Annotated in this window: 52 protein-coding genes (2 of these 52 cut by a window edge); 29 read left to right on the forward strand and 23 right to left on the reverse strand. The window is 34.7% G+C overall.

Features of this window, described 5'->3' with window-relative positions:
* The 8 genes from ACZ5CF_RS03420 to ACZ5CF_RS03455 all read right to left on the reverse strand — a co-directional run.
* Positions 1-296, reverse strand: partial view of a tetratricopeptide repeat protein gene (locus tag ACZ5CF_RS03420; protein ID WP_464580387.1) — the 5' portion only. It extends 460 nt beyond the left edge of the window; 296 of the gene's 756 nt are visible here — the first part of the coding sequence; its start codon is at positions 294-296; the stop codon falls past the left edge of the window.
* A gap of 2 nt (positions 297-298) precedes the next feature.
* Positions 299-2065, reverse strand: a complete 1767-nt coding sequence (locus tag ACZ5CF_RS03425; RefSeq protein WP_464580388.1) for a BatD family protein — start codon at positions 2063-2065, stop codon at positions 299-301.
* A gap of 33 nt (positions 2066-2098) precedes the next feature.
* Positions 2099-2944 carry a tetratricopeptide repeat protein gene (locus ACZ5CF_RS03430; protein ID WP_464580389.1) on the reverse strand — a complete coding sequence of 282 codons (846 nt, stop codon included), beginning with the start codon at positions 2942-2944 and terminating at the stop codon, positions 2099-2101.
* The gene (locus ACZ5CF_RS03435) at positions 2941-3981 is read right to left on the reverse strand and encodes a vWA domain-containing protein (RefSeq protein WP_464580390.1); all 1041 of its coding nucleotides are present in this window, start codon (positions 3979-3981) and stop codon (positions 2941-2943) included. Before ACZ5CF_RS03435 ends, ACZ5CF_RS03430 begins: the two co-directional genes overlap by 4 nt.
* Before the next feature lie 8 nt (positions 3982-3989).
* On the reverse strand, positions 3990-4988 hold the full coding sequence (locus tag ACZ5CF_RS03440) for a vWA domain-containing protein (RefSeq protein WP_464580392.1): 999 nt from the start codon (positions 4986-4988) through the stop codon (positions 3990-3992).
* Positions 4989-4990: 2 nt separating this feature from the next.
* On the reverse strand, positions 4991-6619 hold the full coding sequence (locus ACZ5CF_RS03445) for a BatD family protein (RefSeq protein ID WP_464580393.1): 1629 nt from the start codon (positions 6617-6619) through the stop codon (positions 4991-4993).
* A 2-nt stretch (positions 6620-6621) separates the two neighbouring features.
* Positions 6622-7488 carry a DUF58 domain-containing protein gene (locus ACZ5CF_RS03450; RefSeq protein ID WP_464580395.1) on the reverse strand — a complete coding sequence of 289 codons (867 nt, stop codon included), beginning with the start codon at positions 7486-7488 and terminating at the stop codon, positions 6622-6624.
* 80 nt (positions 7489-7568) lie between these two features.
* Positions 7569-8570, reverse strand: coding sequence for an AAA family ATPase (locus tag ACZ5CF_RS03455; RefSeq protein ID WP_464580396.1), 1002 nt, complete (start codon positions 8568-8570; stop codon positions 7569-7571).
* A gap of 163 nt (positions 8571-8733) precedes the next feature.
* On the opposite strand from ACZ5CF_RS03455, the gene ACZ5CF_RS03460 reads away from it, so the two are divergent.
* Genes ACZ5CF_RS03460 through ACZ5CF_RS03480 form a run of 5 tightly spaced genes read left to right on the forward strand, consistent with a single transcriptional unit; the run spans position 8734 to position 13470 of the window.
* Positions 8734-9609: an aldo/keto reductase gene (locus ACZ5CF_RS03460; RefSeq protein ID WP_464580397.1), complete on the forward strand. Its 876-nt coding sequence runs from the start codon at positions 8734-8736 to the stop codon at positions 9607-9609.
* 14 nt (positions 9610-9623) lie between these two features.
* On the forward strand, positions 9624-10382 hold the full coding sequence (locus tag ACZ5CF_RS03465; protein ID WP_464580398.1) for an SDR family NAD(P)-dependent oxidoreductase: 759 nt from the start codon (positions 9624-9626) through the stop codon (positions 10380-10382).
* A 1-nt stretch (position 10383) separates the two neighbouring features.
* Positions 10384-11595 (forward strand): C40 family peptidase, encoded by a 1212-nt coding sequence (locus tag ACZ5CF_RS03470; protein WP_464580399.1) that lies wholly within the window; start codon positions 10384-10386, stop codon positions 11593-11595.
* 5 nt (positions 11596-11600) lie between these two features.
* Entirely contained in the window at positions 11601-12737 is a 1137-nt protein-coding gene (locus ACZ5CF_RS03475) for a DUF5929 domain-containing protein (RefSeq protein WP_464580401.1), read from the forward strand.
* A 1-nt stretch (position 12738) separates the two neighbouring features.
* Positions 12739-13470: a metallophosphoesterase family protein gene (locus ACZ5CF_RS03480; protein ID WP_464580403.1), complete on the forward strand. Its 732-nt coding sequence runs from the start codon at positions 12739-12741 to the stop codon at positions 13468-13470.
* Positions 13471-13517: 47 nt separating this feature from the next.
* On the opposite strand, the gene amaB is transcribed toward ACZ5CF_RS03480, so the two are convergent.
* From amaB to ACZ5CF_RS03495, 3 genes are all read right to left on the reverse strand, one after another.
* Complete coding sequence (gene amaB / locus ACZ5CF_RS03485) at positions 13518-15071, reverse strand: L-piperidine-6-carboxylate dehydrogenase (RefSeq protein WP_464580405.1); 1554 nt, start codon at positions 15069-15071, stop codon at positions 13518-13520.
* An 84-nt stretch (positions 15072-15155) separates the two neighbouring features.
* Positions 15156-15689 carry a 3-hydroxyanthranilate 3,4-dioxygenase gene (locus tag ACZ5CF_RS03490; RefSeq protein ID WP_464580406.1) on the reverse strand — a complete coding sequence of 178 codons (534 nt, stop codon included), beginning with the start codon at positions 15687-15689 and terminating at the stop codon, positions 15156-15158.
* Positions 15690-15839: 150 nt separating this feature from the next.
* Positions 15840-16346, reverse strand: coding sequence for a CAP domain-containing protein (locus ACZ5CF_RS03495; RefSeq protein WP_464580407.1), 507 nt, complete (start codon positions 16344-16346; stop codon positions 15840-15842).
* 265 nt (positions 16347-16611) lie between these two features.
* On the opposite strand from ACZ5CF_RS03495, the gene ACZ5CF_RS03500 reads away from it, so the two are divergent.
* From ACZ5CF_RS03500 to ACZ5CF_RS03510, 3 genes are read left to right on the forward strand one after another with little or no spacing between them, the layout of a single operon-like run.
* The gene (locus ACZ5CF_RS03500; protein WP_464580409.1) at positions 16612-17673 is read left to right on the forward strand and encodes an isoaspartyl peptidase/L-asparaginase family protein; all 1062 of its coding nucleotides are present in this window, start codon (positions 16612-16614) and stop codon (positions 17671-17673) included.
* Between the two features lie 19 nt (positions 17674-17692).
* The gene (locus ACZ5CF_RS03505) at positions 17693-18013 is read left to right on the forward strand and encodes an antibiotic biosynthesis monooxygenase family protein (protein ID WP_464580411.1); all 321 of its coding nucleotides are present in this window, start codon (positions 17693-17695) and stop codon (positions 18011-18013) included.
* 36 nt (positions 18014-18049) lie between these two features.
* Complete coding sequence (locus ACZ5CF_RS03510; protein WP_464580412.1) at positions 18050-19705, forward strand: glycerol-3-phosphate dehydrogenase/oxidase; 1656 nt, start codon at positions 18050-18052, stop codon at positions 19703-19705.
* Positions 19706-19708: 3 nt separating this feature from the next.
* Here ACZ5CF_RS03510 and ACZ5CF_RS03515 read toward each other — a convergent pair whose 3' ends face one another.
* Positions 19709-20710 (reverse strand): NAD(P)H-dependent glycerol-3-phosphate dehydrogenase, encoded by a 1002-nt coding sequence (locus ACZ5CF_RS03515; protein WP_464580413.1) that lies wholly within the window; start codon positions 20708-20710, stop codon positions 19709-19711.
* Positions 20711-20840: 130 nt separating this feature from the next.
* Here ACZ5CF_RS03515 and ACZ5CF_RS03520 point away from each other — a divergent pair, with 130 nt between their 5' ends.
* The gene (locus ACZ5CF_RS03520; RefSeq protein ID WP_464580414.1) at positions 20841-21755 is read left to right on the forward strand and encodes a nicotinic acid mononucleotide adenyltransferase; all 915 of its coding nucleotides are present in this window, start codon (positions 20841-20843) and stop codon (positions 21753-21755) included.
* 66 nt (positions 21756-21821) lie between these two features.
* Here the strand turns inward: ACZ5CF_RS03520 and nadD are convergent, their stop codons facing one another.
* From nadD to ACZ5CF_RS03545, 5 genes are all read right to left on the reverse strand, one after another.
* Positions 21822-22409, reverse strand: a complete 588-nt coding sequence (gene nadD / locus ACZ5CF_RS03525) for a nicotinate (nicotinamide) nucleotide adenylyltransferase (RefSeq protein WP_464580415.1) — start codon at positions 22407-22409, stop codon at positions 21822-21824.
* Positions 22409-22993, reverse strand: a complete 585-nt coding sequence (gene gmk, locus ACZ5CF_RS03530; protein WP_464580416.1) for a guanylate kinase — start codon at positions 22991-22993, stop codon at positions 22409-22411. The genes nadD and gmk overlap by 1 nt, the downstream gene beginning before the upstream one ends.
* Positions 22993-23850 carry a YicC/YloC family endoribonuclease gene (locus ACZ5CF_RS03535; protein ID WP_464580417.1) on the reverse strand — a complete coding sequence of 286 codons (858 nt, stop codon included), beginning with the start codon at positions 23848-23850 and terminating at the stop codon, positions 22993-22995. The genes gmk and ACZ5CF_RS03535 overlap by 1 nt, the downstream gene beginning before the upstream one ends.
* 64 nt (positions 23851-23914) lie before the next feature.
* Positions 23915-24358, reverse strand: a complete 444-nt coding sequence (locus ACZ5CF_RS03540; protein ID WP_464580418.1) for a DinB family protein — start codon at positions 24356-24358, stop codon at positions 23915-23917.
* Positions 24359-24425: 67 nt separating this feature from the next.
* Entirely contained in the window at positions 24426-25391 is a 966-nt protein-coding gene (locus ACZ5CF_RS03545) for a YheT family hydrolase (protein ID WP_464580420.1), read from the reverse strand.
* Positions 25392-25489: 98 nt separating this feature from the next.
* Here ACZ5CF_RS03545 and ACZ5CF_RS03550 point away from each other — a divergent pair, with 98 nt between their 5' ends.
* Positions 25490-25972 carry an acyl-CoA thioesterase gene (locus ACZ5CF_RS03550; protein WP_464580421.1) on the forward strand — a complete coding sequence of 161 codons (483 nt, stop codon included), beginning with the start codon at positions 25490-25492 and terminating at the stop codon, positions 25970-25972.
* A gap of 1 nt (position 25973) precedes the next feature.
* Here ACZ5CF_RS03550 and ACZ5CF_RS03555 read toward each other — a convergent pair whose 3' ends face one another.
* The 3 genes from ACZ5CF_RS03555 to ACZ5CF_RS03565 all read right to left on the reverse strand — a co-directional run bounded on the left by ACZ5CF_RS03555 (position 25974) and on the right by ACZ5CF_RS03565 (position 28056).
* Entirely contained in the window at positions 25974-26852 is an 879-nt protein-coding gene (locus ACZ5CF_RS03555; RefSeq protein ID WP_464580423.1) for a DMT family transporter, read from the reverse strand.
* Entirely contained in the window at positions 26845-27198 is a 354-nt protein-coding gene (locus ACZ5CF_RS03560) for an arsenate reductase family protein (RefSeq protein WP_464580424.1), read from the reverse strand. The genes ACZ5CF_RS03555 and ACZ5CF_RS03560 overlap by 8 nt, the downstream gene beginning before the upstream one ends.
* 123 nt (positions 27199-27321) lie before the next feature.
* Positions 27322-28056, reverse strand: coding sequence for a DUF3298 and DUF4163 domain-containing protein (locus ACZ5CF_RS03565; protein ID WP_464580426.1), 735 nt, complete (start codon positions 28054-28056; stop codon positions 27322-27324).
* 107 nt (positions 28057-28163) lie between these two features.
* On the opposite strand from ACZ5CF_RS03565, the gene ACZ5CF_RS03570 reads away from it, so the two are divergent.
* A complete protein-coding gene (locus ACZ5CF_RS03570; RefSeq protein WP_464580827.1) occupies positions 28164-29303 on the forward strand; it encodes a cystathionine gamma-synthase in 1140 nt (379 codons plus the stop codon).
* Here ACZ5CF_RS03570 and ACZ5CF_RS03575 read toward each other — a convergent pair.
* Entirely contained in the window at positions 29300-30067 is a 768-nt protein-coding gene (locus ACZ5CF_RS03575; RefSeq protein WP_464580427.1) for a THC0290_0291 family protein, read from the reverse strand. The two genes, ACZ5CF_RS03570 and ACZ5CF_RS03575, sit on opposite strands and share 4 nt — an antisense overlap.
* A 160-nt stretch (positions 30068-30227) precedes the next feature.
* Here ACZ5CF_RS03575 and gdhA point away from each other — a divergent pair, with 160 nt between their 5' ends.
* The 7 genes from gdhA (at position 30228) to ACZ5CF_RS03610 (ending at position 40554) form a co-directional block, all read left to right on the forward strand.
* The gene (gdhA, locus tag ACZ5CF_RS03580; RefSeq protein WP_464580428.1) at positions 30228-31571 is read left to right on the forward strand and encodes an NADP-specific glutamate dehydrogenase; all 1344 of its coding nucleotides are present in this window, start codon (positions 30228-30230) and stop codon (positions 31569-31571) included.
* Positions 31572-31653: 82 nt separating this feature from the next.
* A complete protein-coding gene (gene recO, locus ACZ5CF_RS03585) occupies positions 31654-32376 on the forward strand; it encodes a DNA repair protein RecO (protein WP_464580429.1) in 723 nt (240 codons plus the stop codon).
* Positions 32376-34778 carry a TonB-dependent receptor plug domain-containing protein gene (locus ACZ5CF_RS03590; protein ID WP_464580431.1) on the forward strand — a complete coding sequence of 801 codons (2403 nt, stop codon included), beginning with the start codon at positions 32376-32378 and terminating at the stop codon, positions 34776-34778. The genes recO and ACZ5CF_RS03590 overlap by 1 nt, the downstream gene beginning before the upstream one ends.
* 98 nt (positions 34779-34876) lie before the next feature.
* Positions 34877-35839 carry a DUF4382 domain-containing protein gene (locus ACZ5CF_RS03595; protein WP_464580432.1) on the forward strand — a complete coding sequence of 321 codons (963 nt, stop codon included), beginning with the start codon at positions 34877-34879 and terminating at the stop codon, positions 35837-35839.
* A gap of 153 nt (positions 35840-35992) precedes the next feature.
* Complete coding sequence (gene ileS, locus ACZ5CF_RS03600) at positions 35993-39391, forward strand: isoleucine--tRNA ligase (RefSeq protein WP_464580433.1); 3399 nt, start codon at positions 35993-35995, stop codon at positions 39389-39391.
* A gap of 4 nt (positions 39392-39395) precedes the next feature.
* The gene (locus tag ACZ5CF_RS03605; RefSeq protein ID WP_464580435.1) at positions 39396-39779 is read left to right on the forward strand and encodes a TraR/DksA family transcriptional regulator; all 384 of its coding nucleotides are present in this window, start codon (positions 39396-39398) and stop codon (positions 39777-39779) included.
* Positions 39780-39921: 142 nt separating this feature from the next.
* The gene (locus ACZ5CF_RS03610; protein WP_464580437.1) at positions 39922-40554 is read left to right on the forward strand and encodes a lipoprotein signal peptidase; all 633 of its coding nucleotides are present in this window, start codon (positions 39922-39924) and stop codon (positions 40552-40554) included.
* Here the strand turns inward: ACZ5CF_RS03610 and ACZ5CF_RS03615 are convergent.
* A complete protein-coding gene (locus ACZ5CF_RS03615; RefSeq protein ID WP_464580439.1) occupies positions 40539-41108 on the reverse strand; it encodes a 5-formyltetrahydrofolate cyclo-ligase in 570 nt (189 codons plus the stop codon). The two genes, ACZ5CF_RS03610 and ACZ5CF_RS03615, sit on opposite strands and share 16 nt — an antisense overlap.
* A gap of 307 nt (positions 41109-41415) precedes the next feature.
* Between ACZ5CF_RS03615 and uvrC the strand changes: the two genes are divergently transcribed.
* The 10 genes from uvrC (at position 41416) to ACZ5CF_RS03665 (ending at position 56428) form a co-directional block, all read left to right on the forward strand.
* Positions 41416-43203, forward strand: coding sequence for an excinuclease ABC subunit UvrC (gene uvrC, locus ACZ5CF_RS03620; protein WP_464580441.1), 1788 nt, complete (start codon positions 41416-41418; stop codon positions 43201-43203).
* A 19-nt stretch (positions 43204-43222) separates the two neighbouring features.
* Entirely contained in the window at positions 43223-45448 is a 2226-nt protein-coding gene (locus tag ACZ5CF_RS03625) for a patatin-like phospholipase family protein (protein WP_464580442.1), read from the forward strand.
* Between the two features lie 190 nt (positions 45449-45638).
* On the forward strand, positions 45639-46796 hold the full coding sequence (locus tag ACZ5CF_RS03630) for a homogentisate 1,2-dioxygenase (RefSeq protein ID WP_464580443.1): 1158 nt from the start codon (positions 45639-45641) through the stop codon (positions 46794-46796).
* Between the two features lie 33 nt (positions 46797-46829).
* Positions 46830-47990, forward strand: coding sequence for a 4-hydroxyphenylpyruvate dioxygenase (hppD, locus tag ACZ5CF_RS03635; protein ID WP_464580444.1), 1161 nt, complete (start codon positions 46830-46832; stop codon positions 47988-47990).
* A gap of 317 nt (positions 47991-48307) precedes the next feature.
* On the forward strand, positions 48308-49096 hold the full coding sequence (locus ACZ5CF_RS03640; protein WP_464580445.1) for a DUF3108 domain-containing protein: 789 nt from the start codon (positions 48308-48310) through the stop codon (positions 49094-49096).
* 5 nt (positions 49097-49101) lie between these two features.
* Positions 49102-50073 (forward strand): tryptophan 2,3-dioxygenase family protein, encoded by a 972-nt coding sequence (locus tag ACZ5CF_RS03645; RefSeq protein WP_464580446.1) that lies wholly within the window; start codon positions 49102-49104, stop codon positions 50071-50073.
* A 3-nt stretch (positions 50074-50076) separates the two neighbouring features.
* A complete protein-coding gene (locus tag ACZ5CF_RS03650) occupies positions 50077-51354 on the forward strand; it encodes a peptidoglycan DD-metalloendopeptidase family protein (RefSeq protein ID WP_464580447.1) in 1278 nt (425 codons plus the stop codon).
* Positions 51355-52995: a glucose-6-phosphate isomerase gene (gene pgi / locus ACZ5CF_RS03655; protein WP_464580449.1), complete on the forward strand. Its 1641-nt coding sequence runs from the start codon at positions 51355-51357 to the stop codon at positions 52993-52995.
* 161 nt (positions 52996-53156) lie between these two features.
* Positions 53157-55892 carry a TonB-dependent receptor gene (locus ACZ5CF_RS03660; RefSeq protein WP_464580450.1) on the forward strand — a complete coding sequence of 912 codons (2736 nt, stop codon included), beginning with the start codon at positions 53157-53159 and terminating at the stop codon, positions 55890-55892.
* A gap of 95 nt (positions 55893-55987) precedes the next feature.
* Positions 55988-56428, forward strand: a complete 441-nt coding sequence (locus ACZ5CF_RS03665; protein ID WP_464580451.1) for a hypothetical protein — start codon at positions 55988-55990, stop codon at positions 56426-56428.
* Between the two features lie 30 nt (positions 56429-56458).
* Here the strand turns inward: ACZ5CF_RS03665 and ACZ5CF_RS03670 are convergent, their stop codons facing one another.
* Positions 56459-57502, reverse strand: coding sequence for an endonuclease/exonuclease/phosphatase family protein (locus ACZ5CF_RS03670; protein WP_464580452.1), 1044 nt, complete (start codon positions 57500-57502; stop codon positions 56459-56461).
* Positions 57503-57590: 88 nt separating this feature from the next.
* Here ACZ5CF_RS03670 and ACZ5CF_RS03675 point away from each other — a divergent pair, with 88 nt between their 5' ends.
* Positions 57591-57671, forward strand: partial view of a carboxypeptidase-like regulatory domain-containing protein gene (locus ACZ5CF_RS03675; RefSeq protein ID WP_464580454.1) — the beginning only. It continues 2658 nt past the right edge of the window; 81 of the gene's 2739 nt are visible here — the first part of the coding sequence; the start codon lies at positions 57591-57593; the stop codon falls past the right edge of the window.

Here is a 57671-nt window from a genome sequence, read left to right on the forward strand (position 1 = left end):
GCAAAAGACAAATTGTTTTTAATATCCGAATCAGTTGGGTTTAATTGCAATGCTTTTTCATAATAATAAATACTCCAAGCAATATTGTTTAACTTATAATGAGCATTTGCTAAATTGTAGTATAGTGCAGCAGAATGCTCACCACTTTGCAGTATGGATTGGTAATTTTCTATTGCTTTATTGTATTCTCCTTTATTGTAATATTTTGTTGCCTCATTAAAAAGCTCATTATTTTTGTTTTGAGCCCATGTTGTAACCGAAAAAACAACAAGTATAAACAGTAGCATTTTTCTCATGGCTAAATGTGTTTATCTATTAATGATATTACGTGGGCAGCTTTCTGGTAATCTTGCTGCATAGCCACATTAGAGCTTGGGGTATATCTGGCAACCTCACAACTTGTTAACAAAGCTATAAACTCGTTTACTGCTTTTTCATCTACTTTATTTTCTGTTAAAAGTGTTTCAATTTTTTCTTTGGTAAAGTCTGATGTTTCTATATGTAACTTTGCCTTTAAATAGTTGTGCAATGCTTTTTCTAACGCTACATAAAAAGCTTCTTTGTTACCCAGTTCTTTTTTTGCTTTAGACAGGTATTTTTTTGCCAATTTATTAGCTTTTCTGCGCTTATTGCCTTCCACATCGCGTTCAATTTCTTTCCTCTTTTTACTCACTAAAAATACTATTGGAAGTAAAACTAACGGGCCTAACAATAATGCGTAATACAATGTAGAACCAAAAAAGGATTCTTTATTAATAGGCTCTAACTTTGGTTTTAGTTTTAAGAATTTAAATTGCTTACCGGCAATAACCGGTTGCTTAAAAGATGTGTTTGGAGATGAAGGGGTTGCTGTTCCGGCTGTTGGCCCCTCGAACACGTCTAAAATTATTTCGTCTGAATTGAGTGTTTTATATGTTTCAGATTTAGGATCAAAATACGAAAAAGAAATACTTGGTATAGGATATTTACCCTTATACTGTGGTACAATGGTGTAGCTGTCCCAAACTTTACCTTGCATTCCGGATAAATTGGTTGATATTGATTGATTAAACTCTGGCTCGTAAACCTCTAATGAACCCGGAAGTGCTATTTTAGGCATCTCAAAAAGTTTTAAGTTTCCTTTTCCGGAAATCTCTACTTTGGCTTGCAAAGACTCTGAAGCTTTTAAGGCATCTTTGTTGGTAGTTACACGAAGAGTAAAATCGCCTACTGCTCCGGTAAAATTATCAGGTTTTCCTTTTTCGGGTAATGGTTTTACCGTGATTGTTTTTTTGCCTGCCGATACAATTTTATTTGCTCTCGCCATTATTCTGCCTCCAAAAAAGTCTCTTCGGTTGGTAGGCACTTCTACCTCAACATCAAGCACTAAGGGCTCTATAGTTAATGCGCCTGCTTTTTGCGGGTATAAAACAACTTGTTTTAAAGTAACAAAACGATAGGGTTTTCCTTTGTAGGTGCCGTTTTCAATTTGTAACCTCTTTATATCTATATCTTGACTCCAAAAATTATTATAAGTAGGGTTGTCTATTGGTCTGAAATCATTAATATTAACATTGTAGCTAAAGTAAAGTTTGTAAACTACACTAATAGCTTGGTTTAAGTATGGGTTGGCATTAGAAACTTCGGCTACTAAATGTAAATTGTCTTTTAGGATAGCATCAGAGTTCGGGTCACCATCAGGAGTATCAACGGCATCAGTAACGTTAATTTTAATGGGAGTAGTTTTATACGATTTGCCATCAATTTTTATTACAGCTTGTTCTATAGTAAAAGTTCCTTTTTGTAGGGGAGCTAAAAAATAGGAGTAGGTTTTAGTAAATGAACGTTTGCCATTTTCCCACGAATGACTAACCATTTGGTTTGGGCCTCCTACAACTCTAAAGCCCGAAAAAGAAGGAGGTGTAAAATTATCTCCGTCTTTGTTCATTACAAAATCTACACGTAAACGCTCATTAACTCCCAATGTGTTTTTACTTACCTTGGCTTCAAAGTAAACCGTTTCTTCTTGGGCATATGCCAATAGGGTTGTAAAAAATATTGTTATGAGAATTACAGTGCGTTTCATGGCTTTAGTTTAATTCTAAAATAGCTTTTTAAGTTACCAATCTTTTTCTGTTTTTACTTTTGCTCCTTTTACTTTTTTAGCATTAAGCTTTTCTTGAACTTTCTTTTCTTCGTTGCTCATAGCTTTTAGCAACGCTTTTATTTGCTGAGGTGAAAGCTGACTTTTTCTTGGTTGCTGCTGTTTGTTTTCTTCTTTTTTGTCTTGTTGGTTATTTTGGTTATTATTTTGTTGATGGTCTTTATTTTCTTGATCTCCTTTGTCTTCTTTATTGTTGTTTTCGTTTTCTTTATCTTCTTTATTATCTCCTTGCTGGTTTTGATTGTTGTTTTCTCCTTCGCCGTCCTTTTTATCTTTTTGGTCTTTGTTATCGTTGTTGTTTTGATCCTGATCGTTGTTTTGTTGCTGTTCTTGTTGTTGCTTTTTTAAAAACTCTTTAGCTAAAGCTAAGTTATAACGTGTTTCATCGTCTTCAGGATTATTTCGTAAAGCTTCCTTATAGGCTTCTACGGCTTTATCATATTCTTTATTTTGCATAAAAACATTCCCCATGTTATGATAGGCTTTATGCTTTTGTGTTTTGCCTTCTGCTATTTCTGCTGCTTGTTTGTACTTAGCAAAGGCTTCATAATATTTTTGGTCTTCGTATAAGGTATTACCTAAATTGTAACGCGCTATTGTATTTTTTTGATTAGTTGCAATTGCCTTACGGTACGTTGCTTCTGCCTGAATTTTATTGTTATCTGTATAAGCTTTATTTGCTTGAAAAGTTAACTCGTTTGATTTTTTTACAGCTTTACGGTTTTCTTTGCTTTCTTGTGCAAAGAGAAAGCTGTTTATTAAACAACATAAAAGGCTTAGTATGATTAATTGTTTTTTCATGCCTGTTTTTCGTTAAATAAGTTTAGCCTTTGTAACCAAGCTGTTTTGCGTTCTAAAACAAAAACATCTAACAATAAAAAGAATAATGCAGCACCTAAAAACCACTGAAATTGGTCTTTATAATCTGCAAATTGTTTAGCCTCGAACTCTTTTTTATCCATTTTTAAAAGCGTCTCTGCTACAAAATTTACCGCATCTTCAGTGTTGCTTCCATTTATATAAGCACCATTTCCGTTTGTAGCAATCTCTTTTAATATACTTTCATTAAGTTTAGTGATAACTACCTCGCCATCCGAATCTTTTTTGTAAGTCTCAATAATACCGTTTCTTTTTTCAGGAATTGGAGCACCTTTTGTTGTACCAATACCAATAGTGAAAACTTTTATTCCTTCGTCTACTGCATCTTCAACAGCTTCAACTGCTCTATCAGAGTGGTCTTCTCCGTCAGAAACTATTATAAGCACCCTATTGGTCTGATCTTGATCATTGTAATACGTTTTGGCTAACTCAATAGCACTGTCTATGGCAGTCCCCTGAGAAGACAGCATATTTGTATTCATGCTTGCTAAAAACATTTTAGCAGCAGCAAAGTCTGTTGTAATTGGTAGTTGCGGGAAAGCTTGTCCGGCGTATGCTATAATTCCAATTCTATCGCTGGCAAGGTTATTTATAATTTCAGATACAATGCGTTTAGCTTTTTCTAATCTGTTCGGAGCTATATCTTCGGCTAACATACTTTTAGAAACATCTACTGCAAAAACAATATCTACTCCTTCGCGTTTTACAGTTTCTAATTTTGTTCCAATTTTAGGGTTTACCAAAGCAATAGCTAAAGAAGCAAAAGCTAAACAAAGTAACAGCAGTTTTATAACACTTTTATTTGGTGATCTGTTAGGGATTAGCTTTTTAAGCATGGTTTCTGATGCGAACTTTTTTTGTGCTCGCTTTTTCCATAGCTGCAATACAATGTATCCCACAATAATCAAGGGGATTATTGAGAGTAAATAAAAGTATGATGTTTGCTCTAGTTGATACATTGTTTTTTTTAAATAAAACTTCTAAATACAGTTACACGCAAAAGCCATTCTAAAAACAGTAACCCAAAAGCAAATAAGGCCAAGGGTCTAAATTTTTCGTCGTAATTATAATACTTAAATTCTTCTATTTCGGTTTTTTCTAGTTTGTTAATTTCATTATAAATTTCTTCTAGTTTCTTGTTGTTAGTGGCTCTATAGTATTTTCCGCCGGTTTTTTGAGCTATGTTTTTTAAAAGGTCTTCGTCTATTTCTACCGGTCTGTACCCATATCTAAAACTACCATCAGGGTTATATGCTACCGGAGTTAATGCATTGCCGTTTGTGCCAATACCAATAGTGTAAGTTTTAATACCAAACTCTACAGCCAATTCTGCAGCTGTAGAAGGCTCTATAAAACCACTGTTGTTTACACCATCTGTTAGTAAAATAATTACTTTACTTTTTGCTTTACTTTCTTTTATACGGTTTACAGCAGTTGCCAAGCCCATACCAATAGCAGTGCCATCTTCTAACTGTCCAAAGGTTATTTCTTCTAAAGAATTTAATACAATGGTTTTATCGCTGGTAATGGGTGTTTTTGTAAAGCTTTCTCCGGCATATACAACGAGTCCAATTCTATCGTTTGGTCTTCCTTTAATAAACTCTGAGGCTACATTTTTTAGAGCAGTTAGTCTGTTGGGCTTTAAATCTTTAGCCAGCATACTCGAACTAACATCTATAGCCATAATAATATCTATTCCTCTGGTAGTTTTAGTTCGGGTAGATACCTCTTGAGTTTGAGGCCTTGCCATTGCTGTAATAATAGCTGCCAAAGCAAACATTCTTAAAGCAAACAAAGCATGTTTGCAAAATGTTATTAGCTTGTTTTCTTTAAAACCTTTTGTGTTAGATATATGTACAGAGGCTGTTTGTTTGTAACGTTTTAAAACATACCAAGCCAGGGCTGCCGGGATAGTTAACAGCAGCCAAAAGAACTCTGGATTAGCAAATTGTACGTTACCTAGCATAATTAAATTTCTGTTTTAACATCTATAGATTCTAAAATTCTATCTGCAATTTTATCAGCATACTCATCATTATCTGGCCAAACAACAATAATTTGTTGTATAAAACCTTTACCTCCAAAAGTTACAATAGCATATTTCCCTCTTTGCCATTGCTCTTTTGATGGTTTTTTAAAGCTACCCGAACCATAAGTTTTAATGCCTTTTATACCGCTTTTAGAGGTAAACTCTTCTTGTTTGGTTAATAGGTTTTTTGCGCCTTGTTCTGAAAGTTGTTGTAATGCAAAATTTATTTCGTTTTCAAAAGGGGCATCCTGGTCTTGAGTTTTAAACAATAATGATTTTACGGTAACCTGAATAATGTTTTTAGAATGAGCATAGTTAAATACTGCAAAAGAGGAAAGTTCGTTTTCTTTTTTGGGGTTGTTTAATTTACCTCTAACAAGTACTTGCGGGGTTTCTATAAAAACTGGTGGGTAACCATAATCACTGGCAACCCAGTCTTTGTTTAGTAAAACTTTACTCGGATGTCTAAACACAGTATCTTTAACTGTTTTGCCTCCAAAAACTGCAATTGCCACTCCGGCAGAAACAAGTAAAACAGCAGCAGCAGTTAGTAAAGCAAATTTTATTTTCTTTCTTTTTTGGGCTTTACGTAATGCTTCTTTATAAGCTTCTTCTTCAAGCAGCTCTTCTTCGCTTGGTTCCGGGAGGGCTTCTTTTGTTTTAACAATAATATTTTGAATAGTTGTTTTGTCGTTTTCAGCTGTTTTGGTATCAGGTTCAGACTTGGCAAACTTTACTAAATCAGCTGTTTCTAATACTTTTTTAAATTGTATGATAGTTTGATCGTCTAATGAAAGCTCACCAGACTCTTTAAGTAATTGCAACCTGTCTATTAATTGCTGAGTAGTGCTTTCTAAGGCAGCAATGTGTACTTCGTCTTCTAAATAGCGTCTAACAATATTGGTTAGTTGTGAATAATATGTTTTGTATTCTGATTGGATGAGGTATTTTGAATGCTCAAGATTTTCAAGCTCTTGTAAAGCACGCTCATATGGTGGTAGCTGGGCAATTTTTTCTTCCTCTGTTAAAGGCTTTTTTCTAAAAACAAACCAATAAACCAATGCCCCAACAGCAAGCAATACTAAAAACCAAATTAAAAGCTGTTTTAAGAGCCCCGAATACGATTTTTGCACCGCAACAATAGGTTTAATATCGTATAGTTTTTGCTTGGTAGTATCTACCGGGACATTTAAAACTTTTATGGAAATAGAGTCTGTAAACCAGTTTTTGTTGTTTATTAAAACACGTTGTTTTGGGAGTGTATAAGTTCCCGAATCAAATTGTGTTAAACCATATTTTTTAATGTATGTGAGTTTAGCTTGAGAGATAATAGTATCTGGGGCAGATTCTTCTATTACTTCAAGCGGTAAAAAGGTTTGTCCTTCGGGCAAAATAACTTGGCTTGCAGAGTCTGTTTTTACAGTAAGCGTATAGGTTATTTTTTCTCCAATTTTAATTTGCGAAGTATCTACTACTGCTTTTACTTCTTGCGCATAGCCTTTTGTAATGGCAATAAAGCATATTAACAGAATACACTGTTTAAAGTATGTAAAAAAAACACCTCTCATACTCATGCACGTTGTTTAAAATAACCTAAAAGTTTTTTTACATAGCTCTCATCTACACAATTTTCTATAATCCCTGCGCCGCTTTTTTTAAAGGCATTTAAAAAATAATCAACCTGCTTTTTGTAATGCAGTTCGTATTTTTTTCTAACGTTTTTAGATTGTGTATTAACCCAAATATATTCTTGCGTTTCATTATCAAAAAACTGAACTAAGCCTATATTAGGAATACTTTCTTCTCTTTTATCAAAAATTCTAATTCCGGTTACATCGTGTTTTTTTGCAACCAGTTTTAATGTTTGCTCGTAATTATCTGTCATAAAATCTGAAAGCACAAAAACAATGGCTTTCTTTTTTAAAACATTAGAAAGGTATTTAAGCGCTTCGGAAATATTAGTTTTAGTGTGTTTAGGCTCAAATTCTATTAATTCTCGGATGATTCTGAGAACGTGCGATTTTCCTTTTTTGGGAGGGATAAAGAGCTCTACTTCATCAGAAAATAAAATAAGCCCTACTTTATCGTTATTCTGAAGCGCCGAGAAAGCTAATGTAGCCGATATTTCTGTGATAATATTTTTTTTAAACTGCTCTTGTGTACCAAAAAAAGCCGAGCCACTTACATCTGCCATTAACATTAGGGTTAGCTCACGCTCCTCTTCAAAAACTTTAATATAAGGCTCGTTGTATCGGGCAGTTACGTTCCAATCTATATTTCTAACATCATCACCGTATTGGTATTGTCTCACCTCACTAAAGGTCATCCCTCGGCCTTTAAAGGTAGAATGGTATTCTCCTCCAAAGACGTGATCAGACAGCCTTCTGGTTTTAATCTCAATTTTACGTACTTTTTTTAATAGCTCTTTTGTATCCATCGTGCGACAAGCAATTTTTAAGAATTGCATTTTACGGTTGGTTGTTGGGAGTAAGTATTAGTATAACCAACTCCGGAATACTATGGTACTTCTATTTGATTGATGATGGTATTTATGATGTCTTCTGAAGTGACATTTTCTGCTTCTGCTTCGTAAGTAACACCAATTCTGTGGCGTAAAACATCATGTACAACAGCTCTAACATCTTCTGGTATTACATAACCTCTACGTTTAATAAAGGCATAGCATTTAGCAGCAGTAGCAAGATTTATACTTCCTCTTGGCGAAGAGCCAAAACTAATTAGATGTTTTAAATTATCTAGATTATATTTTTCGGGATAACGAGTAGCAAAAACAATATCTAAAATGTATTGCTCTATTTTCTCGTCCATATAAACTTCTCTAACAGCTTGTTGTGCTTGCAGGATTTGTTGCAAGGTAACTACCGGTTTAATTTCCGGGAACCCACCTTTTAGGTTTTGCCTTATTATAAGCTGCTCTTCATTCATTTTTGGGTAATCTATCACAGCTTTTAACATAAAACGGTCTACTTGGGCTTCGGGCAATGGATAGGTGCCTTCTTGTTCTACCGGGTTTTGGGTAGCCATTACCAAGAAAGGTTTATCTAATATAAAAGTTTCATCGCCAATAGTAACTTGCTTTTCTTGCATTGCCTCTAATAAAGCAGATTGCACTTTAGCAGGAGCTCTGTTAATCTCATCTGCAAGCACAAAATTGGCAAATATGGGCCCTTTTTTTATAGAGAAATCACTTTCTTTTACATTGTAAATAAGTGTTCCAATAACATCGGCAGGAAGTAAATCTGGGGTAAATTGAATTCTGCTAAAAGAACCCTGTACAGCTTTTGCAAGGGTGTTAATGGCAAGTGTTTTTGCCAATCCAGGAACCCCTTCAAGCAGTATATGCCCTTGTCCGAGTAGTCCAATAAGTAATCGTTCTACCATGTGCTTTTGCCCCACAATTACTTTGTTCATTTCTAATGTGAGGATATCTATAAAAGCACTTTCTTTTTGTATTTTCTCGTTTATTGCACTAACATCTATAGTAGAATTCTCTTCCATAAGCATCTAAATTTTAAGAGCCTGAATATACTAAGCTAATTTTAACATTACAAATTGATTAATTTATTTGCGTTTTTGCTGTTAATAATTGGTTAAAAGTTATTGCTAGTATTAGGTTTTAAGGAAGTTTTAAGTTTATTACTTTTAAAAAGATTAAAGAAGCATGAAAGAACAAATTAATTTTTCTAGAATAATAGCAGGAACAATGAGTTGGGGTAGCTGGGGAAAGCACTTAAACACAACCCAAATGGCTGCTTTAATTGTGCATTGCACCTCGGCCGGAATAACTACTTTTGATCATGCCGATATTTATGGCGGATACACTACCGAAACAGCGTTTGGCGAAGCATTTAAAAAAAGTAAGATTGCAAGAGACAACATTCAATTAATTAGTAAGTGCGGAATTCAATATATAGCGCCTTCAAGAGACAATAAAATTAAGCATTACGAATACAGCAAAGAATATATTACTTGGTCTGTAGAAAACTCTCTTAAAAATTTACAAACCGATTATTTAGATGTACTTTTATTACATAGGCCCAGTCCGTTAATGGATCCGGATGAGATTGCTCAGGCTGTAACTGAACTAAAAAAGGCGGGTAAAATTTTACAATTTGGAGTATCTAATTTCTCACCGGAACAAACCAGCTTAATTGCCTCTAAAACAGAGGTGGTTATAAACCAAATAGAATGTTCTATAACTCATTACAAGCCTATGTTAGATGGGGCTTTAGATTACATGATGTTGCATAAAATTACACCAATGGCTTGGAGTCCATTAGGGAAATTGTTTAGAGAAAAAACAGAGCAAACCACCCGAATTCATCAGGTTATGCTAGATTTAATGGTTAAATATGAAGCCACTGCAGATCAACTTGCGTTGGCTTGGCTATTGCAACATCCTGCAAAAATTCATCCTGTAATCGGTTCAACAGATTTTAATAGAATTAAAAATGCTGTACATTCACAAAACATAACATTATCTTCAGAAGATTGGTTTTCGCTATTAGTTGCCAGTCAGGGACATAAAGTTCCATAAACGAAATCAAAAAAATGAAAAACAAAACAGTTTTAATAACCGGAGCAACCAGTGGCATTGGGTTAGCTACAGCCAAAATATTTGCTAAACACAAAGCAAACCTGATTATTTGTGGCAGAAGAGAAAGCCGTTTACAATCACTTAGTAACGAGTTAAGCGCTATAACCAAAGTACATTTTTTATGTTTTGATGTAGGCGATAAAGGCCAAGTATTTAATGCTATAAACAGCTTACCCGAAGCCTTTTCTAACATTGATATTTTAATTAATAATGCCGGAAATGCGCACGGATTAGAACCTTTTCATGAAGCTAATATTGATGATTGGGATGCTATGATTAATAGCAACGTAAAAGGGTTATTATACGTGTCTAAAGCAGTAGCGCCAAAAATGGTAAAACAAAAAAGTGGGCATATTATAAATGTAGGCTCTATTGCAGGTAAAGAAGTATATCCAAAAGGGAATGTGTATTGCGCTACCAAACATGCCGTAGATGCTATAAACAAAGCTATGCGAATAGATTTACATACATACGGAATTAAAGTTGGAGCAGTAAATCCGGGGTTAGTAGAAACAGAATTCTCCATGGTGAGGTTTAAAGGAGATAAAGAAAGAGCAGCACAAGTTTACAAAGGATATAAAGCACTTAATCCGGAAGATGTTGCCAATATAATTTATTTTATGACCACATTGCCTCCACATGTAAATATTGCCGATTTAGTGGTGGTCCCAACAGATCAAGCCAATAGTTATTTAGTAAATAAAAACCAGTAAAATGAAAAAGTTAAGCTTTTACATAATTACCTTAATAATTGTGAGTTTTAGTGTTTCTTGTGCTAAGAAAGAGCATAACAACATATTAAATATAACAAACAAAATAGTAGATAGCCTACAACAAATTTATGCGCCGGATAAAAGAGTTGCGTGGTTTGCAATTACTCCGGAAACTGTAAATAAAAAGGTGCTTTTAAAAGGAAGTACAACAGAATCTGAGGCATACAGGGTACTTAAAGAACAATTAAATAAAAAAGGGATAATTTTTACAGATAGTGTTGAGGTTTTACCAGAAACAGCTATGCAATATAAAAAGGGGGTTATAAACAACTCTGTAGCTAATATTAGAAGTAATAAGGGGCACTCTTCAGAGCTTGCTACGCAAGCTACACTAGGGACTCCAGTAAAAATATTTAAACATGATGGCGACTGGTATTTAGTGCAAACTCCAGATAATTACATAGCATGGGTAGATCACGGAGGCATTGCCGTGCTTAACAATAACGAGTTTTCTTCATGGCAAGCAACACCAAAAATAATTTACACGCAAACAATGGGGTTTTCGTATAGTGAGCCAGATACATCTTCTCAGGTAGTTTCAGATTTAGTGGCGGGCAGTATTTTAGCGTTAGAATCTGAAGACAATAAGTTTTATAAAGCTAAATATCCTGATGGTCGTGTAGCATATGTTTTAAAAAAAGAAGCAATACCATATAGTGACTGGGCAGCAAACGCAAAACCCGAAACAGCTACTTTAATAGAAACATCTAAAAAACTTTTGGGGGTTCCGTATTTATGGGGTGGAACCTCGGTTAAAGGAGTGGATTGTAGCGGATTTACTAAAACTATTTATTTTTTAAACGGAATGATTATTCCAAGAGACGCATCACAACAAGTGCATGCCGGTATTTTGGTAGATGATAAAAAAGACTTCTCTAAATTACAACCCGGAGATTTGTTGTTTTTTGGGAAAGAAGCAACAGACTCTACCAAAGAGAAAGTAGTGCATGTTGGTATGTGGATTGGAAATGGGGAATTTATACATGCTTCAGGACGAGTTAAAATTAATAGCATGAATAAAAATGCACCGAATTTTGATGCATTTAATTATAATCGTTATTTAAGAACTAAAAGAATAGCACATCAAAAAACTCCCGGGCTTACCTATTTAAACAATGCTAACATATTTTTAGCTGCTAATAACAAAAAGTAATAAACATGATTAATAAACGCTTGTTAGTAAAAAAACTACTCGCTCATAACGATGAGAATAGCTTTTACGACAAAAAGCGTTACATAAATATTAGCGAAAAAGAAGGGAAAGCTAAGTTTTTAAAACATGTTTGTGCACTTGCCAACTCTAACCCCAATAATAATAGTTATATAGTTGTAGGAGTAGAAGACGGTGAGAATAAAATTATAGGTGTTGATTTTTTTGATGATAGCAAAATACAAAACTTAATTAACGCTTATTTAGATAACGCACCACAAGTATCGTATGAGAATATTCCATTTCCAAATTTACCCGAAGGAAAAGTAGTTGGGCTGGTAACTATAAGGTCTAACGGCAAGATTTGCTCTCTCAGAAAAAACATCTGGAAATATTATGGAGGATCGGTTTTTTTTAGAGAAGGCAGCATAAGTATGCCAAGAAACTTTGATATAGAAATTAAAGATACCAACTCAGAGATTGTTGCTGCCATAGAGCAAAGCGCTAAAAATAATATTGAGCTTACACTAGATGCGGTAGTAGATTTTTTAATAAACCGGCATAAAGACTTAGAGTCTAACTATAAAGTTTTTAAAGAGCAATTTGTAGTTTGCTGGGCTGGAGTTCCCAAAAAGGTAAATAACGAAACCTACTACTCTAGAGTAGATATAGAGCTTATCAACGAGCAAGTAAAGTTGTTTTATTCTGCACTAGATGAGGTAACTATAAGTTTTAATGAAACGTCCTTTACAACTACAGAGTACGTTCAGCTTGGATTGGGCGATCAACAACAATATTACCCGTTAGAAACGGTTACCATTACATTTAATGATAATGGTTCGTATAAGTTAGATAGCACCATGCTTTTTAATCCGCCTCAATTTGATAAAAAAACACTATATCACATCTATAACGCTAACAACTTTTTACTGCAAAAATTAAAAAAGAACATAAAACTATCGTCCAGAGAAGAAAAAGATTTAAAAGCATTGCCGGCTACCCATTTAATTTGTTATTTAAATGGTTTTGATGAAGCTAAAGAAAAACTAGAAAAACATCGAGCTGTTATTAAAGAATACGACTCAGAAGCATATGCATCGTTAAAAGAAGCACTAAGAATTTTACGTAAAGTAAAGTATAATTAATATGGCAAGAACGTTAGTATTTGGAGATATTCACGGAGGATTTAAAGCCCTGCAACAAGTTTTTAATAAAGCAAACATTACAAAAGAAGACAAGCTTATTTTTTTAGGAGATTATGTAGATGGATGGAGTGAAGTTATAGAAGTAATAGATTTTTTAATCTCATTAAATGCCACTCACAACTGTGTTTTTATAAAAGGAAATCACGATGATTTATGCTACCAATGGTTAAAAAACAACACCAACAATCCGCTTTGGTTACAGCATGGTGGTCAAGCTACAATTGATGCCTACAGTAAACTATCTGAAAGTAAAAAAAAGGAGCACATATATTTTTTTGAAAACAACTTGGTTAACTATTATTTAGATAACCAAAATAGGCTTTTTGTGCATGCAGGGTTTACAAATTTACATGGTGTTACACATGAATATTTTCCGGAGATGCTTTATTGGGATAGAACGCTCTGGGAGATGGCTTTAGCAATGAATGAGCAGCTACCAAAAAATCATGCATTTTACCCCAAAAGGCTTCAACACTACAAAGAAATATACATTGGGCATACACCAGTTACCAGAATTGGCGAAACAAAACCATACAATGCAGCGAATGTTTGGAATATAGACACCGGAGCAGCCTTTAAAGGACCACTGACAGTTTTAGATGTAACCACAAAAAGGTTTTGGCAAAGCCAACCGGTACATGAGCTTTACCCTAACGAGAACGGAAGAAATTAAAAAAGGCTGCCATGCTGCAGCCTTTTTAATTATTAATTGCTTAAAAATTATAAATCAAACTTAATACCTTGTGCTAATGGCAGCTCGGTTGTGTAGTTAATTGTATTGGTTTGTCTGCGCATGTAAATTTTCCATGCATCAGAGCCGGATTCTCTACCGCCACCGGTTTCTTTTTCTCCACCAAAAGCACCTCCAATTTCAGCACCACTTGTACCAATATTTACGTTGGCAATACCGCAATCGCTTCCGGCATGACTTAAAAATCTTTCAGCTTCACGTAAATTATTAGTCATAATTGCAGAGCTTAACCCTTGTGCCACATCATTCTGAATTTCTATGGCATTTTCTACATCTCCACTGTATTTAAGTAAGTATAAAATAGGAGCGAAGGTTTCGTGTTGTACAATCTCATAATGGTTTTCTGCCTCTACTATTGCAGGCTTAACATAGCATCCGCTTTCGTAACCGTCACCTTCAAGCACGCCACCTTCAACTACAATATTACCACCTTCTGCAACCACTTTTTCTAATGCCTCGTTATACATTCGTACGGCATCCGTATCAATTAATGGTCCTACATGGTTGTTTTCGTCTAATGGGTTTCCAATTCTTAATTGCTTGTAAGCATCTACCAATGCATTTTTTACTTGATCGTAAATAGACTCATGAATAATTAATCTTCTGGTAGATGTACAGCGCTGACCGCAAGTTCCTACAGCCCCAAATACAGCTCCTATAACGGTCATTTTTAAATCGGCATCGGGAGTTACTATAATTGCGTTGTTACCACCTAACTCTAATAACGATTTTCCTAAGCGCTCACCAACAGTTTTAGCTACTATTTTACCCATTCTTGTAGAACCAGTGGCCGAAATTAACGGTACACGCTTGTCGGTTGTCATAAACTCACCCACTTTGTAATCGCCATTAATTAGGCAAGAAATACCTTCGGGTAAATTATTTTCTTTTAAAACTTCGGCTATAATATTTTGGCATGCTATACCGCAAAGTGGAGTTTTTTCGCTGGGTTTCCAAACACAAACATCACCACATACCCAAGCTAAAGCAGTATTCCAAGACCAAACAGCAACAGGGAAATTAAAAGCAGAAATTATACCTACAATTCCGAGCGGATGGTATTGCTCGTACATGCGGTGTCCGGGGCGTTCTGAGTGCATAGTAAGACCGTAAAGTTGCCTAGATAAACCTACTGCGAAATCGCAAATATCAATCATCTCTTGCACTTCGCCATAACCTTCTTGAAGCGATTTCCCCATTTCATAAGATACAAGTTTACCAAGAGGTTCTTTATACTTGCGAAGTTTTTCTCCAAACTGTCTTACTATTTCTCCACGCTTAGGAGCCGGCACTAAGCGCCAAGTTTTAAATGCTTCTTGTGCACGTGCTATAACTTTTTCGTAATCTTCTTTAGTAGTAGTTTTAACTTTACCTATTAAGGCGCCATCTACTGGAGAATATGAAGCAATTTCATCACCATTAGAAAACCAATCCCTCCCGGTAGAAGTACCTTCGTTTACTGTTTTTACACCTAAGGTTTGCAATGCTTTTTCTATTCCAAAATCTGTTGCAACTAATGACATTGTATGTTGTAATTTTAAGGGTTTGTGAAATTTTTCACGAAGGTACAAAATTCCCCCTAAAACAACAGATTGAGCAACAGTTTACTAACCTGTAAAACGACTGTCTGTTGGCATAACTGTACCACAGTTGTTACAGGTTCTTAATTCTTCTGAGTTGTAAAAGTGTTTAAAGTGTGGTAAGAAGTCTTTTTCTATGTCGTGAAGCTCAAAATAAACCTCATGTAATTTATGGTTGCAAGCATCACAATACCATAAAAGGCCATCTTTAAAACCTTTTCCGGCTCTTTTACGTTCTATAACTAAACCAACAGAGCCTTCAGAACGAACGGGAGAATGTGGTATTTTGGCTGGATGAAGATACATATCGCCCGGTCCTAAGTGTATTTCTTTTCGTTCTCCATTTTCTTGAATTACTACGGTAATGTTTCCTTCTAACTGGTAAAAGAGTTCTTCGGTTTCATTGTAATGAAAATCTTTACGAGCGTTTGGGCCACCTACAACCATTACAATATAATCATCTGCCTCGTTATATAAGTTTTTATTACTAACTGGAGGTTTAAGCAGATTACGATTTTCTTGTATCCAGGTGTGTAAATTAAAAGGTTTCTTAACAGCCATTTTTCTTATTTTATAGTAAAAATACAAGAAAAAGACATATTAAGAAACCATGCAACGTACGTAGGTAAAGATTCGGGGGAACTCACTTTAATTTGGGGGAACCGAATATAGCATAGTAGGTTTGGGTTTATAAGTAGTTTAAGCTTATGGCTATTTTCGGTAAAATAACTGTCCAAAATACATTCTGTTGGTTTTGCTAACAGTTATTGAAATTCCTATATGAGTGTAATCCCCTTCTATATTTTTTCTATGACCCTCACTGTTAAGTAAGCCTTCTACTACTGCCTTAGCTGTTTGATCTCCTGAAGCTACATTTTCTCCTACCCTAAGTGCTTTTTCTTCTTTTTTAAGCATGTTAGCTCTTTCAGTAAAATTATCATGGCTAATTTTTCCTTGATCCATCATGTACATATTGTGATCGTATATAATTTTACTGGCCACAGCGCTGGTTTTTAAAGCGGGTAAACCAATAGAAGCTCTGTGTTCGTTTAAAAGCTTTAGCATTTCTTTTTCTATGGCAGAATACTGAGTAGTATCTATCTCCTCATAGATTGCTAATTGTTCTTCTGGAGCAACTGATACATCTTTACTACACGAGATAAAGAAAACAGATGCGGCAAAAATAAGGCATGCCTTTTTTATATTTGTAGGTGTCATAGTAAGTAGGTTTTGTAAGATTTGGTGATGTAAAACTACTTAAACACCGATTAAGTGCAAAATAAATTCGATGAAACGCATTATAGAATGAAGAGTTTTCTTACAGTCTTTTAATCGTGTTAATAGGTATTTTGTCGATAAAGTATTATTGTTGTTGATGTCGTTTAGGGTGTAATTTAAAATGTTAAAATTTTGATTTTTTTTCGGTGTTCGCTTAAAAAAATGTGTACTTTACATGTAATTTAACTATCTAAATATCATTATAATGCGAAAAATTTTAGCTTTCCTTTTAGTTGCCGGACTAAGTTTTCAATGTAAAAAACAAGAAAAAGTAATATCAGATAATGATGTTTCTGTTATAAATAATGAGTCTGTTTTTGCTATTGCCATTCATGGTGGTGCGGGTACTATTTTAAAAGAAAACATGACTCCGGAACTGGAAGCAGCATATACCGCTAAATTAAAAGAGGCTGTAACAGTTGGTTATACCATTTTAAAAAATGGGGGCAGCAGTTTAGATGCAGTAGAGAAAACCATAAATGTTTTAGAAGACTCTCCGTTGTTTAATGCCGGCAAAGGAGCTGTATTTACAAACGAAGGTAAAAATGAGTTAGATGCCTCTATTATGGAGGGTAAAACACTTAATGCCGGAGCTGTAGCCGGTGTAACTAATGTTAAAAACCCTATTAATTTAGCAAGAGCCGTAATGGAAAAATCTGAGCACGTGATGTTTGCCAGAGAAGGAGCCGAAGTTTTTGCACAACAAAACGGAATAGAAACGGTAGACCCTTCTTATTTTTACACAGAAAGCAGAATGAAAGCACTAGAAAGAGCCAAACAGCGTGAAGCAGTTGAGTTAGACCATGATGATGCTCAGACTTCTAATTATGATTCTTTTATAAAAGACAGCAAATTTGGCACTGTAGGTTGTGTAGCATTAGATAAGGAAGGAAATCTTGCAGCAGGAACTTCTACCGGAGGAATGACCAATAAGCGTTGGGGAAGAGTAGGAGATTCTCCTATTATTGGTGCAGGAACATATGCTAACAATAAAACATGTGCAGTTTCATCAACCGGATGGGGCGAATATTTTATAAGAGGCGTTGTTGCTTATGACATTGCTGCTATGATGGAGTATAAACAAGTTTCACTTAATGAAGCTGCTAAAGAAGTTATACAAAATAAGCTTACTGCTTTAGGTGGTGATGGCGGAATTATTGCTATAGACAATAAAGGAAACATTGCTATGGAGTTTAACACAGCCGGGATGTATAGAGCCAGTGTTGATGTTAACGGGAATGTTAATGTAGCTATATACAAAGAATAACATTTTATTTTATAAGATTATGACGAAACCGTATTATGCGGTCATTTTTACTTCAAAATACAGTAGCAACGTGTCCGGATATGCCGAAATGGCTAAAAAAATGATTGATTTAGCCCAAAGTCAAAAAGGGTTTTTAGGTGTAGAAAGCGCCAGAGAAAACCTGGGTATTACTGTAAGTTATTGGCAAACAATAGAGGATATTGCTAATTGGAAAGCAAATTCAGAACATCTTTTGGCACAAGAACTTGGTAAAAGAATGTGGTATAAAGGGTATAAAGTAAGAATTTGTAAAGTAGAAAGAGAATACGAATTTAACACCACTACTTCAGACTTATGTTAGTGCATAACGTTTACCTTTTATGAAAAAACACTAAACATGCAGCAACATATTCCCTTTTCTACAACCTACAGACCGCATATTGTTAAAAAGCTTAGCAATACTTTTTTTGATTTAGTTGTAGTTGGGGGAGGCATAACCGGAGCAGGAATTGCCTTAGATGCTGCTTCAAGAGGATTAAAAGTTGCCTTAGTAGAAAAAGGAGATTTTGCATCTGGCACCAGTAGTAAATCTACCAAACTTATTCATGGTGGATTACGGTATTTAAAGCAATTTAATTTTGTACTAGTAAGAGAGGTGGGTAAAGAGCGTGCAGTAGTACATAAAATTGCACCTCATTTGGTTCAGCCGGAAAAAATGTTATTACCGCTTTTAAAAAACGGTCATAACGGAAAACTCTTAACTGCTGCAGGATTAAAAATGTACGATTGGCTTGCTAATGTAAAATCGGCCGACAAACGTAAAATGCTTACTCCTAAACAAGCAGTTAATTTAGAACCCCTTTTGGCTTCAAAAAAACTTATAGGGGCAGGATATTATGCAGAGTATATTGCAGACGATTCCAGACTTACACTAGAAAACATAAAAACAGCTGTAAAGTATGGAGCTACAGCTTTAAACTACACTAAAGTAATCGGCTTTATAGAAAAAAACGACAAAGTTTGCGGAGTAAATGTAATTGATGTTTTAAACGAACAAAATTATAGTATTAAGGGACATTATGTGGTTAATGCAACCGGACCATGGGTAGACGATTTGCGTATTACAAATCAACCCAATCAACTAAAACAACTACACATAACTAAAGGAGTACATCTGGTTGTAAAACACAGTAAACTGCCGGTACAACAGCCTATTTACTTTGATGTAAATGATGGTAGAATGATTTTTGCCATACCACGTGGCGATGTTACTTATATAGGAACAACAGATACTAATTATGTTTTAAGCAAAGACAAAATTGAAGTAACAAAAACAGATGTAGCATATTTACTAAATGCCGTAGCGCAAATGTTTACCAATGTTAAATTAACTGAAGAAGATGTTATTTCGTGCTGGGCTGGCTTACGTCCTTTAATTCATAAAAAAGGCAAAAAACCTTCAGAGTTATCCAGAAAAGACGAAATATTTGTTGCCAAAAACCAATTAATAAGTATTGCAGGAGGTAAGCTTACCGGTTACAGAAAAATGGCAGAACGTGTGGTTAATACGGTTGTTAAATTTCATAAAAAACAACATAAAAGTAAATTTAAGGAGTGTCACACACATCAAATTCCACTTGTTGGAAATTTGTTTACAAGCTTTACCGATGTAAAATTGTATGCCGATAAAATTTATGATTACTTAAAAGCAGATGGTTTTTTTAAAAACGATGCTTGGTATTTAATTTCACATTACGGAGCGCAAACAGAACATATTTTACGCTATTATAAAACACAAAAATTGATAGATAATAAAGCTAAACTTATAGCTGCAGAATGTGAGTTTTGTATAAAAAACGAAATGGTGGTTACTCCATTAGACTTTTTTATTAGAAGAACCGGTAGAATGTATTTTAACATAGCATCTGTAACCCAATATGCTCCGGTAGTAGTTAATGTATTTACAAAGTACTTTTCATTAACTAAAGCGCAACAAGAAACTATGCTAAACGAAATTCATCAATCTGTTAGAGACCACACAACATTTGTATAATGGCTAGTCTAATTTTTCGGTTAGTTTTTTAAAAACAACTTTAGGGTCTTTTCCTTCGTATAAAATTTCGTAAACCGCATTTATAATTGGGGTTTTACTTTTGCGCTTGTGTTTTTCTATAATTAAATGAGCACTTTTAGCAGCATAATATCCTTCGGCAACCATATTCATTTCCATCATGGCGCTTTTAACGGTATAACCCTTACCAATCATGTTGCCAAACATTCGGTTTCTACTAAATACAGAATATCCGGTAACTAACAAGTCTCCTAAATAAGCAGAGTTGTTTATATTGCGTTTCATTTTATGAACACGCTTAATAAAGCGTTTCATTTCTCTAATGGCATTACTCATTAAAACACTCTGAAAATTGTCGCCATATCCTAAACCATGCGCAATACCGGCAGCTATAGCATAAATATTTTTAAGTACAGCCGCATATTCAGTACCAACTATATCATCAGATATTTTAGTTTTTATATAATCGCTTCTTAAGTTTTTAGCCATAATCTTGGCTTTTTCTTCATCGGCACATGCAATAGTTAAATACGATAAACGCTCTAAAGCCACTTCTTCTGCATGACAGGGGCCGGTAATTACTCCAATATTTTCGTATGGGATATTATATTCTTTATGAAAATGCTCGCCAACAATTAGTCCTGTTTCCGGTACAATACCTTTAATAGCAGAAAAAATTACTTTGTCTTTTAAAGAAACAGTAAGTTTTTCTAGCTCTTTACTTAAAAATGCCGATGGTATAGCAAAAATTAAATAGTCGGCATAGTTTACCATTTCATTAATATTGTTTGTTAGCTTTAACTGCTCAGTATGAAACTCTACAGAGCTTAAATAGTTAGGATTGTGTTTAGCATTAAGTATATGTTCTTTTGCATAAACGCTTCGCATGTACCAACCAACTTCATTTAAGTTTTCGCACAACATTTTAACAATTGCAGTTGCCCAACTACCACCACCAATAACGGCAAATTTTAAATCTTTTTTCATACTCTTTTAGTTAAAGCGGTTCAAAATTAAAGAAAAATAAACTACTTCGTTTTGTGGCTTAAAACCAACAAGTTATGTTTTTTGGCATAAAGATTGGTTTGTACCTATTATAATTTAAAAAAGAAGGCTTATGAAAACTTTAAAATTACTCTTAGCAGCATTACTGGTTTTTAGTGTTAGCGCTTGCCATGTAGAAATTATAGACGATGCTTATGTAGAAGATAACACCATAAGCCTTAACGAACTATTAATGTCGTATGATTTATGGTATGTAGATATCCATAAAACTACAGGAAGTGGCGAGGTGCCTTTTTTACAAAAAGCTTTCACAATCAGTTTTAATTTTGGAACGCTAACTGCAAATAACAATCTTGTTGGATTAGGTAAAACCGGAAATGGTTTAGGAATACCGGTTGCAGATTATTCTACTTTTGGAGATTTTGTTGAGATAGCTCATGATATAGACGGAGTTTGGGAATTACAAGTAATTCAAATAGATGCAAATACCATAAAATTATATCATGCTCCATCACGTACATCGTATTATTTAGAGGGGTATATGAAATATAATTTTGATTATGATTTTGTGTTTTACAACAACCTACACTACTTTTTACAAGAATATGAAGTTTGGGAAAAAGTATATACAAGTACTTTTGGAGCTATAACTGAATTTGATAATGAAAACTATTTACAATTTTTTTCTGATGGAAGCCAATTTGTGTTCAGATCTTCTATAGATAATCCGGGAACTCCAATTAACTATTTGGCCTGGGATTATGAAGGAGTTTATACACTTTTTGATGTGCCTGAAGATTACACATTTAAAACATTAACATTAGATTATGACTTTTTAGGCAATGATTACTTTGAGTTATACGTTATAAATGATAACACTATAGAATTGTATCATCCTGATTCTGAAACAGTTTACAGGTTTAAAGGAAGAGGCTACATACAATATTTAAAATCCGGAAAAACCGAAAAGAAAAGAATAAAACACACAAATCCGGTAATGAACGTAGAAAAAAAACGACAGAATTAATAACTTTTTTGGTTGGTTATTTAGTTTGAAAACCGTCATATCTATTAAAACAGAATGGCGGTTTTCTTATTTATAAAAATTCATCTCGTCTATATACTCCCAAACAGGCTCAGGAAGCAGGGCTCTTACATTTTTGCCGTTGGCAATATCTTGTCTGATTGCTGTTGCTGAAATTTCTACAATAGGCGCATCTACAAACGTAATTTTCGGATGATTTTTAAATTGCTCAGGTACTTGCCCCGAAGAAATTCTTGGGTAAACGTATATGTTATGGTTTTCAAGAATTACTTCATGGTTTTTCCACTTATGAAGACTTTTTAAATTGTCTTCGCCCATTATTAGGCTAAAAGTTTTATCGGGGTATTTTTCTTGTAAATAAGCAAGCGTATGTACCGTATAATTTGGTTGAGGTAATTTAAATTCTATATCGCTTGGTCGTAGTTTTGGGTAATTTTCGGTAGCTCTGTAAACCATCTCAAACCTATGATGGTTGTCTAATAAAGAGCTTTTTTTCTTAAAAGGGCTGAGTGGGGTAACTACCAGCCAAACTTCGTCTAAATTGGTGTGTTCTGCTAAGTGGTTTGCAATAATTAAATGTCCGGTATGAATGGGATTAAATGTTCCAAAAAACAAACCGATATTTTTTCTTGTCATCACACTTTTTTTTTAGCACCAACAAAATCTGCTACTAAATTATAAGCTTCTTGTAAAGCAGTATCTAAGTCATTATTTTTTATAACCACATCAAACTGTGGGGCTGTAGCTAACTCAACAGAAGCTTTAGCAATACGCATATTTATTTTGTCTTCGCTTTCTGTTTTTCGTTTTTTAAGACGTTTTTTTAGCTCATCTACACTTGGGGGTTTTACAAAAACAGCTAAGGTTTGCTCCGGAAATTTTTTCTTAATACGCAACCCGCCAACAACATCAATATCAAAAATTACGTGTTTTCCTTTTGCCCAAATACGTTCTACTTCAGATTTTAAAGTGCCGTAAAAGTTATCTCTGTACACTTCTTCCCACTCTAAAAAATCACCATTTTTAATATGCTGTTTAAATTCTTTTAATGATATAAAATAGTAGTGTTTGCCATCTATTTCACCTTCTCTAGGCTCTCTTGAAGTAGCAGATACAGAAAACTCTAAATTAAGTTCAGGAAAATTAAGTAAATGTCTAACAATAGTTGTTTTACCAGATCCGGAAGGTGCCGAAAAAACTATAAGCTTGCCTTGTTTCACTACAATACGTTTAAAATTTGTTCTTTAATTTTCTCTAATTCGTCTTTCATTTGCACCACTATTTTTTGCATAGGTGCATAATTGGCCTTAGAGCCCATTGTGTTAATTTCTCTACCAATTTCTTGGCAAATAAATCCTAGTTTTTTTCCGTTAGAGTCTGGGGAGTTTAATGTAGTGGTAAAGTAATCTAAATGGTTGGCAAGCCGAATTTTTTCTTCGGTAATATCAAATTTTTCAAGATAATAGGTTAGTTCTTGCTCAAATCTGTTCTCGTCTACTTCTACTTTTAAATCGGCAACAGCTTTTTCTAAACGTTCTCTTACATGTGCAAGCCTCGTAGGATCTAGCTCAATAACTTGCTCTAAAAGCAATTTTATGTTTTTAATTCTCGATATAAAATCTGTTTCTAAAGCTTTACCTTCTTCTGCCCTAAAGGCATCTATTTCTGTAAGCGCATGGTTTAGAGCTTGTGTAATGGCTTTATATTCTTCTTCATCTATTTCGTCTCTATCTGTTTTTAGCGCATCGGGCATTTTTATAGCCATTTTTAACAGCTCTATATCATCTGCATTTACTATGTCTTTTAACTGTTGCATGTACTGTTTAACCACACCTTTGTTTACTTGGGTAGTGGTTTCTTCGCCCGTAATTTCTACATATAAATTAAAGTCTATTTTGCCTCGTACCAGAGCATTGGCAATGGTGTTGCGCATGAGGAGCTCTTTTTCGCGATACAGCGGGGGAATTCTTGTGTTAATGTCGAGGTTTTTGCTATTGAGCGACTTTAACTCTATGGTTATTTTTTTGGTGGGAAGTTGTATTACGCTCTTCCCGAAACCAGTCATAGATTTAATCATGCATTTAAGTTAAAAGTTGCACAAAGGTAATGAAAACAAGAAGTTTCTAACAAATGATTATCACTTAGCGTTTGTAGAAAATATAATCTGTTACCAATGGTTGTAATGAATGTTTTTTAAGTACATTGTTTATTTGCGCTCTATGATGTGTTGAGTGATTAATTACATGAAATAAAATGTCTTGTAAGGTGTTCGAAAAATTTTCTCCTTTGCTGTTTTGATAGTCAATCAGAATATCAAAATCTTCTTGATTAGTTAAAATACCAAAAGTAGTGCGTTGGTTTTGGTAGTGCATATCTGCCCACAGGGTTACATCATGAACTTGCCAAACATCAATATTTATGGGCTGGTCTAAAATTCGGGCATTCCAAATAGCGTGTGCATTTAAAATATGGCTAAATAGTTTGGTTACTTCGTCCGGCAAATTTTTTGTGTTTTCGCAAAACTCAATTAGCTTTTTATTGCAAATAAAATTGTAATCAAACAAATTATTAAAAAACACCTTCATACACTATAGTTTGTAGCGGTTAACATGTTAATGTACAGTTAAATATACTAAAACTGTACATACAAAGCTATTGTGCGTAGGTATTAATAAACTGTAAAGCTCTTTTTTCGTTGTAATATATGTTTTTAGTGTCGTAAAAGCCAACGTGCCCACCATGCTTAGGCATTTCTAAAAAGAGGTGTTGGTTTTTTTGTGCTTGCTTTATTGGATAACAGCTAGGCGCTAAAAAAGAGTCGTTTTGGGCATTAAGCACTAAGGTTGGTATGGTAATAGTGTCTAAAAAACGTAGAGCGCTACAAGAATAATAATAGTCTAAAGCATCTTTAAAACCATGTGCCGGAGCAGTATAAACATCGTCAAAATCTTTTAACGTTTTTATATTTTTTATTTGTTGCATGCTCGCACAATCATTAAACAATTCGTGTTTTTGCTTTAGTTTATTTACCAGGTGATATTTAAAGTTTTTACTGTAAATAAAATTTTTAGGCTCATGCAAAGCCAACATAGCGTCGTATAAATTACACGGTACAGAAACAGCTACGGCAGCTTTAAGCTCTCGAGCTAACATTTTGTTCTCGCCCAGGTATTTTAAAATAACATTTCCGCCAAGGCTAAAACCTTTTAAAAATACAGCACTGTATTTATTTTTGTTAATAATAAAATCTATAACCTCTTGTAAATCTTGTGTTTCTCCGGAATGGTAAGATCTGTAATGAATATTAGGTTCTCCACTGCATCCTCTAAAGTTAACACAGGCAACATCAAAACCATTTTCAGAAAAATATTTAGCAACTCCTAACATGTAGGGACGTTGAGCATTGCCCTCCAGGCCATGAAGCACAATTATTACTTTGTTGGTTTTAACCGAAGTGAAACTCCAATCTACATCAATAAAATCGCCGTCATTTAACCACAAGCGTTCTCGTTGTTGTTTAACATTATTAACTTTTCTAACTAAAGCAGCATACAAAGTTGAAACATGTCCGTTTTTGAAAACTCGAGGCGGATTGTAATTAGAATCTATTAGGGGCATAACCAATTTGTAGAATAATCGAGCCAAATGTAAATAAAATTTAGCAAGTGTTATGCATGCATAACAAATCTTTTTATTTTTACTAAAAAAATTAGAATATGTACAAAAAAGAGTTCGAGATACGGTGGAATGATTTAGATGCTAATGGGCACTTAGCAAATGTGTCGTATGTTAGTTATGCAGCCCATACGCGTATGTCTTTTTTAATTGATTGTGGTTTTAGCATGCAATTATTAAAGAAGTATCATATTGGGCCGGTAGTTTTTCATGAGCATATGTACTATTTTAAAGAGGCTTTTATTGGTAAGCCTGTAACGGTTTCTTTAGAGTTAACCGGGTTAAGTAAAGATGGTATGTTTTTCTCTTTCTCACATAATTTTTATGATAGTAAAGGAAAAAACTTTGCCAGAAGCGAGATGATTGGAGGCTGGATTGATCTTACTACTAGAAAGTTAACCGGATTACCATCAGAGATATTACAGTTTTTTGATAAAGTTCCGAAAGCAAATAACTTTAAAGAACTTACGAAAGAAGACACCAGAAACCAATCTGTTAAGCCAGCCGATTTAAATATGGTGTAGTTTATTTTTTACTCACCAAATACACTCCTAAAAACACTAATCCGGCAGCAACAACTTTAACCAAATTTAAGGCATCTGCTCCAACAATTACAGCATAAACAATACCTATAAGTGGTTGTAAGTACATAAACACCCCAATGGTAGATGCCTTAAGCTCTTTTAAAGCAAACATATTTAACAGATAGGTAAAAAAGGTTGTTCCTACAACAACAAAAGTCATTTTCCAGATTGCTTCAAAAGGGAGGGAAGCCCATTTTACGGCTGCAAATTCACTTATTGTAATCGGGAAGTTAACAATTACGGCTATTAAAAAAAGCCATTTCATTAAAGTAAAAGGATGGTATTTTGCTGTTAAGGGTTTTACTAAAACTAAATAGGTAGCGTAAGAAGCTGCATTAATTATAAAAAACAAATTACCTAACGTTATGTTAGGAGCATCTTGCCTAATTTCTTTACCAAAAATTACTAAACCTAAAGCTCCTGAAAAACCTAATAAAATACCCAAAGTTCTGAGCCAAGTTACTTTTTCACCAATCAAAATAGCCGACAAAATAAAAACTATAATAGGTGATATTGTTATTATAACAGAACTGTTTATTGGAGTAGATAAATGCAGTCCTTTAAAAAACATAAGCATATTTATTACCATACCTAAAACTGCACAGACTGCTATTCTAGGCCAATCAGACGTACTGATTTTCTCTTTCGGACCCCAAAAACTAATGAGCCAAAACAAAATAGCAGCACCAATAACTCTAAGTAAAATAAAACCAAAAGGCTGTATATAAGTAGGCATTACCCCTTTGGCTATAGTATGGTTTACACCGTAAATTACTGCTGCAGCAAAAGCAGCTAACAATGCCAAGGTTCTCTTATTCATGTAAAGCTTTTAAAGCAGCATCTACAGTTTTGCTACTGTTACCAATAAAAATTTGATTGTTAATTACAATTACAGGTCTTTTTAAGAAAGTATAATGTTCTAAAATAAACGATTTATAATCTTCTTCTGTTAAGTTTTCGTTTTTTAAATCTCGCTCCTTGTACAATTTTGCACGTTTACTAAAAAGAGCTTCGTAACTGCCTGCTAGTGCTTTAAGCTCCTCTAGCTGTTTCACCGTTATTTCGTTTTCTTTAATGTCTTGCATTTTAAACGAACTATCGGGTTGTAGTTTATCTAAAATTCTTTTACAAGTATTGCACGTTTTTAAGTAGTAGATTTTTTTCATAACCCAAATTGTAAAAGCGTTTAGCCACTGCAAAGTAAATGTATTTGTGGCTAAAAAAGTATGTGTAATGGTAAAATAACAAATTGATTAAGTTGCATTAAGATTATAACAAGTTGTCTATGTTTATTTATGCTTCAAATAAGATGCTACAGTGTTGTAGGGCAGTAAAAGAGAAATTTGCCCATCGGCATACGATGCTATTTCATACTGGTTGTAAACAAGCGCTAAGCCTCTTTCTGTAAAACCAACAGCTTCGGGTAACACAAAGGCATCGTCAGGGAACATAAAGCCTGTAGCATTAATACTACCATCAAGAGGTATTTGTTCCTGCTTTCTAAATTGTTTTTCAGCAAAAGCAGTAAACGCATCAAGGTTGTTTATTAAATTGTCTGTACTTAGCAGCGCTCCACTTTTAGCATCAAAATTTAAAAAAGTAGTGAAACTATTACCATGTGCTCCACCGGTAAAGATGTACGAATTAATTTTTATAGAGATAACGTTATCAGACTTATAACTGATTTCGCCATCTATAGTAGCTTCCCACGCAATAGTATCGTCTGGAAACTCTTTTTTTAAATTGGCGTATTCTTTATTAAATTCTTTTATGGCTTTTTGGTAGCCAGATGCCAAATCTGTTGTGCCAAAGTTTATACGTTTTGCAACTTCACGCTCTACAGCAGTATTAATTTTGTTGGCAATTTTATTTTGGTCGATTGCTTTAGGAACAACAATTTCTACATTTGGACACGTATTACAATTGTTTTGATTTATTTGATGCGTAACAAATGTAAGCTCATGGTCTTTTTTACAACTTACAAGCAAAATAGCAAACAGTATAAAAGCAAAAACTCGTTTCATAAAAGCGCAATTTTTAATAGAGGTTAAAGGTAAAGGCTTCATTGCAATCTCCAAAAGTAAACGGTACATTTGTACCCTAAATATTGAAAATTATGAACAAAGAAAATATACAATTTAATACGAAAACCATACACGGAGGACAAGAACATGACAAGGCATATGGTGCTGTAATGCCTCCAATATATCAAACATCAACATACGCTCAAACCACTCCAGGCGGTCATAAAGGATACGAATACTCTAGAACACACAACCCTACCAGAAATGCACTAGAAAATGCATTGGCAAGTATAGAAGACGGAAAATTCGGGTTGGCGTTTTCAAGTGGCTTAGCAGCTATAGATGCTGTTTTAAAACTCTTAAATCCGGGAGACGAAGTTATATCTACAAACGATTTGTATGGAGGTTCATACCGATTGTTTACCCAAGTTTATGAGCGCTTTGGCATTAAATTTCATTTTACCGGAATGCAAGATCCAGCCAAAGTAGCTAGTTTGGTAAACAATAACACCAAACTAATTTGGGTAGAGACTCCTACTAACCCAATGTTAAATATTATAGATATTAAGGCGATGGCAGCAATTGCAAAAGCCAATAATATTTTATTGGGTGTAGACAACACCTTTGCAACACCCTATTTACAGCAACCTTTAAATTTAGGAGCAGACATTGTAATGCATTCTGCTACCAAATATTTAGGAGGGCATAGTGATGTAGTTATGGGAGCATTAGTTGTTAAAGACGAAACATTAGCTCAGAAACTTTATTTTATTCAAAATGCAAGTGGTGCTGTAAGTGGGCCAATGGATAGTTTTTTGGTGCTTAGAGGAATTAAAACGCTACACGTTAGAATGCAGCGCCATTGTGAAAATGGGAAAGCAGTAGCTGAGTTCTTAAAAAGTCATCCTAAAATAGAAAAAGTTTATTGGCCAGGGTTTGCAGATCATCCAAATCATGACGTGGCAAAACAGCAAATGAAAGATTATGGCGGGATGATATCTTTTGTAACAAAAGGAAACAATTTACAGGATGCCATTAAAATTGTAGAGCGATTAAAGATTTTTACCTTAGCTGAATCTTTAGGAGGAGTTGAGTCTTTAGCCGGTCACCCTGCAAGCATGACACATGCTTCTATACCAAAGCAAGAACGCGAAAAAAGCGGTGTTGTAGATTCGTTAATTAGGCTAAGTGTTGGTATTGAAGATGCTTCTGATTTAATAAATGATTTAGAACAAGCAATTGGTTAATCGTCTATATAATACACGTAACCAATAAGTATGTTCACTAACATATCGTTTTTAGTGTTTGGGAGCACAACACCTTCAATTTCATCAGAAAAAAAGTAATTAAATCTACCTTGTAACAATAAATCTTCTACAGCAGAAAGCTTTATGCGGGTTCCTACAGAACCCGTTAAGGCTGCTGTAATTCCGGCTCTGTTAGGGATGTTGTTAAAATATTCCGGAGGTAGCGCACTGGGGTCGTTTAAAAAGCCTAAAGTAGAATAGTTTTCGGGCTTGTAATGCACAAAAGCTGCTCCTAAACTTATTTCGGGAAGAAAAAGCTGGTAGCCACCTTCAAAATCTCTAATGCTAATTGGGTGATACACAATAGAGCTTCCTACTTTGTAAATTGTAGTTTGTCCTCGCATTGCTCTATATTGTTGTGCCTCTGTAGAGGTATTGTTTGGGTCTGTAATATTACCGTGATGTTTTAAATTAACTCGGGCATACGAGAAATCGTTACGTACTTTAAAGTGATTTCTAAAATAACTGCTAGAGCTGGTAGCCGAACAGCTTATGGCACATAAAAAATTCATGTAATGCACCACACCTACGCTATAGCCAATGTTTCCGGAAAGTAACGAACTGTAATCTGCATAATCAGAACTAATAAAAGCGCCACCGGCAACAATTCCAATTTCATTAGTAAATAATTTGCGCTGTGCGCTGATGTTGGTTAAAATTCCAAAAAACACTACAAAACATAGTAACGTTTGTATTTTTTTCATGGTAAAAGGGGCGTATTAAACTATTGTTTTCAAATAGTTGGTTCTTATTATTTTAAAACTTTACGATATTAAAAAAATTACGTGTTGGTTTTTGCATAAAACGTATATTTGTGCCATTATATTATCGAGTCATTAAAACGATCATTTTTAATATGTTTCTATGGAACAAAAAATAAACGAGTTTCTAGACCTTGTAAAGCAACGCAATGGTCATGAACCAGAGTTTTTACAGGCTGTGAAGGAAGTAGCAGAAACCGTAATACCTTACATTGAAGAAAACGATGTTTACAAAGGAAAAAACATTCTGCTTAGAATGGTAGAGCCTGAGCGAGTAATTATGTTCAGAGTGCCTTGGGTTGATGATAATGGGGAAATTCAGGTAAACAGAGGTTACCGAATTGAGATGAACTCGGCTATTGGCCCTTACAAAGGAGGGTTACGCTTTCACCCATCTGTAAACCTTAGTATTTTAAAATTCTTGGCTTTTGAGCAAGTATTCAAAAACAGCTTAACTACGCTACCAATGGGTGGAGGTAAAGGAGGATCTGATTTTGACCCTAAGGGGAAATCAGATAACGAAGTAATGCGTTTTTGCCAAAGCTTTATGACAGAGCTTTACAGACATATTGGTCCGAATACCGATGTTCCTGCCGGAGACATAGGAGTTGGAGCTCGTGAAATAGGGTATATGTTTGGAATGTACAAAAAGCTTAAAAACGAGTTTACCGGAGTTTTAACAGGAAAGGGTCTTTCTTGGGGAGGATCGTTAATCAGACCTGAAGCTACAGGATATGGTAACGTTTACTTTGCAGAAAATATGCTGCAAACTCGTGGTGAAAGTGTAAAAGGTAAAAATGTTGTTATTTCCGGTTCTGGTAACGTAGCACAATATGCTGCAGAAAAAGTACTTCACATGGGAGGTAAAGTACTAACCATGTCTGATTCTTCAGGGTATGTTTATGATAAAGACGGAATTAACGAAGAGAAGCTTGCATTTATAATGGAGCTTAAAAATGTTAAGCGAGGCAGAATAAGCGAGTATGTAGAAAAGTACCCTTCTGCAGAGTTTTTTGCCGGACAAAAACCATGGGGTGTACCATGTGATATAGCGTTACCATGTGCTACCCAAAATGAGTTAGACGGTAAAGATGCTAAGCAACTTGTAAGCAATGGTTGTATATGTGTAAGCGAAGGAGCAAATATGCCTTCTACACCAGAAGCCATAGAAGTTTTCCAAGAAGCAAAAATTTTATTTGCGCCCGGTAAAGCATCAAACGCCGGAGGTGTTGCTACATCCGGTTTAGAAATGACACAAAATGCATTACGTTATAACTGGACTCGTGAGGAAGTAGACGCTAAATTGGGTCAGATTATGAAAGATATTCATGAGTCTGCAGTTAAATACGGAAAAGAAAAAGACGGATATATTAACTACGTTAAAGGAGCTAACATTGCAGGGTTTGTAAAAGTAGCCGATGCTATGATAGCACAAGGGGTAGTTTAATACATCTACTTTATATAAAAAACAAAAAGCACTGCTCGTATGGCGGTGCTTTTTTATTTTAGCAAACATAAAAAAGTAATTGGTGCAACTTACCACAAAAGCCATAGTATTAACAACTATTAAGTATAGCGATACCAGCTTAATTGTAAAATGTTTTACAGAAAAAGCTGGTATTAAAACCTATTTGCTTAAAGGTGTTTTAAAAAGTAAAAAAGGAGCGGTTAAAGCAGGTTATTTTCAGGCGTTAACCCAATTAGAGCTAGTTGCTATTCATAAAAACAAAGGAACTTTAGAACGTATAAAAGAAGTTAAAGCAGCATACCAATACACTAGTATTCCGTTTAGCATGCCTAAAAATGCTATAGCAATGTTTTTAGCAGAGGTTTTAAGTTTATGTTTGCAAGAAGAAGAGCAAAATGAGGCATTATTTACTTATGTAGAAACCGCTTTGCAGTGGTTAGATACCCATTCTGAAATAGCTAATTTTCATTTACTTTTTTTGCTTAATCTATCAAAATATTTAGGCTTTTATCCGGAAACTTCAGAAATAGAAAACACCCTCTATTTTGATTTAGCAGAGGGGAGTTTTACTAACACTCTTTCGGGAAACCCTGTCATAGAAGGAGAAAATTTACAGCATTTTAAAAGCCTGTTAGGCATAAATTTTGATGAGCTTACTAAGGTTAAATTATCACAAAAAACAAGGCAGTCTTTGCTTGATAGCTTCATTTTCTATTTTGAGCTACATTTGCAAGGATTTAAAAAGCCAAAATCTATTGCAGTACTAAATTCTGTATTTAGTTAATGATGAGGATATTTTTTTGCATACTACTTATGCTTTCAGGAGCTGTTGTAACAGCTCAAAACATAAAAATTTTAGATGTAGATTCTGGAGAGCCCATAGAAAATGCCTTTGTGTATAATAAAGACACCACAAAAACTGCGCTTACTAATAATGACGGATTTGTAAACGTATTAGACTTTGGGCCGAATGAGCGAATTTACATTTCGCATGTTTCCTATACCGTTAAAAGTATCATCAAAAGAAAAATAAAAAACAAACGTGTATACCTATACCCTAACACACAACAGTTAGATGAGATAGTCCTTTCTGTATCTAAATGGCAGCAACAAAAAAGGCATGTGCCTCAAAAAATAGCGAGTCTATCAGCTAATACAGTTTTGTTTACTACACCACAAACTTCGGCAGATTTATTACAGCAAAGCGGACAAGTTTTTGTTCAAAAAAGTCAGTTAGGAGGAGGAAGTCCCATGATTAGAGGTTTTGCAACCAACAGGTTACTACTTTCTGTTGATGGGGTTAGAATGAACAATGCCATTTTTAGAGGCGGAAACATACAGAATGTTATCTCTGTAGACCCTTTCAGTATAAAAAAAACCGAAGTAATTTTTGGTCCGGGGTCTGTAATTTATGGAAGCGATGCCATTGGTGGGGTATTAAATTTTTATACACAATCTCCAACTCTCAGTAATACAGACTCTCTTGATGTTTCAGGTAAAAGTGTGGTAAGATATGCTTCTGCAAATTCAGAAAAAACAGGACACGCAACAATAGCTGTAGGAAGTAAAAAATGGGGATCTTTAACAAGTATTAGTTATTCTGATTTTGGTAATTTAACCATGGGGAAAAATGGCCCAGATGATTATTTAAGACCGTTTTATGTAACTACAACCAACAATCAAGATAATGTTGTAACAAACACAAACCCAAGAGAACAAGCTCCAACAGGGTTTAATCAGGTTGGAGTGCTTCAAAAAATTAAGTATGTACCTAACAGCAGATGGGATTTTCAATTAGGATTACATTATAACAGTACATCTAATTATGCAAGGTATGATAGGTTGATAAGAACCAGAAACGGAGAACCGCGTTCTGCAGAGTGGTATTATGGGCCACAACGTTGGTTTATGGCTAACTTACAAACAGAACATAATAATAACGCGACCATTTACGATGCTGTAAAGCTTACAACAGCATACCAATATTTTAGAGAAAGTAGGCATAACAGAGATTTTCAAGACAGTATAAAATACCATAACATAGAACGAGTTAATGCATATTCTTTTAATGCAGATTTTGAAAAAGCATTCTCTACTAAAACCAAAGTTTTTTATGGGGTAGAGTATGTACTTAATAAAGTACAATCTAACGGAAAACAAGAAAATATATCAACTAACCAAAAAGAAAAAACAGCTTCAAGATATCCTGATGATGCTTCTTGGCAAACGGTTGCAGGCTACGCTAATGTAGAACATAAAGCCGGTAGTAAAGTAACATTACTTACCGGATTACGCTATAGTCATGCTTTTATAAATGCTATTTTTGATAACACCTATTACAATTTGCCTTTTACAAACACAAAAGTAGATAACGGTGCTTTAACCGGAAGTTTTGGGTTAAGCTGGTTTCCGGGAAACCAATGGCAAATAACAATTAATGGTGCTACCGGATTTAGAGCTCCTAATATAGATGATATCGGTAAGGTTTTTGACTCTGAGCCCGGGGCTGTTGTTGTTCCAAACCCTGATTTAGAAGCCGAGTATGCATACAACACTGAAATTGGAATAAGAAAAAATTTTAATGATAAATTAATTATTAGTATCGCTGCTTTTTATACCTATTTAAAAGACGCTTTAGTTAGAAGAGATTTTACACTTAATGGGCAAGATGTAATAAATTATCAAGGAGAGCCAAGCCAAGTGCAAGCCATACAGAATGCAGCAAAAGCTACTGTTTATGGGCTTGAATTAGCCTTGCAAGCCTATTTTACCGAGCAGCTATCTATAACCTCTAATCTTACTATTACAGAAGGAGAAGAAGAACTGGATAATGGTGAAACAGCTTCTTTACGCCATGCGGCACCATTATTTGGCGATGTTCATATGCTATTTAAAAGTGATAGGTTAAAAATAGATGCATCGGTATTGTTTAATGGTAGTATTAAGTATACTGATTTAGCACCATCAGAACAGCGTAAAGCATATTTGTACGCATTAGATAGTAACGGAAATCCGTACTCGCCTTCATGGTACACTTTTAATATAAGAACGCAGTATAAACTGTCAGAAAGCCTAAATGCAACTGCTGCAGTAGAAAATATTACTGATCAAAGGTATAGACCGTATTCATCGGGGATAGCAGGTCCCGGAAGAAACTTGATTTTGAGTCTTTCTTACAGATTTTAAAATAGTATTAACATCTTTTTTCAAAATTTTAACGTAAAAAATAGTAGGGTTTTTTAGTTTATAATTGTTTAAATGTTGAACTCAAAAACTTAAATACTATGAAACGTTACAGTAAATTATTATTAGGTTTAATTTTTTCAACTTCGTTGATGTTTATGTCTTGTTCAGATAGTAGCGACGAGACAGATAATGTAACATCATCTAAAGAAAGAGCAAATGTGTATGTTACAGATGCTCCAATTGACAATGCAAATGTTAAAGCGGCTTATGTTACCATAACCGATGTTAAAATAGACGGTAAATCGTTAAAAGCAGATGGTAATTTTACTGCTAAAACAGTAAACTTGTTAAATTACCAGAACGGTGATAAAGCTTTATTGGGAGATTTAGAGCTTGATAGCAAAAATTACTCTAGCTTAACATTAGTGCTTGATTATGAAATGGATGCTAACGGTAATACTCCCGGAAGCTACGTAGAAACTGTAGATGGTACTAAGCATAAGTTAGAAGCTGCTGCTAATGAAATTAAAATTAGCGAAAACTTTGAGGTTATTGCGAATGCTACTAATAACATTGTAGTAGATTTTGACCTTAGAAAAACTATTAAAGAAGAAACCGGTGGTTCTAGCAGCTTTAACTTTGTAACCATGAACGAGCTAAAGTCTGGAATTCGTGTGGTAAACGAAAAAACTACCGGAACCATAAAAGGTATGGCAACAGACGCATCTGGCGAATCTGATAAGGTAATTGTATATGCGTACAAAAAAGGTACATTTAATGCAGAAACAGAGACTAAAGGTCAAGGAGAAAGTAATATTACCTTTGCTAATGCTGTTGCAAGTGCCGTAGTACAATCTACAGGTTCTTACACACTAAGTTTCTTAAAAGAAGGAGATTACGAGTTGCATTTTGCTTCGTATAAAGATGAAGATAACGATGGTAAGTTAGAGCTTAATGCTATGTTAGATGTAGAATCTAACTCGAATATTGAGCTAGATAACATTACTGTTACATCAGAAAGCGAAATAAATATTAATGTAACCGTAACAGGAATTTTATAAGATTTCCATCCGTATAAACATCAAAAGTTAAGTAAATTTAAAAGCTCGCTGTATAGCGGGCTTTTTTATTGGCTTAAGCTAATTCAATTCCTTGAAATTTAGTAATTTCGCACACTTAAAATATAGTAACAGTTTATAATAGCACGAAAGTATATGAAGTTTGCCGAATACAAAACGTTAGAACTGCCTCAAATAGCCGAAGAGGTTCGTAAGTATTGGGAAGAGAATAACATTTTCGAGAAAAGTATTGAAACGCGAGAAGGAGCAACCCCTTTTGTTTTTTACGAAGGTCCGCCTTCTGCAAATGGATTGCCCGGAATACATCACGTAATGGCACGTGCTATTAAAGATATTTTTTGCAGATATAAAACACAAAAAGGATATCAGGTAAAACGAAAAGCAGGTTGGGATACTCACGGGTTACCCATAGAGCTTGGCGTTGAAAAAGAATTAGGTATTACCAAAGAAGATATTGGTAAAAAAATATCGGTAGAAGATTACAACAAAGCGTGTAAAAAAGCGGTAATGCGTTACACCGATGTGTGGAACGATCTTACCAAAAAAATGGGGTATTGGGTAGATACTAACAACCCTTACATAACTTATGAGCCTAAGTACATGGAAAGCGTATGGTGGCTTTTAAAACAAATTTACAGTAAAGGGTTATTGTACAAAGGCTATACCATTCAGCCCTACTCACCAAAAGCCGGAACGGGCTTAAGCTCTCATGAGCTAAATCAACCCGGAACATACCAAAATGTTACCGATACCACAGTAGTAGCACAATTTAAAGCTAAAACCGAAACGCTACCTGAGTTTTTAAAGCCTTATGGTGAAGTTCACTTTTTGGCCTGGACTACTACGCCTTGGACATTACCAAGTAACACAGCGCTTACCGTAGGGCCTAATATAGAGTACGTTTTAGTTAAAACCTATAACCAATACACACACCAACCAATAGCGGTTATATTGGCGAAAAACTTAGTAGGCAATCAATTTACCGGAAAATACACGGCTGCAGAGAATGAAAATCAGCTACAAGATTATGAATCCGGAGCCAAAAAAATACCGTACCTAATTGTAGAAACCTTTAAGGGAAAAGATTTAGTGGGTATTAAATACGAGCAACTATTGCCGTATGCTTTACCATACCAAAACCCTGAAAATGCATTCAGAGTAATTTCGGGAGATTTTGTTACTACAGAAGATGGTACAGGTATAGTACATACAGCGCCTACTTTTGGTGCAGATGATGCTAAAGTGGCTAAAGAAGCTACTCCAGAAGTACCACCTATGTTGGTATTAGACGAAAACAATAACCCTGTGCCATTGGTAGATTTACAAGGAAGATTTAGACCAGAAATGGGAGAACTTGCCGGCAAGTATGTTAAGAATGAATATTATGCAGAAGGAGAGGCTCCAGAAAAGTCTGTAGATGTAGAAATTGCCATAAAACTAAAAACAGAAAACAAAGCCTTTAAAGTAGAGAAATACGTTCATAGCTATCCGCATTGCTGGAGAACAGATAAACCGGTGTTGTATTATCCGTTAGACTCTTGGTTTATTAAAATAACAGAGGTAAAAGATACCATGTTTGCATTAAACCAAACTATAAACTGGAAACCTAAAGCCACCGGAGAAGGTAGGTTTGGCAACTGGTTGGCTAATGCAAATGATTGGAATCTGTCTCGTTCTCGTTTTTGGGGAATACCATTACCTATTTGGCGTACAGAAGACGGCAAAGAAGAGCTTTGTATAGGTTCTGTGCAAGATCTTAAAGCCGAAATGGCTAAAGCTGTTGAGGCCGGGGTTATGAGTAAAGATATATTTGAGGAGTTCGAGGTGGGCAATATGTCTGATGAGAACTACAACAAAATAGATCTTCATAAAAATATTGTAGACCAAATAGTATTGGTTTCACCATCAGGAAAACCAATGAAACGTGAAACCGATTTAATTGATGTTTGGTTTGATAGTGGTTCTATGCCGTATGCACAATGGCATTATCCTTTTGAGAATAAAGAAAAAATAGATAGCGGAGAGGCTTTCCCGGCCGATTATATTGCAGAAGGAGTAGATCAAACCAGAGGTTGGTTTTATACCTTACACGCCATTGCAACCATGGTGTTTAATTCTGTAGCTTACAAAAATGTAGTGTCTAATGGATTGGTGTTAGATAAAAACGGACAAAAAATGTCTAAGCGTTTAGGTAATGCCGTAGATCCGTTTACAATGCTTTCTACATATGGGCCGGATGCTACACGTTGGTATATGATTAGCAATGCAAACCCTTGGGATAATTTAAAGTTTGATGAGGAAGGTATTGCTGAGGTTCGCAGAAAGTTTTTTGGAACGCTCTACAATACATATTCGTTTTTTAGTTTGTATGCTAACATAGACAATTTTACATATAGCGAGCCAGATATTCCGCATCAAGAAAGGCCGGAGATAGACCGATGGATTCTTTCAGAATTACATTCTTTAATAAAAGAAGTAGATGCTTTTTACAATGATTATGAGCCTACAAAAGCAGCAAGAGCAATTGCTGATTTTGTGCAAGAACATTTAAGTAACTGGTATGTAAGATTAAGCAGAAGACGTTTCTGGAAAGGAGAATACGGTAAAGATAAACTCTCTGCTTACCAAACGCTTTACAGTTGTTTAATAAACGTGGCAAAGTTGGCAGCACCAATAGCGCCTTTTTATATGGATAGGCTTTACCAAGACCTAAATAAAACAACAAAAAAAGAAGCGTTTGAGAGTGTTCATACGGCATTTTTCCCTGAGGCAGTAGAAGCTTTCATAGATAAATCTTTAGAAAGTAAAATGGAGAAAGCACAAACCATATCTTCATTAGTGCTTTCACTCAGAAAAAAAGAAAAAATAAAAGTACGACAGCCTCTAAAACGTATTATGATTCCGGTGCTTAACAATGAGCAACGTAATGAAATTCTAGCCGTTGCAGATTTAATAAAATCTGAAGTAAATGTAAAAGAGATAGAGCTGTTAGATGATGCATCAGGGGTATTGGTTAAGCAAATAAAACCAAACTTTAAAGTATTAGGGCCTCGTTTTGGTAAAGAAATGAGGCTAATAACTAAGGCAATTAGTGAGTTTTCTCAGGATGACATCCAAAAAATTGAACAAAACAAAGAAATAACTATTGTAATTAACGAAAAAAATATTACTTTAGGTATTGATGAAGTTGAGATATCTTCTCAAGATATCGAAGGTTGGCTTGTAGCTAACTCAGGCCCTCTAACCGTGGCTTTAGACGTTACAATTACAGACGATTTGCGTAAAGAAGGTATTGCCAGAGAACTGGTAAACAGAATACAAAACCTACGTAAAGACTCTGGGTTTGAGGTAACCGATAAGATAGACGTTCTTATACAGAAAAACGGTCTAATTGAAGATGCGGTTGCCAGTAACATAGCCTATATTAAAGCAGAAACTCTCACAGCCAACCTGAATTTTGAGGAGCGTCTAGAAAAAGGCACAGATATTGCTTTTGATGATATAAATACAAAACTGTATATACAAAAACATTAAGATTATGGCAGATGAAGTTAAAACCAGATACTCAGACAAAGAACTCGAAGAGTTCAGAGTATTGATAGAACAAAAAATAGAAAAAGCTAAAAAAGATTTAGAGCTTCTAAGAAGCGCATATATGAACAATGGAAATAATGGCACAGACGATACTTCGCCTACATTTAAAGCGTTCGAAGAAGGTTCTGAAACTATGAGCAAAGAAGCTAATAGCCAATTAGCTATTAGACAAGAGAAGTTTATTAGAGACCTTAAAAATGCGTTGTTACGCATAGAAAACAAAACATATGGTATTTGCAGAGTTACTGGAAAATTAATAAGCAAAGAACGCTTAAAACTGGTACCTCACGCTACCTTAAGTATAGAAGCTAAAAACATGCAGAAATAATAGCCAATATAGGCTATGAAAGACGCTTTCTAATTTCAGAAAGCGTTTTTTATTGATATTAACTTAAGTAAAACAACAATTAATGTCGTTATTTGCAATAGTACAAATTTTGTAGAAATCGCAAATAATGCTGGCCAAACCTATGAGCAGTAAAAGAGCTATTGCCGTTATAATTTTGGTTTTATTTATAGACCAACTATCTAAAATTTACATTAAAACTAATTTTATACTTGGTGAAAGTGTAGATGTTTTTAGTTGGTTTAAAATTCACTTTATAGAAAACGAAGGAGCAGCCTGGGGTACCAAACTCAGTGATATTTTTCCTATTTCAGATAAAACAGGCAAGTTAATTTTAACATTATTCAGGCTAGCAGCTATTGTAGGTATCGGGTATTGGCTTTACGATGCTATAAAACGTAAAAGTGCCATGGTGCTTACATTAGCCATTTCGCTAATTTTTGCCGGAGCATTGGGTAATATTATAGATTCAGTTTTTTACGGAGTTATTTTTAATGACAGCTATGGGCAAGTGGCTACCGCATTTTCATCAGAGCCTTATGGGTCTTTGTTTTATGGTAAAGTAGTAGATATGCTTTATTTCCCTATAATAGATACAGTTTGGCCAGAATGGGTGCCTTTTGTTGGAGGGAAAGATTTTAGATTTTTTGAGCCCGTTTTTAATATTGCAGATTCGGCTATAAGTATAGGTGTTGCTTTGTTGTTGCTGTTTAATAAAAAAGCATTTCCTAAAAAGGAAACTCAAGAAAACGAATAAACCTTATTAGGTGTTATACAATAATTTAGTTTAACATCGTTAGCATTAGCATCTTCAATAACTTCTTTTTCGGGTTCAAAGAAAGACAGCCCTATTTTTATGGTATCGGGCTTACATTTAGCTAAAAACCTATCATAAAAACCTTTGCCATAACCAACTCTGTTACCAAACACATCAAAAGCAAGAAGCGGAATAAAAACAACTTCAATATTATCTTCTGTAACCTGTATTCCACTAACGGGTTCAGGAATACCGTACTTATTAACCTGCAAAGCTGTGTTATCTGTAAGTAAATAATGAGAAAGGGTGTTGGTAGTAAAATCAGATTTAGAAACTACAACTTCTTTGTCTTTACCTTGAAGAATGGTGAGCAAATAATGTGTGTCTACCTCTTTTTTTTCTGCAATACTTAAAAAAACATGGTAGTAAGAGTAGCTCCAAATATTAAGCTGCAATGCATTGTTAGCAATAGCTATACTGTACTGCTCAATTTTTTCGGGACTGAGTTGCTTACGAAGATGTTTGTATTTATCTCGAAGAGCTTTTTTGTTCATTCAATCAAAATACAAAATATGTATTTGCTTATTCTTTTATTTTTTTAGAAATAGCTTTAAAGGCTACAGATGCAACAATAAATAAAGCAAAATACACAACAAATGTTAGTAGGTACATATCCATTTTAAAGGACGTTTTTAGGGGTTAAACTTGCTATTAATCAATTCAGGACTCCTAATTTAGAATCTTTGGGGCTAAAACACCACAAAACGCACATTTTTTCGATGAAATGCACATTTATTTATAATTTTTATAACATAATTTCAAACCGTAACTTTGGATTTCTATAAAATTTAGAGCAACCTTATGGTAGCCCCATCATTACAACTTCAGCTTCAAACATTGCCCAATAGTCCGGGGGTATATCAATATTACGATAAAGATGGAAAATTATTGTATGTAGGGAAGGCAAAAAATCTAAAAAAAAGAGTTTCGTCGTATTTTACAAAACAGCACGATTCTGGTAAAACACGTGTTATGGTTAGCAAAATTGCTACCATAAAACACATTGTGGTGCCTACAGAAACAGATGCTTTGCTTCTTGAAAACAATCTTATAAAAAAACATCAGCCCAGGTATAATGTAATGTGGAAAGACGACAAGTCTTACCCATGGATTTGTATTAAAAAAGAGCGCTTTCCAAGAGTTTTTTCTACCAGGAATGTTGTTAAAGACGGTTCAGAATACTTTGGGCCGTATACCAGCATGAAAACCGTAAAAACGCTTCTGGATTTAATTAAAGGGCTTTATCCGTTACGGACCTGCAATTACGATTTGGCCGATCATAAAATCAAAGCTGGTAAGTATAAAGTTTGCTTAGAATACCATTTAAAAAATTGCAAAGGACCTTGTGAAGATTTGCAAAGCGAAGAAGAATATAACCAACAAATAGCTGCAATACGCGAAATAATTAAAGGTAATTTTAAAGAATCGCTCAATGCTTTTAAAGATCAAATGAAAGCGTATGCTGCTAATATGGAATTTGAGGAAGCTCAGCGAATTAAAGAAAAAATAGACGTTTTAGAAAACTATCAAGCAAAATCTACCATAGTAAACCCTAAAATTAGTAATGTAGATGTCTTTACTATAGTGTCTGATGCCAGTTATGGCTACGTTAACTTTTTGCAAGTTTCATATGGTTCTATTATTCGGTCGCACACTATCGAGCTAAAAAAACGTTTAGATGAATCAGATAAAGAGTTATTAGAATTGGCAATTATAGAGTTGCGAAACAGATTTCATTCGCAATCCAAAGAAATTTATGTTCCTTTTAATGTTCAGGTTGGTGAAAACATTAAAGTTACTGTGCCTAAATTAGGCGATAAGAAAAGACTAGTAGAGCTATCACTCAGAAACGCTAAATTTTACAGACAAGAGCGTTTTAAGCAAGTTAAAATTACAGATCCGGACAGGCATGTTAACCGAATAATGAAACAAATGCAAACCGATTTAAGATTGCCTAAAGAGCCCAGGCATATTGAGTGTTTTGATAATTCTAATATTCAAGGCACAAATCCGGTTGCTGCTTGCGTAGTTTTTAAAAATGGCAAGCCCAGCAAAAAAGAGTACAGGCATTACAATATAAAAACAGTAGAAGGTCCGGATGATTTTGCCTCAATGCAAGAAGTGGTTTACAGAAGATATAAAAGGCTTTTAGAAGAAAACAAACCATTACCACAGCTAATAGTTATAGATGGCGGTAAGGGGCAATTATCATCGGCATTAAAAAGCTTAGAAGCTCTTAACTTAAGAGGTAAGATTGCTATTATTGGTATAGCTAAACGCTTAGAAGAACTTTATTTTCCTGATGACCCTATTCCGCTTTATTTAGATAAAACATCAGAGACACTTAAAATCATACAACAGCTACGTAACGAGGCGCACAGGTTTGGAATTACATTTCACAGAAAAAAGCGAACCAATAATATGATTAAAACAGAGCTGGAAACTATAGATGGTATTGGCGAGAAAACAGCCCAACAATTATTAAAAACATTCAAATCGGTTAAAAGAATTAAAGAAGCTTCATTAGAAGATTTGATTGCAGTAGTAGGAGCATCAAAAGCTCAAAAAATTTACGATGCATTTCATTAAAAATAACTACTTTAATAGTATGAAAAAACTGTTGTGTTTGTTTTGGGTTTTAAGTGTTTGTTATACCGCTTTTTCACAGCAAAAAAAATCAGATCAGGTTAAAATAGGATTGGTTTTAAGTGGTGGAGGCGCTAAAGGGCTTGCGCATATTGGTGCTCTAAAAGTTATAGAAGAAGCTGGTGTTAAAATAGATTATATAGGCGGAACAAGCATGGGCGCTATTATAGGAGCGCTGTACTCTTCCGGTTATTCGGCGCATCAATTAGATTCTATTTTTCAGGCGGTAGATTTTGAAACACTTATACAAGATAATTTACCCCGATCTGCTAAAACTTTTTATGAAAAAGAAGATTCAGAGCGGTATGCTGTTACGTTACCGTTTGATGATTTTAAAATAAGTGTACCGACTGCAATTTCAAGAGGGCAAAACATTTACAATTTGTTGGTGCAATTACTTAGCCATGTAAACCATATATCAGATTTTAAAAAATTACCCATTCCCTTTTTATGCATTGCAACCGATGTAGAAACGGGTAAAGCTGTGGTGTTAGATAAAGGCTATCTGCCCGAGGCTATAGCTGCCAGTGGAGCTTTCCCATCACTTTTTCAGCCGGTAGAAATTGGAGATAGAGTATTAATAGATGGAGGCGTGGTAAACAATTATCCGATAGATGAACTTAAAAAAAGAGGAGCAGATATTATTATTGGAGTAGATGTACAAGACGCATTAGCTAATAGAGATGCATTACAATCTGCAACAGAAATATTGCTACAAATAAATAATTACCGTACAGTAAACGATATGGTTAAAAAAGCTGCAGAAACAGACGTTTATATAAAACCAGACATAAAAGGGTTTACGGTAATTTCTTTTAATCAGGGCAGAAAAATTATAGATAACGGAGAGAAAGCAGCACGAGAAAAAATTAACGATTTATTGGAGTTAGCTAAAATTAAAGCTGTTTCAAAAAAACAAAAAGTAACTATTACACCGCAAGACTCTATTGTAGTTTCCGGCATAAATATTCAAGGCAATAATAATTATACAAGAGCTTATGTACGAGGCAAATTACGGTACAGGGTTGGCCAGAAAATGTCTTACAAAAAGCTTCAGCAAGGCATAAATAACTTAGCAGCAACCAATAATTTTAGTGCAATCAGATATCAGTTACGCCCTATAGATAGCACATACCAAATGACATTAAACTTAACAGAAAACCAAAATAGAACATTTTTAAAATTAGGTGTGCATTATGATGGGCTTTATAAATCTGGAGCGTTGGTTAACATTACGCAAAAAAAACTACTGTTTAATGATGATGTAGCTTCGTTAGATTTTGTGTTAGGAGACAACATAAGGTATAATTTTGAATACTATTTAGATAAGGGATTTTATTGGAGTTTTGGCTTAAACTCAAGGTACAATGTTTTTGAAAAAGCAGTACCTTTTGATTTTGTTCAGCAAGAAACCAATATAGAAGATTTTGATGTAAACAAAGTAGATGTTAACTACGAAGATTTCACCAATCAAATTTATGTGCAAACAGTTTTACGCGAAGAGTTTGCTTTAGGAATGGGGTTAGAGCACAAACATTTAAAAGTAATCTCAGAGACCATTTCTGAAGGAGAACAAAAAGAAACTGTTTTTGATGATAGTAGCTACGTTAGCACTTTTGGGTTCTTAAAATTAGATACATACGATAGTAAATATTACCCAAAAAGAGGTATTTATTTTGATGGCGATTTTCATTTGTATTTTTACTCATCAGATTTTACCAACACCTTCTCTGAGTTTTCAATAGCTAAAGCTACTATTGGCTTTGCCATACCTGTTTCTCATAAATTGAGCGTTAATATTGGCTCAGAAGGCGGGTTTACAATTGGTAGCGTAGATTTAAGTCCGTTTCACTTTTTATTGGGCGGATATGGCAACAATTTTATAAACAATATAACCTCGTTTATGGGGTATGATTTTTTAAGCATTGGAGGGGATAGCTTTGTGAAAGGTATTTTAAAAGCAGATTACGAAATATACCCTAAAAACCACTTGATTTTTACAGCAAACTTTGCTAATGTGGCAAATGATATTTTTGAAGATGGAGAGTGGTTTACAGAACCCGATTTTACAGGATATGGGTTAGGTTATGGCTTAGAAACTTTTATAGGCCCTGTAGAAATTACGTGTTCTTGGTCTCCCGAAGTTAAAAGAGCACAATGGTTTTTTAATGTAGGATTCTGGTTTTAAGTTTTTTAAATAAAAAACAATTAAAATTTTTACGATATTTGTAGACTATGATAGCGTTTTGGCAATCGTTGTTAGAATATTTACACTTTCTTATCAAGCGAAATCCTGAGTGATTTTGCTAATAATCCCCATTATCTTTCCATAGAGAAAGTGCTATTTCTAATTGTCTAATCTTCTTAAAATATAAAAAATGCCATTTTATCATAAACTGGGAAAAATTCCACCCAAAAGACACATTATATTTAAAAAGCCGGACGGCAGCTTGTATTACGAGCAACTTTTTGGCACCATTGGCTTTGATGGTATGTACTCTAACATTTATCATGAGCACAGGCCAACTCAAGTAAAAGCCATAAAAAAACAGTACAGTGTAGCTCCAAAAATTGCTAAAGCCAACAATTTACAGTCTTACAGGTTTAAAGGATTTCAAGTAAAACCAGAAAACGATTTTTTAGAGAGCAGAAAAACCATACTTACCAATGCAGATTGTAGCATTGTTTTAGCAGCCCCAAAACATTCTGTTACAGATTATTTTTATAAAAACACTGATTCAGATGAGCTTATTTTTGTTCATAAAGGTTCCGGAAAACTCAGAACATTCTTAGGGAACTTAGAGTTTAAATATGGAGATTACCTGCTTATTCCCAGAGGAATTATTTATAAGATAGATTTTGATACAGAAGATAACAGACTATTTATTGTACAATCTAGAAGGCCCATTTATACACCAAAAAAATACAGAAATTGGTTCGGGCAACTATTAGAGCACTCACCGTTTTGCGAAAGAGATATTAGACGTCCTGAAGAGTTAGAGACGTATAATGAAAAGGGCGATTTTTTAATAAAAATTAAAAAAGCCGATGAAATTATAGAAATGGTATATGCAACACATCCTTTTGATGTAGTTGGTTATGATGGGTTTAACTATCCATACGCCTTTTCTATTCATGATTTTGAACCTATAACTGGTCGTATACATCAACCGCCACCGGTGCATCAAACGTTCGAGACAGATGCTTTTGTGGTGTGTAGTTTTGTACCTCGTTTATACGATTATCATCCACAGAGCATTCCAGCACCATACAACCATAGTAATATAGACTCAGATGAGGTACTTTATTATGTGGACGGCGATTTTATGAGCAGAAACGATATTGAGCCCGGTCATATTTCATTACATCCTGCCGGAATTCCTCATGGACCACATCCCGGAGCTGCAGAACGTAGTATAGGAAAAGAAAAAACCGAAGAGCTGGCTGTGATGGTAGATACTTTTAAACCCTTAATGGTAACAGAAGAGGCTTTAAAAATTGCCGACGAAGATTATTATAAATCGTGGTTAGAATAAAATTATAAACAATACTGTAAAAAAGATTTAAAGATGGAGAAAGATTTAAAACCGGTAGATTACGGGCTGGAAAAAATTTTTGAAGGAGCCCAAGACTTTTTACCACTTTTAGGAACAGATTACGTAGAGCTATATGTTGGTAATGCAAAGCAAGCAGCACATTATTACAAAACTGCTTTCGGATTCCAATCGTATGCATATTCCGGATTAGAAACTGGTAACAAAGAATTTGCTTCGTACGTATTAAAGCAAGATAAAATTAGATTGGTGCTTACTACGCCGTTAAATAGTAAATCGCCAATTAATGAGCACATTGTAAAGCACGGAGACGGTGTAAAAGTTATAGCACTTTGGGTAGAAGATGCTCGCAGTGCTTTCGAAGAAACAACCAAAAGAGGCGCTAAACCATTTATGGAGCCTACCGTAGAGAAAGATGAGCATGGTGAGGTAGTTAGATCCGGTATTTATACCTATGGTGAAACCGTTCACATTTTTGTAGAACGTAAAAACTACAATGGAGTATTCTTGCCGGGGTATGTAGAGTGGAAATCAGATTACAACCCTTCACCTGTTGGTTTAAAATACATAGATCATATGGTTGGTAATGTTGGCTGGGGAGAAATGAACCAATGGGTAGAGTGGTATGAAAAAGTAATGGGATTTGTTAACTTTTTATCGTTTGACGATAAACAAATTCATACAGAATACTCTGCCTTAATGAGTAAAGTAATGAGCAATGGCAATGGCCGCATCAAGTTTCCAATAAACGAACCGGCAAAAGGAAAAAAACGCTCTCAAATAGAAGAGTATTTAGATTTTTACGAAGGACCGGGAGTACAACACATTGCGGTAGCAACAGATAATATTATAGAAACCGTTAGCCAGCTTAAAGCCAGAGGTGTTGAGTTTTTACCGCCACCACCACAAGCTTATTATGATGATATTCCTAGGCGTTTAGGAGACCATATGAATAAAATGAAAGAAGACCTAAAGGAGCTTCAAAAGCTATCTATTTTAGTAGATGCTGACGAAGAAGGGTACTTATTGCAAATTTTCACCAAGCCGGTTCAAGACAGGCCAACATTATTTTTTGAAATTATTCAAAGAATGGGAGCAAAAGGTTTTGGAGCCGGTAATTTTAAAGCATTGTTTGAGTCTATAGAACGAGAACAACAATTAAGAGGAACATTATAAAACCAGGCTAAAACTAATAATTATGTAAATTTTTTAATGCAGTTTTAAAAGGTTTGCATTAAAAAAGTTAAAGTTACCTAATATTGCTCGCAAAATAACTAAGCGTAGTAATTTTGCAGAGCAATTGGGGTGGTTCCCAAGTTGTAGCTTTAAGTAAAGTTTTCATAATTTAAAGTTTTGGTTGGTTAATAAGAAAAGCTCGATTGTTATCAATCGGGCTTTTTTTATTTTGTATTTTTTGGAATAGAAATTGTTAATGTATTGCTATAAAGCAATTTTTGCCCACAAATTATTATTTTTACAACAGTTATTTTACCATGAAAAAAGCGTACATTATACTGCTATTGTTCCCCTTTCTGCTAACGTATGCCCAAAACGGAAATCACGAAAACGAAAGCGCATACAAAGCGGGAGAATGGTTTAGATTTAGAATTCATTACGGCATTTTTAACGCCAGTTACGCTAATATTGTGCTTAAAAATAGCGAGCTTGATGGTAAAGAGGTGTACCACGTAGTTGGTACTGGAAGAACCACAGGATTGGCCAGATTATTTTTTAAAGTAGATGACCTCTATGAGAGTTATTTTGATAAAGAAACAGGGAAACCCTATAAATTTATCAGGAAAATAGATGAAGGAGGTCATACCAAAGACCTTGAAATTAATTTTGATCACGATAATAAATTAGCCCATATACATGATAAAAAGCGAGATGTTAAATACCAAATGAATGTAAAAGACGGTATTCAAGACCTACTTTCTGCTTTTTATTATTTGCGCAATAATTATGACGTGTCCAACTTTAAAATTGGGCAAACAATAACACTAGATATGCTGTATGATGATGATGGCGCATTTAAATTTAGGCTTAAGTTTTTAGGAAAAGACACCATTAAAACCAAATTTGGTAAAATAGCCTGCTTAAAATTTAGGCCCTATGTTCAGGCAGGTAGAGTATTTAAAGAACAAGAAAGTTTAACTTTGTGGGTGTCTAACGATAAAAATAAAATTCCGGTGCGTATTAAGGCCGATTTAAGAGTGGGCTCAATAAAAGCCGATTTAGATGCTTTTAAAGGTTTAAAACACCAGTTTAAAATTATAAATTAGAGCGTATGAGCGATATTAAACCCGAAATAGCTGAGCGCATTAAAAAGCTCGAAGAAAAATATAAAAACTCGGGTCAGGATTTAGGATCGTATTTAGACGGATTGCTTCATCAGCGTTATCTAACCTATTGGGATTACATTCATTTAGACACTTTATTAAGTCTGCAAATACCAAGAACTCACTTTCCCGATGAAGAAATCTTCATCATGTACCACCAAATAACAGAACTTTATTTTAAACTTATAATTCATGAGCAAAAACAGCTTATAGACGATAAGCTTCAAAAAGCATCATTTTTCATTCAAAAAATAAACAGAATAAACAGCTATTTTAAAGCACTAACATCTTCGTTTGAGATTATGATAACCGGCATGGAACGCGAGCAATTTTTACAGTACAGAATGGCGTTGCTTCCGGCAAGTGGATTTCAATCAGCACAGTTCAGAATGATAGAGCTTTACGCTACTCCGCTTATAAATTTAGTGCACCATAGCGTTAGAGATAAATTTACAGAAAACAGCTCTTTAGAAGAACTTTACGAAAATATTTACTGGAAAAAAGGAGCTACAGACGCTAAAACCGGAGAAAAAACATTAACCTTAAAACAGTTTGAGTACAGGTACACCCCTAGATTTATGCGTATAGCAGAAGAGGTTAAAAGCAGTACTATTTACCACAAATATTTACAATTACCTAAAAAAGAAAGGGAGAACAAACAGCTTATAGCAGCTTTAAAAGCTTTAGATGTTAATGCTAATATAAACTGGCCTTTAATGCACATGGGCTCTGCATACAAGTACTTACGAAAAGAAAATAAAAGTATAGATGCCACCGGAGGCACCAACTGGAAAGACTATTTGCCTCCGAGTTTTCAGAAAATCATATTTTTTCCTGAAATTTGGACCGATAAAGAAAAAGATGAGTGGGGAAAACAATGGGTACACCATATGTTTAATCCGGAACATAAACCCAACTAAAAAATGCTTAAAAGAAGCTTTTATTTACTGCTAACAATTGTTGTAATTATTGCCTGCAAAAAACAACCGGAAACCCAGCCTGTTGTTGAGAAAGTAGAAGAAAAACCTAAACCTGTTTTAGAGTATGGTTTTAATTTAAGAGAGTTTGCAGTTGTTAAAGATACGGTAGAGTTTGGAGACAGCTTTGGCGAAATTTTACTTCAGCATAAAATAGATTATCCAAAAATTTATGAGATTACTGAAAAAGTAAAAGAAGTATTTGATGTTAGGCGTATTAGAGCCGGGAAAAAATATACTATTTTAAAAACTAAAGACACTACAGAAAAAGCACAAGTTTTTATTTACCAAAACGATGCTATAAACTACACGGTTATAGATTTTAGAGACAGTATTCATGCTTATAAAAGCAAAAAACCAATTACAATTGTAGAAAAAGAAGCTTCTGGTATTATTACCAACAATCTCTCTGAAACTATGGATAATTTAGGGCTGCCTTACCAGCTTATTAACGATATGTCTGATATTTATGCCTGGACCATAGATTTCTTTAGATTGCAAAAAGGAGACAGATTCAAAATTATATACAAACAACGCTTTATTGAAGACTCTATTTATGCCGGAATAGAAAGTATAGATGCAGCTTATTTTGAACACAGAGGAGAGCCGTTTTATGCATTTAATTTTACAATAGATAGTACAAAAAATATTGCGGATTACTTTGATGAAGAAACCAAAAGTTTACGCAGAACGTTTTTAAAAGCACCTGTTAAATTTAGTAGAATATCTTCACGCTATAACCCAAGAAGACGCATTGCATATTACGGCTATAAAATTCGTCCGCACAGAGGAACCGATTTTGCTGCACCTGTGGGTACTCCAATCATGGCTACTGCCAATGGTACTGTTACAAAATCTGGCTATACAAGAGGAAACGGAAATTATGTTAAAATAAAGCACAATAGCACGTATAGTACCCAGTACTTACACATGAAAAAGAGAAATGTAAGAGTGGGAGATTACGTTAAGCAAGGCGATGTTATTGGTTGGGTTGGAATGACGGGTAACACCTCAGGACCTCATGTATGTTATAGGTTCTGGAAAAACGGAAAACAAGTAGACCCATTTAGAGAAAAGTTGCCGGCAGCAGAGTCAATACCGGATTCTTTAAAACCAAACTATCTTGAATTTATAAAGCCGTTAAAAGTAAGGTTAGATAAAATTCCTTTTAAAGAAGAGAATAAAAATAAAGAGTTTGAAACCTTAGTAACACTTGCTAACTAAATGCCACTAAAAAAAATAAATCCAACAAATACATTAGCATGGAAAGCCCTAGAGGCGCATTATAAAAAAATTAAAAACAACAGTATTCTCCAAGAGTTTAAAAAGCATCCCAACAGAGCAAACGATTTCTCGATTAAGTGGGATGATTTCTATGTAGATTATTCTAAAAACCTAATAAACCAAGAAACCCTTTCTTTATTGATAGATCTTGCCAACCAGGTTGAGTTGCAAGATGCTATAGTCAAATACTTTTCCGGAGATGTTATAAACGAAACAGAAGGAAGAGCGGTGCTACATACAGCACTTAGAGCTCCAAAAACGCATCGGGTTTTAGTAAATAACCAAAATGTAATTCCGGAAATTCACCAAGTTAAACAACAGGTAAAAACCTTTGCTGAGCAAATAATTTCTGGAGAGCGTAAAGGATACTCCGGCAAGCCTTTTACAGATGTAGTTAATATCGGAATAGGAGGCTCAGACTTAGGTCCTGCAATGGTTACAGAAGCACTCACTTTTTATAAAAACCATCTAAATGTACATTTTGTAAGCAATGTAGATGGAGACCATGTACAAGAGACCATAAAAAAACTCAATCCTGAAACTACATTATTCATTATAGTATCTAAATCTTTTACAACACAAGAAACTCTTGCAAATGCAACAACCATTAGAAAATGGTTCGTTAAAAACACTTCAGAAGATGCTGTAGCACATCATTTTGTAGCAGTTTCTACCAATTTACCCAAAATTGCAGAGTTTGGGATTTCAGATACTAATATATTTCCAATGTGGGATTGGGTTGGGGGTAGATTCTCATTATGGAGTGCAGTAGGACTAAGCATTTGCATAGCTATTGGTCCGGATAATTTTGAAGCACTTTTAGAAGGTGCTTTTAAAATGGATGAACATTTTAAAACAGCTCCGTTTAGTGAGAATATACCTGTAATTTTAGCATTGCTAAGCGTTTGGTATAATAATTTTTTCAATGCAGAAACCGAAGCTATTATTCCTTACACTCAATACCTACAACGTTTCTCTGCATACATGCAGCAAGGTATGATGGAGAGTAATGGTAAGCAAGTAGATAGAAACGGAGAAAAAGTTAACTACCAAACAGGTACTATAATTTGGGGAGAACCGGGCACTAACTCACAACACGCATTTTTTCAGCTTATTCATCAAGGAACAAAACTTATACCTGCAGATTTTATAGGTTTTGTAAAACCACTACACAATGATAGTGAGCATCATAATAAGTTAATGGCAAACTTTTTTGCGCAAACCGAAGCTTTGTTACATGGTAAAACAGCTAAAGAAGTAAAAGAAGAGCTTAAAGAAAAACATTCTGATGAAGAAATAAATAAGCTTTTACCATTTAAAGTGTTTGAAGGGAACAAGCCAACAAATACCATTTTAATAAACAAATTAACTCCCAAAACACTTGGAGCGCTAATTGCAATGTACGAGCACAAAATTTTTGTGCAAGGTGTACTCTGGAATATTTTTAGTTTTGATCAGTGGGGAGTAGAATTGGGCAAACAATTAGCAGGAAATATTTTACATGAAATTAACACAGGTAAGGTTTCTGAACACGACACCTCTACCAAAAAATTAGTGGAGTTTTATATAAATAATCGATGAGACGTTATTTATAATCATTAAAAATCAAGTTGTAAGTAACTGTATGTAAGGGAATATTGCTAATTTTGCTCCGGATGTTAAAAAATTTAACATTCAGTTAATAAACGAAACTAAATTTAGTTTCACTTTTGCAACGCTTATAATTAAACACTTAATAACAAATGAGAGCAATTAAAAATTGGTTTTTAGTAGCAGCCATGATTTTAACATCTGCTACAGCTTTTGCACAAGGTACAATAACAGGTACTGTAATTGATGGCGAGTATAACGAGCCACTACCGGGTGCTAACGTTCTTGTAAAAGGAACAACAAACGGAGCATCTACAGATTTTGAGGGTAAGTTTTCATTAAACGTAACTCAAAACTCAGGTACTCTTGTAATTTCTTACCTTGGTTTTACAACCAAAGAAGTAAAATTTACTAGAACTGGCGACATCGGAAGAATTACCCTTCAACCAAACGCACAAACTCTAGAAGGAGTTGTGGTTGTGGGTGTAGCTGATATCGCTAAAGATAGAGAAACTCCTGTAGCGGTTTCAACAGTAAAAGCTGCAGAGATTCAAGAGAAATTAGGATCTCAAGAATTTCCAGAAATTCTACGTTCTACACCATCTATTTACGTAACTAAGCAAGGTGGTGGATTTGGTGACGCTAGAATTAATATTCGTGGTTTCGACCAACGTAACACGGCTGTTATGATTAATGGTGTACCTGTAAACGACATGGAGAACGGATGGGTATACTGGAGTAACTGGGCAGGTTTATCAGACGTTACCTCTGCAATGCAAGTACAAAGAGGTTTAGGTTCTTCTAAACTTGCAATTTCTTCTGTGGGTGGTACAATTAACGTACTTACTCAAACTTCTAACAAGCCGGAAGGAGGGTCTATTATGACTGCTATTGGTAACGATAACTACTTAAAATTATTAGCATCTTACAACACCGGAAAGTTAGATAACGGGTTATCTGCATCTGTATTATTAAGCAGAACTGCCGGAGATGGTTATATAGATGGTACTGCTTTTGAAGGGTACAACTACTTCTTAGCATTAGGATACAATCCTAACGATGATCACGCATTACAATTTACCTATACAGGGGCTCCACAATGGCACCACCAACACTCAAGAGCCGTAGATATTAGAAACTATATCAGATACGGTAAAGATGGTGAGCCAAACAGAAAATATAACGAGCAGTGGGGTTACTTAAATGGTAAAGAGTATTCTTGGAGAAGAAATTTCTACCACAAGCCGGTAATGTCATTAAACTGGGATTGGAATATATCTGATCGTTCATCATTATCTACAGTACTTTACGCATCATGGGGTCGTGGTGGAGGATCTGGACCAATTGGAGCCATAAATGGAACTCGTGAGTTCTTACTACCAAGAACAGAGAATGGTCTTTATGATTTTGATAAAATAGTAGCTTGGAATTCTGGAGGAAATGTTCCTGAGTACGGTGCTCCAAGAACCCCAAACAATGAGGGCCTATACGTAAACGACCGTCGTAATGGTCTTACTCGTAGAGCCTCTATGAACTCTCACGACTGGTACGGAGCTGTAATTAACTTTAACAGCGAAATTAACGAGAACTTTACTTTTGATATAGGTGCAGATTTAAGAACCTATAAAGGTATTCACTACAGAGTTGTAAATGACGTTTTAGGAGCTGATGCTTACTTTGACAACAGAGACGATAACAACCCTAACCGTACTATTTTCCCTGATCAGTTTGAAAGAGTTTCTCCAAGCTGGAACCCATGGGTAAAAATAACAGACCAAGAGAAAATTGAGTACTACAATGATGGTTTAGTGCGTTGGGCTGGTATTTTTGGTCAGTTAGAATATAAATCAGAAGACGTTTCTGCATTCATTCAATTCTCTGGTTCTCAACAAGGATTTAAGCGTGTTGAATACTTTAACGAAACTCCTCCAAATCAAGAAAGTGATTGGGAAAATATTTTAGGAGGTAACATTAAGGCGGGTGCTAACTGGAACATTGACGAAAATAACAACATTTTTGCCAATGCAGGTTACTACTCTAAGCAGCCTTTATTTGATGCTGTTTGGATTAACTTCAGCAACACATTAAACCCTAACCTAACAAACGAGAAGATTTTAGGTACAGAAATAGGGTATGGTTACCGCTCTCAAAGATTAAGAGCAAACCTTAACCTTTACAGAACATCTTGGAAAGATCGTTACATTACTGTAAGTGCAGACTTAGATGTGAATAATACACCTGGTGATGATACAGACGATGTGAGAGGTTTTGCAAACATTGATGGTGTAGAGCAAATTCACATGGGAGTTGAATTAGACTTTAACTGGAGACCAACCGAAATGTTAACCATAGACGGTATGGTGTCTGTTGGTAACTGGGAGTATGGCGGAAATGTAATGGCTGATTATGTTGATGAAGACCAAAATAGAATTGTAGACATTAACGGAAACCCATTTACAGAAACCTTATACTTAGATGGTGTTAAAGTTGGTGATGCAGCTCAAGTAACAGCTAGATTAGGTGCTACTGTAGAGCCTGTAGAGCGTTTAAAGTTTGATGCAAGCGTTTACTATGCAGATAAGCTTTATGCTAATATTGATCCTACAGACTTTAACTTTGAAGGTCACAGCGGATCTTTAGAGCTTCCAAGCTATACTTTAGTTGATGCCGGATTCTCTTACAAGATGTTATTAGGTAAGAATGATAACAAGTCTTTAAACTTTAGATTAAACGTAAACAACGTTTTTGACGAGTTATACATTTCAGAATCTGCTACTAACCGTCATGCAGAAGCTGGAGACGAGACTTGGAGAGGTATTAACACCAGAAACAGAGTTTACTTTGGATTTGGAAGAACTTGGAACTTTAGCGTTCGTTACAACTTCTAATATCCTATACATAAACAATACTAAAAACCCTGCATTTTGCAGGGTTTTTTTATTACTAATTGCTTATTTTTGAGCGTAACAAAAAACTATTTTTTATGTACAATGCTGTTTTAACATTACATTCTTATTGGGCGTACTTAACGCTCATAGTTCTTTTACTGGCAGTAGCAAATGCTATTACCGGATATAGCTCTAATAAAGATTATAGTTTAAACAAAGACCTCAGAATAGGGTTATTTGCTTTAATATTTTCTCATATTCAGTTATTGTTAGGAATTATACTGTATTTTGTTTCACCTAAATTTGGTATGTGGTCAGAAATGGGGGGTGAAGTAATGGGAAACAGTTTACTTAGATTGTTATTAGTAGAGCACCCAACTATTAATTTGCTGGCCGTTGTTTTAATTACAATGGGTTGGTCTAAGCATAAAAAAGCAACAGAATCTAAACAAAAGTTTAAAAAGATAGCTTTATTTTATGGTTTAGGAGTTCTCTTAATATTATCCAGAATACCCTACGACCTTTGGTTTAGTTAAAATATTGAAGCCTGCATTTAGCAGGCTTTTTTATTGTGTGGGTTTTATAAGATATACATACACCGGAAAATGATCGCTAAAACCGCCTTGGTATAAATTTCCAACGTATGTTCTAAACGGATAGCCTTTATAACTACCTGAAGATACTTGTAACTTTTTTGGGTTGTATATTCCTGCTTTCCACAGCCTAAACCCTTTTTTATTGGTTAGCGCCTTGCTTACTAAAATTTGGTCAAATAAATTCCATTTGTCTTTGTAAGCCAAACTACCGTAGCCTCTTTTTGCCATTTTAGCCATTGGATTATACAAGTTTTTATCGTGTAGATTTTTATAATTTGCCTTGGCTCGTAAAATATTTTTTATGCTTTTGTTGTGTGGATCATCATTAAAATCTCCCATGCATATAATTGAAGCAGTAGCGTCTTGATGTAAAATTGAGTCAATAATTTTTCTGGTTTCTAAGGCTGCCACTTCTCTTTTGTAACTGCTTTTTGCTTGTCCGCCACGCCTGGATGGCCAATGGTTTACCAGTACATAAATGGGCTCATTAAACAAATATCCGTATACTACTAAAATATCTCTTGTATGGTCTGCAAAACCTTTATCGTTAATAAGGTTAACCTGTTTTTTGTAAAATTGAATGGGTGTAAAATGTTGTTTTTTATACAGTAATGCTACATCTATTCCGCGTTCGTCTTTAGAGTTAAAATGAATGTACCCATAGTTGTTTTTTAGTGGTTGGGTATGTATTAAATTGGTTAAAACAAATTCGTTTTCTATTTCTGCTAGTCCTATTAAAACAGGAGATGTTTTAGTTTCTGCTTTACCAATGTTATTAATTACTGTGCTTATTTTAAGTAGTTTGTCAGCATATCTTTTAGATGTCCATTTGCTTGCACCATTTGGGGTTCTATAATCATCTTTTGTGTTAGGATTGTTTATAGTATCAAATAAATTTTCAACATTATAAAAAGCTATTGTAGCTACCGTATAGCTGTTTTTTTGAGCAAGACAAACATTAAACACACAAATAAAAACTGCAGTAAAATAATGAAGGTGTTTTAAATATAGCATTTAGTAAATGTAGTATTTTCTTTAAATAAATCAAGAAAAAATTTTTATAATAAATAAGAATAAGTATATTTCTGTCAAATATGTTTTAATGCGCTTCTGCTTTTTTCTTTTCCTCCTTATTGTTTATTATAATGTAAATGCACAGCAAAATCTTGTAACCGGAAAACTC

This window comes from Lutaonella thermophila (genome assembly GCF_055387725.1).

What these genes read in the sequence shown, in the direction of transcription:
- ACZ5CF_RS03425 (WP_464580388.1), bottom strand. Translation starts at nt 2,065, where the DNA reads ATGAAACGCACTGTAATTCTCATAACAATATTTTTTACAACCCTATTG.
- ACZ5CF_RS03430 (WP_464580389.1), bottom strand. Translation starts at nt 2,944, where the DNA reads ATGAAAAAACAATTAATCATACTAAGCCTTTTATGTTGTTTAATAAAC.
- ACZ5CF_RS03435 (WP_464580390.1), bottom strand. Translation starts at nt 3,981, where the DNA reads ATGTATCAACTAGAGCAAACATCATACTTTTATTTACTCTCAATAATC.
- ACZ5CF_RS03440 (WP_464580392.1), bottom strand. Translation starts at nt 4,988, where the DNA reads ATGCTAGGTAACGTACAATTTGCTAATCCAGAGTTCTTTTGGCTGCTG.
- ACZ5CF_RS03445 (WP_464580393.1), bottom strand. Translation starts at nt 6,619, where the DNA reads ATGAGAGGTGTTTTTTTTACATACTTTAAACAGTGTATTCTGTTAATA.
- ACZ5CF_RS03450 (WP_464580395.1), bottom strand. Translation starts at nt 7,488, where the DNA reads ATGGATACAAAAGAGCTATTAAAAAAAGTACGTAAAATTGAGATTAAA.
- ACZ5CF_RS03455 (WP_464580396.1), bottom strand. Translation starts at nt 8,570, where the DNA reads ATGGAAGAGAATTCTACTATAGATGTTAGTGCAATAAACGAGAAAATA.
- ACZ5CF_RS03460 (WP_464580397.1), top strand. Translation starts at nt 8,734, where the DNA reads ATGAAAGAACAAATTAATTTTTCTAGAATAATAGCAGGAACAATGAGT.
- ACZ5CF_RS03465 (WP_464580398.1), top strand. Translation starts at nt 9,624, where the DNA reads ATGAAAAACAAAACAGTTTTAATAACCGGAGCAACCAGTGGCATTGGG.
- ACZ5CF_RS03470 (WP_464580399.1), top strand. Translation starts at nt 10,384, where the DNA reads ATGAAAAAGTTAAGCTTTTACATAATTACCTTAATAATTGTGAGTTTT.
- ACZ5CF_RS03475 (WP_464580401.1), top strand. Translation starts at nt 11,601, where the DNA reads ATGATTAATAAACGCTTGTTAGTAAAAAAACTACTCGCTCATAACGAT.
- ACZ5CF_RS03480 (WP_464580403.1), top strand. Translation starts at nt 12,739, where the DNA reads ATGGCAAGAACGTTAGTATTTGGAGATATTCACGGAGGATTTAAAGCC.
- amaB (WP_464580405.1), bottom strand. Translation starts at nt 15,071, where the DNA reads ATGTCATTAGTTGCAACAGATTTTGGAATAGAAAAAGCATTGCAAACC.
- ACZ5CF_RS03490 (WP_464580406.1), bottom strand. Translation starts at nt 15,689, where the DNA reads ATGGCTGTTAAGAAACCTTTTAATTTACACACCTGGATACAAGAAAAT.
- ACZ5CF_RS03495 (WP_464580407.1), bottom strand. Translation starts at nt 16,346, where the DNA reads ATGACACCTACAAATATAAAAAAGGCATGCCTTATTTTTGCCGCATCT.
- ACZ5CF_RS03500 (WP_464580409.1), top strand. Translation starts at nt 16,612, where the DNA reads ATGCGAAAAATTTTAGCTTTCCTTTTAGTTGCCGGACTAAGTTTTCAA.
- ACZ5CF_RS03505 (WP_464580411.1), top strand. Translation starts at nt 17,693, where the DNA reads ATGACGAAACCGTATTATGCGGTCATTTTTACTTCAAAATACAGTAGC.
- ACZ5CF_RS03510 (WP_464580412.1), top strand. Translation starts at nt 18,050, where the DNA reads ATGCAGCAACATATTCCCTTTTCTACAACCTACAGACCGCATATTGTT.
- ACZ5CF_RS03515 (WP_464580413.1), bottom strand. Translation starts at nt 20,710, where the DNA reads ATGAAAAAAGATTTAAAATTTGCCGTTATTGGTGGTGGTAGTTGGGCA.
- ACZ5CF_RS03520 (WP_464580414.1), top strand. Translation starts at nt 20,841, where the DNA reads ATGAAAACTTTAAAATTACTCTTAGCAGCATTACTGGTTTTTAGTGTT.
- nadD (WP_464580415.1), bottom strand. Translation starts at nt 22,409, where the DNA reads ATGACAAGAAAAAATATCGGTTTGTTTTTTGGAACATTTAATCCCATT.
- ACZ5CF_RS03535 (WP_464580417.1), bottom strand. Translation starts at nt 23,850, where the DNA reads ATGATTAAATCTATGACTGGTTTCGGGAAGAGCGTAATACAACTTCCC.
- ACZ5CF_RS03540 (WP_464580418.1), bottom strand. Translation starts at nt 24,358, where the DNA reads ATGAAGGTGTTTTTTAATAATTTGTTTGATTACAATTTTATTTGCAAT.
- ACZ5CF_RS03545 (WP_464580420.1), bottom strand. Translation starts at nt 25,391, where the DNA reads ATGCCCCTAATAGATTCTAATTACAATCCGCCTCGAGTTTTCAAAAAC.
- ACZ5CF_RS03550 (WP_464580421.1), top strand. Translation starts at nt 25,490, where the DNA reads ATGTACAAAAAAGAGTTCGAGATACGGTGGAATGATTTAGATGCTAAT.
- ACZ5CF_RS03555 (WP_464580423.1), bottom strand. Translation starts at nt 26,852, where the DNA reads ATGAATAAGAGAACCTTGGCATTGTTAGCTGCTTTTGCTGCAGCAGTA.
- ACZ5CF_RS03560 (WP_464580424.1), bottom strand. Translation starts at nt 27,198, where the DNA reads ATGAAAAAAATCTACTACTTAAAAACGTGCAATACTTGTAAAAGAATT.
- ACZ5CF_RS03565 (WP_464580426.1), bottom strand. Translation starts at nt 28,056, where the DNA reads ATGAAACGAGTTTTTGCTTTTATACTGTTTGCTATTTTGCTTGTAAGT.
- ACZ5CF_RS03575 (WP_464580427.1), bottom strand. Translation starts at nt 30,067, where the DNA reads ATGAAAAAAATACAAACGTTACTATGTTTTGTAGTGTTTTTTGGAATT.
- gdhA (WP_464580428.1), top strand. Translation starts at nt 30,228, where the DNA reads ATGGAACAAAAAATAAACGAGTTTCTAGACCTTGTAAAGCAACGCAAT.
- ACZ5CF_RS03590 (WP_464580431.1), top strand. Translation starts at nt 32,376, where the DNA reads ATGATGAGGATATTTTTTTGCATACTACTTATGCTTTCAGGAGCTGTT.
- ACZ5CF_RS03595 (WP_464580432.1), top strand. Translation starts at nt 34,877, where the DNA reads ATGAAACGTTACAGTAAATTATTATTAGGTTTAATTTTTTCAACTTCG.
- ileS (WP_464580433.1), top strand. Translation starts at nt 35,993, where the DNA reads ATGAAGTTTGCCGAATACAAAACGTTAGAACTGCCTCAAATAGCCGAA.
- ACZ5CF_RS03605 (WP_464580435.1), top strand. Translation starts at nt 39,396, where the DNA reads ATGGCAGATGAAGTTAAAACCAGATACTCAGACAAAGAACTCGAAGAG.
- ACZ5CF_RS03610 (WP_464580437.1), top strand. Translation starts at nt 39,922, where the DNA reads ATGAGCAGTAAAAGAGCTATTGCCGTTATAATTTTGGTTTTATTTATA.
- ACZ5CF_RS03615 (WP_464580439.1), bottom strand. Translation starts at nt 41,108, where the DNA reads ATGAACAAAAAAGCTCTTCGAGATAAATACAAACATCTTCGTAAGCAA.
- uvrC (WP_464580441.1), top strand. Translation starts at nt 41,416, where the DNA reads ATGGTAGCCCCATCATTACAACTTCAGCTTCAAACATTGCCCAATAGT.
- ACZ5CF_RS03625 (WP_464580442.1), top strand. Translation starts at nt 43,223, where the DNA reads ATGAAAAAACTGTTGTGTTTGTTTTGGGTTTTAAGTGTTTGTTATACC.
- ACZ5CF_RS03630 (WP_464580443.1), top strand. Translation starts at nt 45,639, where the DNA reads ATGCCATTTTATCATAAACTGGGAAAAATTCCACCCAAAAGACACATT.
- hppD (WP_464580444.1), top strand. Translation starts at nt 46,830, where the DNA reads ATGGAGAAAGATTTAAAACCGGTAGATTACGGGCTGGAAAAAATTTTT.
- ACZ5CF_RS03640 (WP_464580445.1), top strand. Translation starts at nt 48,308, where the DNA reads ATGAAAAAAGCGTACATTATACTGCTATTGTTCCCCTTTCTGCTAACG.
- ACZ5CF_RS03645 (WP_464580446.1), top strand. Translation starts at nt 49,102, where the DNA reads ATGAGCGATATTAAACCCGAAATAGCTGAGCGCATTAAAAAGCTCGAA.
- ACZ5CF_RS03650 (WP_464580447.1), top strand. Translation starts at nt 50,077, where the DNA reads ATGCTTAAAAGAAGCTTTTATTTACTGCTAACAATTGTTGTAATTATT.
- pgi (WP_464580449.1), top strand. Translation starts at nt 51,355, where the DNA reads ATGCCACTAAAAAAAATAAATCCAACAAATACATTAGCATGGAAAGCC.
- ACZ5CF_RS03660 (WP_464580450.1), top strand. Translation starts at nt 53,157, where the DNA reads ATGAGAGCAATTAAAAATTGGTTTTTAGTAGCAGCCATGATTTTAACA.
- ACZ5CF_RS03665 (WP_464580451.1), top strand. Translation starts at nt 55,988, where the DNA reads ATGTACAATGCTGTTTTAACATTACATTCTTATTGGGCGTACTTAACG.
- ACZ5CF_RS03670 (WP_464580452.1), bottom strand. Translation starts at nt 57,502, where the DNA reads ATGCTATATTTAAAACACCTTCATTATTTTACTGCAGTTTTTATTTGT.